The 56,708-nt window shown below is 71.7% G+C and carries 52 protein-coding genes and 1 riboswitch (1 of these 53 running past the window's edge); of the genes, 35 read left to right on the top strand and 17 right to left on the bottom strand.

Annotated features, from left to right (window positions below; all coding sequences use genetic code 11):
- The 5 genes in view from IO20_RS0101325 to IO20_RS0101345 are tightly spaced (at most 26 nt apart) and all read left to right on the top strand, a layout consistent with a single transcriptional unit that may run on beyond the window.
- Positions 1-1,125: the 3' portion of a hypothetical protein gene (locus IO20_RS0101325; protein ID WP_030547513.1), read on the top strand. It extends 999 nt beyond the left edge of the window; the window shows 1,125 of its 2,124 coding nt (coding positions 1,000-2,124); its start codon lies off the left edge, out of view; it ends in the stop codon at positions 1,123-1,125.
- A 26-nt stretch (positions 1,126-1,151) separates the two neighbouring features.
- Positions 1,152-2,711 carry a GT4 family glycosyltransferase PelF gene (gene pelF, locus IO20_RS0101330; RefSeq protein ID WP_030547511.1) on the top strand — a complete coding sequence of 520 codons (1,560 nt, stop codon included), beginning with the start codon at positions 1,152-1,154 and terminating at the stop codon, positions 2,709-2,711.
- A complete protein-coding gene (locus IO20_RS0101335; protein ID WP_030547509.1) occupies positions 2,708-4,159 on the top strand; it encodes a hypothetical protein in 1,452 nt (483 codons plus the stop codon). Before pelF ends, IO20_RS0101335 begins: the two co-directional genes overlap by 4 nt.
- A gap of 13 nt (positions 4,160-4,172) precedes the next feature.
- Positions 4,173-4,790: a spherulation-specific family 4 protein gene (locus tag IO20_RS0101340; protein WP_030547507.1), complete on the top strand. Its 618-nt coding sequence runs from the start codon at positions 4,173-4,175 to the stop codon at positions 4,788-4,790.
- Complete coding sequence (locus tag IO20_RS0101345; RefSeq protein WP_030547506.1) at positions 4,787-5,575, top strand: endo alpha-1,4 polygalactosaminidase; 789 nt, start codon at positions 4,787-4,789, stop codon at positions 5,573-5,575. The genes IO20_RS0101340 and IO20_RS0101345 overlap by 4 nt, the downstream gene beginning before the upstream one ends.
- A 12-nt stretch (positions 5,576-5,587) precedes the next feature.
- On the opposite strand, the gene IO20_RS0101350 is transcribed toward IO20_RS0101345, so the two are convergent.
- Positions 5,588-6,352, bottom strand: coding sequence for an adenosylcobinamide-GDP ribazoletransferase (locus IO20_RS0101350; RefSeq protein WP_030547505.1), 765 nt, complete (start codon positions 6,350-6,352; stop codon positions 5,588-5,590).
- Positions 6,353-6,428: 76 nt separating this feature from the next.
- Between IO20_RS0101350 and IO20_RS0101355 the strand changes: the two genes are divergently transcribed.
- Positions 6,429-7,193: a hypothetical protein gene (locus IO20_RS0101355; RefSeq protein WP_030547504.1), complete on the top strand. Its 765-nt coding sequence runs from the start codon at positions 6,429-6,431 to the stop codon at positions 7,191-7,193.
- Here the strand turns inward: IO20_RS0101355 and IO20_RS40915 are convergent.
- The 4 genes from IO20_RS40915 to IO20_RS0101375 form a co-directional block, all read right to left on the bottom strand.
- Positions 7,133-7,849, bottom strand: coding sequence for a hypothetical protein (locus tag IO20_RS40915; RefSeq protein ID WP_030547503.1), 717 nt, complete (start codon positions 7,847-7,849; stop codon positions 7,133-7,135). The genes IO20_RS0101355 and IO20_RS40915 overlap by 61 nt on opposite strands.
- Positions 7,846-9,609 carry a phosphatidylglycerol lysyltransferase domain-containing protein gene (locus IO20_RS0101365; protein ID WP_030547501.1) on the bottom strand — a complete coding sequence of 588 codons (1,764 nt, stop codon included), beginning with the start codon at positions 9,607-9,609 and terminating at the stop codon, positions 7,846-7,848. Before IO20_RS0101365 ends, IO20_RS40915 begins: the two co-directional genes overlap by 4 nt.
- 103 nt (positions 9,610-9,712) lie before the next feature.
- Positions 9,713-10,804 (bottom strand): nicotinate-nucleotide--dimethylbenzimidazole phosphoribosyltransferase, encoded by a 1,092-nt coding sequence (cobT, locus tag IO20_RS0101370; RefSeq protein ID WP_030547499.1) that lies wholly within the window; start codon positions 10,802-10,804, stop codon positions 9,713-9,715.
- Between the two features lie 217 nt (positions 10,805-11,021).
- The gene (locus IO20_RS0101375) at positions 11,022-12,224 is read right to left on the bottom strand and encodes a bifunctional adenosylcobinamide kinase/adenosylcobinamide-phosphate guanylyltransferase (RefSeq protein WP_030547497.1); all 1,203 of its coding nucleotides are present in this window, start codon (positions 12,222-12,224) and stop codon (positions 11,022-11,024) included.
- A 91-nt stretch (positions 12,225-12,315) separates the two neighbouring features.
- On the opposite strand from IO20_RS0101375, the gene IO20_RS0101380 reads away from it, so the two are divergent.
- Entirely contained in the window at positions 12,316-12,522 is a 207-nt protein-coding gene (locus IO20_RS0101380; protein ID WP_030547495.1) for a hypothetical protein, read from the top strand.
- A gap of 72 nt (positions 12,523-12,594) precedes the next feature.
- Here the strand turns inward: IO20_RS0101380 and IO20_RS0101385 are convergent, their stop codons facing one another.
- The 3 genes from IO20_RS0101385 to IO20_RS0101395 form a co-directional block, all read right to left on the bottom strand.
- Complete coding sequence (locus IO20_RS0101385; protein WP_030547492.1) at positions 12,595-13,701, bottom strand: S1C family serine protease; 1,107 nt, start codon at positions 13,699-13,701, stop codon at positions 12,595-12,597.
- A gap of 97 nt (positions 13,702-13,798) precedes the next feature.
- A complete protein-coding gene (locus tag IO20_RS0101390; protein ID WP_245684844.1) occupies positions 13,799-14,575 on the bottom strand; it encodes a class I SAM-dependent methyltransferase in 777 nt (258 codons plus the stop codon).
- A gap of 65 nt (positions 14,576-14,640) precedes the next feature.
- Entirely contained in the window at positions 14,641-15,246 is a 606-nt protein-coding gene (locus IO20_RS0101395) for a DUF3043 domain-containing protein (RefSeq protein ID WP_030547489.1), read from the bottom strand.
- A 290-nt stretch (positions 15,247-15,536) separates the two neighbouring features.
- Here IO20_RS0101395 and IO20_RS0101400 point away from each other — a divergent pair, with 290 nt between their 5' ends.
- From IO20_RS0101400 to IO20_RS0101420, 5 genes are all read left to right on the top strand, one after another.
- Complete coding sequence (locus IO20_RS0101400) at positions 15,537-16,334, top strand: PspA/IM30 family protein (protein ID WP_078945875.1); 798 nt, start codon at positions 15,537-15,539, stop codon at positions 16,332-16,334.
- Positions 16,335-16,361: 27 nt separating this feature from the next.
- Positions 16,362-16,640, top strand: a complete 279-nt coding sequence (gene pspAA, locus IO20_RS0101405) for a PspA-associated protein PspAA (RefSeq protein ID WP_030547485.1) — start codon at positions 16,362-16,364, stop codon at positions 16,638-16,640.
- 200 nt (positions 16,641-16,840) lie between these two features.
- Positions 16,841-18,079 carry a sensor histidine kinase gene (locus tag IO20_RS0101410; RefSeq protein ID WP_030547483.1) on the top strand — a complete coding sequence of 413 codons (1,239 nt, stop codon included), beginning with the start codon at positions 16,841-16,843 and terminating at the stop codon, positions 18,077-18,079.
- Positions 18,076-18,765 (top strand): response regulator, encoded by a 690-nt coding sequence (locus IO20_RS0101415; protein ID WP_030547481.1) that lies wholly within the window; start codon positions 18,076-18,078, stop codon positions 18,763-18,765. The genes IO20_RS0101410 and IO20_RS0101415 overlap by 4 nt, the downstream gene beginning before the upstream one ends.
- Before the next feature lie 187 nt (positions 18,766-18,952).
- Positions 18,953-22,129 (top strand): efflux RND transporter permease subunit, encoded by a 3,177-nt coding sequence (locus tag IO20_RS0101420; RefSeq protein WP_030547479.1) that lies wholly within the window; start codon positions 18,953-18,955, stop codon positions 22,127-22,129.
- An 88-nt stretch (positions 22,130-22,217) separates the two neighbouring features.
- Here IO20_RS0101420 and nadA read toward each other — a convergent pair whose 3' ends face one another.
- Positions 22,218-23,417, bottom strand: a complete 1,200-nt coding sequence (gene nadA / locus IO20_RS0101425; RefSeq protein ID WP_030547476.1) for a quinolinate synthase NadA — start codon at positions 23,415-23,417, stop codon at positions 22,218-22,220.
- A 255-nt stretch (positions 23,418-23,672) separates the two neighbouring features.
- Between nadA and IO20_RS0101430 the strand changes: the two genes are divergently transcribed.
- A complete protein-coding gene (locus IO20_RS0101430) occupies positions 23,673-24,029 on the top strand; it encodes a HesB/IscA family protein (protein WP_015033024.1) in 357 nt (118 codons plus the stop codon).
- 78 nt (positions 24,030-24,107) lie between these two features.
- Here IO20_RS0101430 and IO20_RS0101435 read toward each other — a convergent pair whose 3' ends face one another.
- Together IO20_RS0101435 and IO20_RS0101440 are read right to left on the bottom strand one after the other, a co-directional pair.
- Positions 24,108-25,607, bottom strand: a complete 1,500-nt coding sequence (locus IO20_RS0101435) for a hypothetical protein (protein ID WP_030547473.1) — start codon at positions 25,605-25,607, stop codon at positions 24,108-24,110.
- 67 nt (positions 25,608-25,674) lie between these two features.
- Positions 25,675-25,881 (bottom strand): hypothetical protein, encoded by a 207-nt coding sequence (locus IO20_RS0101440; RefSeq protein ID WP_030547471.1) that lies wholly within the window; start codon positions 25,879-25,881, stop codon positions 25,675-25,677.
- A 129-nt stretch (positions 25,882-26,010) separates the two neighbouring features.
- Here IO20_RS0101440 and IO20_RS0101445 point away from each other — a divergent pair, with 129 nt between their 5' ends.
- A complete protein-coding gene (locus tag IO20_RS0101445) occupies positions 26,011-26,985 on the top strand; it encodes a carbohydrate kinase family protein (protein WP_030547469.1) in 975 nt (324 codons plus the stop codon).
- Positions 26,986-27,036: 51 nt separating this feature from the next.
- Here the strand turns inward: IO20_RS0101445 and IO20_RS0101450 are convergent, their stop codons facing one another.
- Complete coding sequence (locus IO20_RS0101450) at positions 27,037-28,422, bottom strand: cysteine desulfurase/sulfurtransferase TusA family protein (RefSeq protein ID WP_030547468.1); 1,386 nt, start codon at positions 28,420-28,422, stop codon at positions 27,037-27,039.
- Between the two features lie 379 nt (positions 28,423-28,801).
- On the opposite strand from IO20_RS0101450, the gene ctaC reads away from it, so the two are divergent.
- The 4 genes from ctaC (at position 28,802) to IO20_RS0101470 (ending at position 33,274) form a co-directional block, all read left to right on the top strand.
- On the top strand, positions 28,802-29,767 hold the full coding sequence (ctaC, locus tag IO20_RS0101455; protein WP_030219721.1) for an aa3-type cytochrome oxidase subunit II: 966 nt from the start codon (positions 28,802-28,804) through the stop codon (positions 29,765-29,767).
- Positions 29,764-31,500: an aa3-type cytochrome oxidase subunit I gene (gene ctaD / locus IO20_RS0101460; RefSeq protein ID WP_030547465.1), complete on the top strand. Its 1,737-nt coding sequence runs from the start codon at positions 29,764-29,766 to the stop codon at positions 31,498-31,500. The genes ctaC and ctaD overlap by 4 nt, the downstream gene beginning before the upstream one ends.
- Entirely contained in the window at positions 31,497-31,895 is a 399-nt protein-coding gene (locus tag IO20_RS0101465; protein WP_030219715.1) for a cytochrome c oxidase subunit 4, read from the top strand. The genes ctaD and IO20_RS0101465 overlap by 4 nt, the downstream gene beginning before the upstream one ends.
- Before the next feature lie 122 nt (positions 31,896-32,017).
- Positions 32,018-33,274 carry a L,D-transpeptidase gene (locus IO20_RS0101470; RefSeq protein ID WP_030547463.1) on the top strand — a complete coding sequence of 419 codons (1,257 nt, stop codon included), beginning with the start codon at positions 32,018-32,020 and terminating at the stop codon, positions 33,272-33,274.
- A 137-nt stretch (positions 33,275-33,411) separates the two neighbouring features.
- On the opposite strand, the gene IO20_RS0101475 is transcribed toward IO20_RS0101470, so the two are convergent.
- Positions 33,412-33,813 carry a DNA-binding transcriptional response regulator gene (locus IO20_RS0101475; RefSeq protein WP_030547461.1) on the bottom strand — a complete coding sequence of 134 codons (402 nt, stop codon included), beginning with the start codon at positions 33,811-33,813 and terminating at the stop codon, positions 33,412-33,414.
- Between the two features lie 202 nt (positions 33,814-34,015).
- Between IO20_RS0101475 and ctaE the strand changes: the two genes are divergently transcribed.
- The 6 genes from ctaE to IO20_RS0101505 all read left to right on the top strand — a co-directional run bounded on the left by ctaE (position 34,016) and on the right by IO20_RS0101505 (position 41,207).
- Positions 34,016-34,636: an aa3-type cytochrome oxidase subunit III gene (gene ctaE / locus IO20_RS0101480; RefSeq protein ID WP_030547458.1), complete on the top strand. Its 621-nt coding sequence runs from the start codon at positions 34,016-34,018 to the stop codon at positions 34,634-34,636.
- Between the two features lie 74 nt (positions 34,637-34,710).
- Entirely contained in the window at positions 34,711-35,520 is an 810-nt protein-coding gene (gene qcrC, locus IO20_RS0101485; protein WP_030547456.1) for a cytochrome bc1 complex diheme cytochrome c subunit, read from the top strand.
- A complete protein-coding gene (qcrA, locus tag IO20_RS0101490; RefSeq protein ID WP_030219701.1) occupies positions 35,517-36,569 on the top strand; it encodes a cytochrome bc1 complex Rieske iron-sulfur subunit in 1,053 nt (350 codons plus the stop codon). Before qcrC ends, qcrA begins: the two co-directional genes overlap by 4 nt.
- Positions 36,566-38,188 carry a cytochrome bc1 complex cytochrome b subunit gene (gene qcrB, locus IO20_RS0101495; RefSeq protein WP_030547454.1) on the top strand — a complete coding sequence of 541 codons (1,623 nt, stop codon included), beginning with the start codon at positions 36,566-36,568 and terminating at the stop codon, positions 38,186-38,188. Before qcrA ends, qcrB begins: the two co-directional genes overlap by 4 nt.
- Before the next feature lie 132 nt (positions 38,189-38,320).
- Complete coding sequence (gene trpD / locus IO20_RS0101500) at positions 38,321-39,385, top strand: anthranilate phosphoribosyltransferase (RefSeq protein WP_030547452.1); 1,065 nt, start codon at positions 38,321-38,323, stop codon at positions 39,383-39,385.
- Positions 39,386-39,485: 100 nt separating this feature from the next.
- Positions 39,486-39,602: riboswitch (SAM riboswitch) on the top strand.
- Positions 39,603-39,806: 204 nt separating this feature from the next.
- Positions 39,807-41,207, top strand: a complete 1,401-nt coding sequence (locus tag IO20_RS0101505; RefSeq protein ID WP_030547449.1) for an aminotransferase class V-fold PLP-dependent enzyme — start codon at positions 39,807-39,809, stop codon at positions 41,205-41,207.
- A gap of 69 nt (positions 41,208-41,276) precedes the next feature.
- Here IO20_RS0101505 and IO20_RS0101510 read toward each other — a convergent pair whose 3' ends face one another.
- A complete protein-coding gene (locus IO20_RS0101510) occupies positions 41,277-41,558 on the bottom strand; it encodes an Lrp/AsnC family transcriptional regulator (protein ID WP_030205672.1) in 282 nt (93 codons plus the stop codon).
- Positions 41,555-42,307 carry a rhomboid family intramembrane serine protease gene (locus tag IO20_RS0101515; protein WP_030547447.1) on the bottom strand — a complete coding sequence of 251 codons (753 nt, stop codon included), beginning with the start codon at positions 42,305-42,307 and terminating at the stop codon, positions 41,555-41,557. The genes IO20_RS0101510 and IO20_RS0101515 overlap by 4 nt, the downstream gene beginning before the upstream one ends.
- A 156-nt stretch (positions 42,308-42,463) precedes the next feature.
- Between IO20_RS0101515 and IO20_RS0101520 the strand changes: the two genes are divergently transcribed.
- From IO20_RS0101520 to IO20_RS0101540, 5 genes are all read left to right on the top strand, one after another.
- Entirely contained in the window at positions 42,464-42,706 is a 243-nt protein-coding gene (locus IO20_RS0101520; protein ID WP_017238847.1) for a hypothetical protein, read from the top strand.
- Between the two features lie 33 nt (positions 42,707-42,739).
- Entirely contained in the window at positions 42,740-44,104 is a 1,365-nt protein-coding gene (locus IO20_RS0101525) for an NYN domain-containing protein (protein ID WP_030547445.1), read from the top strand.
- A 256-nt stretch (positions 44,105-44,360) separates the two neighbouring features.
- The gene (locus IO20_RS0101530) at positions 44,361-45,410 is read left to right on the top strand and encodes a C40 family peptidase (protein WP_030547443.1); all 1,050 of its coding nucleotides are present in this window, start codon (positions 44,361-44,363) and stop codon (positions 45,408-45,410) included.
- 192 nt (positions 45,411-45,602) lie between these two features.
- Entirely contained in the window at positions 45,603-46,625 is a 1,023-nt protein-coding gene (locus IO20_RS0101535; RefSeq protein ID WP_030547441.1) for a C40 family peptidase, read from the top strand.
- 49 nt (positions 46,626-46,674) lie between these two features.
- Positions 46,675-47,889 (top strand): hypothetical protein, encoded by a 1,215-nt coding sequence (locus IO20_RS0101540; protein ID WP_030547439.1) that lies wholly within the window; start codon positions 46,675-46,677, stop codon positions 47,887-47,889.
- A gap of 45 nt (positions 47,890-47,934) precedes the next feature.
- Here the strand turns inward: IO20_RS0101540 and IO20_RS0101545 are convergent, their stop codons facing one another.
- Positions 47,935-49,215: a glycosyltransferase family 87 protein gene (locus IO20_RS0101545; RefSeq protein ID WP_030547437.1), complete on the bottom strand. Its 1,281-nt coding sequence runs from the start codon at positions 49,213-49,215 to the stop codon at positions 47,935-47,937.
- Positions 49,216-49,303: 88 nt separating this feature from the next.
- Here IO20_RS0101545 and IO20_RS0101550 point away from each other — a divergent pair, with 88 nt between their 5' ends.
- A complete protein-coding gene (locus IO20_RS0101550) occupies positions 49,304-50,446 on the top strand; it encodes a glycosyltransferase family 4 protein (RefSeq protein WP_030547435.1) in 1,143 nt (380 codons plus the stop codon).
- 85 nt (positions 50,447-50,531) lie between these two features.
- Here the strand turns inward: IO20_RS0101550 and IO20_RS0101555 are convergent, their stop codons facing one another.
- A complete protein-coding gene (locus IO20_RS0101555) occupies positions 50,532-52,328 on the bottom strand; it encodes an AMP-dependent synthetase/ligase (protein ID WP_030547433.1) in 1,797 nt (598 codons plus the stop codon).
- A gap of 255 nt (positions 52,329-52,583) precedes the next feature.
- Here IO20_RS0101555 and IO20_RS0101560 point away from each other — a divergent pair, with 255 nt between their 5' ends.
- The 5 genes from IO20_RS0101560 (at position 52,584) to IO20_RS0101580 (ending at position 56,651) form a co-directional block, all read left to right on the top strand.
- Entirely contained in the window at positions 52,584-53,351 is a 768-nt protein-coding gene (locus IO20_RS0101560) for a metallophosphoesterase family protein (protein WP_078945872.1), read from the top strand.
- A gap of 145 nt (positions 53,352-53,496) precedes the next feature.
- On the top strand, positions 53,497-53,940 hold the full coding sequence (locus IO20_RS0101565; RefSeq protein WP_030547430.1) for an SRPBCC family protein: 444 nt from the start codon (positions 53,497-53,499) through the stop codon (positions 53,938-53,940).
- Positions 53,941-53,986: 46 nt separating this feature from the next.
- On the top strand, positions 53,987-55,138 hold the full coding sequence (locus IO20_RS0101570) for an ArsA family ATPase (protein ID WP_030547428.1): 1,152 nt from the start codon (positions 53,987-53,989) through the stop codon (positions 55,136-55,138).
- A 43-nt stretch (positions 55,139-55,181) separates the two neighbouring features.
- Positions 55,182-55,643, top strand: coding sequence for a DUF5304 domain-containing protein (locus IO20_RS0101575; protein WP_030547425.1), 462 nt, complete (start codon positions 55,182-55,184; stop codon positions 55,641-55,643).
- Between the two features lie 66 nt (positions 55,644-55,709).
- Positions 55,710-56,651 carry an ROK family glucokinase gene (locus tag IO20_RS0101580; RefSeq protein ID WP_030219647.1) on the top strand — a complete coding sequence of 314 codons (942 nt, stop codon included), beginning with the start codon at positions 55,710-55,712 and terminating at the stop codon, positions 56,649-56,651.
- The last annotated feature ends 57 nt before the right edge of the window (positions 56,652-56,708 follow it).

The following is a 56,708-nucleotide window of genomic DNA, read 5'->3' on the forward strand; positions in this document are numbered from 1 at the left end:
GCCCAGTACGCCGCCGCCTGGCAGAAGGCCTCCGGCTTCACCCTCGACATGGTCTACAACGGCGGCCAGGGCGAGCAGTGGAGGGCCGAGCACGGCGGCAGCGACCCGCTCACCGACCGGCTCGTCGCGGACCGCGCCCAGTACCGGTGGATCAACCACACCTACACCCACCCCTTCCTCGGCTGCGTCCAGGACAACGCCGTCGTCCCCTGGCAGTGCGCCAAGGACACCGCGGGGAACACCCTCTGGGTCAGCCGCTCCACACTCTCCGGCCAGATCCGCAACAACCACAACTGGGCCGTCGGCAAGGGCATCTCCGTGGACCGCGCCGAACTCGTCACCGGCGAGCACTCCGGCCTCAAGACCCTTCCCCAGCAACCCGTCGACAACCCGAACCTCGCCGGAGCCCTCGCCGACAACGGCGTCAAGTGGATCGCGAGCGACAACTCCCGCGAGCCGCAGCAACGTTCCCTCGGCACCACCACCGGCGCCGCGAGGACCGTGCCCCGCCACCCCATGAACGTGTACTACAACGTCGGCACCGCCGCCGAGATGACCGACGAGTACAACTGGGTCTACACCTCCCGCGCCGACGGCGGCAGTGGCGTCTGCGAGATCAACCCGGCCTCCACCTGCCTGCCCGCCCCGCTCCCCACCACCACCGGATACGCGGACCACATCGTCCCGCAGGAGGCCCGCACCGCCCTCTCCCACGTGATGGGCAACGACCCCCGCCCGCACTACGTCCACCAGTCCAACCTCGCCGAGGAACGCCTCCTCTACCCCGTCCTCGACAAGGTGCTCGCCGACTACCGGGCCCTCTTCGCCGCCAGCGCCCCCGTGGTGAACCCCCGGCAGAGGGACGTCGGCACCGAACTGAACCGCCGCGCCGCCTGGGACCAGGCCGTCGCCGCCGGCAAGGTCACCGCCTACCGCATCGGCTCCACGGTCACCGTCAAGGCACCCGCCGGCGTCACCGCGCCGATCACCGCCCCCGAGGGCACCCGCAAGCAACTCCTCCTCGGCTCCACCGTCTTCGGCGCGCCCTACGCGGGCACCCGCTCCGCCTGGACCACGCCCGAACCGCTCCAGACCAGCGTCACACTCACGCTCCCGACCGCCTGACCAGCACGTTCTGGGGGGAACCGCACATGCCGAGCAGTGGCCGTCATGTCACCATGCTCACCGAAGGCACCTACCCGCACGTCCACGGCGGCGTCAGCACCTGGTGCGACCAGCTCGTCCGCGGCATGCCCGAGGTCGACTTCGAGATCCTCGCCCTCACCGGCAGCGGCCGCGAACCCGTCACCTGGGAGCTGCCGGACAACGTCACCCGGCACACCGCGTACCCCCTCTGGGGACCCCCGCAGGGGCCGGCCGCGCCCGGCCTGTTCGGCGGAGCGCGCCGGCCCCTGCGGGGGCGCGACCGACGCCGCTTCCTCGACACGTACGAACGGCTCCTGCTCTCCCTCCTCGACCCCGAGGCCGGGTACGACTTCGGCACCAGCCTCTACGAGCTGGCCGAACTCGCCCGGCAGGGACGGCTGACGACCGCCCTGCGCTCCGAGACGGCCCTGCGGTCCCTGATGTGGATCTGGACCATGCCGCACCTGCCGACGACCGCCGCCCGGCCCACCGTCCACGACGCGCTCACCGCCACCGACCTCCTGGAACACGCCCTGCGCCCGCTCGCCGCCCGGATATCCGCCGACGGCGTCGCGCACGCCGTCTCCAGCGGCCTCGCCACGCTGCCCGCGCTCGCCGCCCAGCACTTCGAAGGAGTGCCCTTCCTGCTCACCGAACACGGCATCTACCTCCGCGAGCGCTACCTCGGCTACCGCACCGAGGCGCAACGCTGGCCCGTCAAGGCCCTCATGCTCGGCTTCTACCGCGAGCTCAACACCCTCGGCTACCGCAAGGCCGACCTCATCACCCCCTGCAACCAGTACAACCGGCGCTGGGAGGAGCGCGGCGGCGCCCCCGCCGACCGCATCCGCACCGTCTACAACGGCGTCGACCCGGCCCTCTTCCCGGAGGCGGGACCCGAACCGGAGACGCCCACCCTCAGCTGGTGCGGGCGGATCGACCCCATCAAGGACCTGGAGACCCTGATCAGGGCGTACGCGATCTGTCGTGCCGAACTGCCCGCGCTGCGGCTGCGGCTCTTCGGCCCTGTCCCGGCCGGGAACGAGGACTACCTGACCCGCCTGGAGAAGCTCGCCGCCGAACTCGGCGTCACCGACGGCGTCCGCTTCGAGGGCCGGGTCTCCGAGGTGCCGCGCGCCTACGGGGCGGGCAGCGTCGTCATGCTCTCCTCCATCAGCGAGGGCTTCCCCTTCTCCCTCATCGAGGCCATGTCCTGCGGCCGGGCCACCGTCTCCACGGACGTCGGAGGGGTACGGGAGGCCGTCGGCGACACCGGGATCGTCGTCCCGCCCCGCGAACCGGCCGTCATGGCCGCCGCCGTCACCGAACTCCTCAGGAACGATGCCCGTCGCGCCGAACTCGGCCGCCTCGCCCGGCAGCGGGTCATCGACCGGTTCACCCTGAACCGCTCCGTGGACGGCTTCCGCCAGATCTACCGCGAACTCGCGGGCGCCCGCCGACCCCGCCCGGCACCGGCCGTCACCCGCGAGCCCCTCCGCCTGAGCATCCCGGCCCCGCGCCGCAGCGCTCCCACGGCCCTCGTCCCGGGAGGCACCCCGGCATGAGCGGCTCCCTCTGGCTGAAACCCCCGGGAACGGAAACCCCCCTCCCCGTGATCCCCCGCCCCCGCCGGGAGGGCACCGTCACGCCGGCCGTCCCCGGCACCCCGCCCCCCACGGACGACGGCCTCGCCGCCGACCCGCTCGACGCACTCGTCGAGCGGCTCGACCCGTTCGTCGCCGTCGCCGTGCACCCGGACGAGATAGCCGCCCTCCTCGAATCCGACGGCATGACCGACGACCACATCCGGCTCACCTACGGCCGCGCCGACTCCTTCGCCCTCGCCGAGGACCTCTACGCGCGCGTGGAGCGGCGCCACCCCGCACCGGAGGCACCCCGGGGCGGCGCCTGGCACACCGGGCTCGCCGGCTGCCTCCTGCGCGGCCTCGTCTTCGCGCTGCCCGGCCTCGCGTACGTCCTCGCCGCGCCGTTCCTCGCCGCCGAGCAGGGCCGGTTCGGACTCCCCGGCGGAACCGTTCCGCTCCTCGGCGGCGCCATCACCGGCTGGGTCTGGAACCAGACCCTGTCCCACCGCGCGTACACCTGGCTCGGCCTCGGCGACCGGCCCGCCGCCGCCCGCGCCCTGCTCACCGGCGCCCCGGCGGGCGCCCTCGCCGGCACCGCCGTCGCCTTCGCGACCGCCGCGCCCGGCGAGACCCCGGCGGCCCTCTTCGCCGCCGGGCAGTCGCTCTACCTCGCCGCCGCGACCGTGCTCCTGGTCCTCGGTCGCGAACGCGCCCTGCTCTGCGCCCTCCTGCCGCTCGCCGGAGCCGTACCCGCCTTCCGCTGGGACCTGCCCGACCTCCTGCGCGCCGCACTCCTCCTCACCTCGCTCACCGCAGGCGTCGCCTTCGCCGCCCTCGTCCTGCGGCCCGGCGTACGGCGCGGTACGGCGGGCCGCGGCGGGCCCCCGCGCGCCGCCTCCCTCCCGTACGGCCTGTTCGGCCTCGGCAGCGGCCTCCTCGTCCTCCACGCGGGCGTCGGCGACACCCTGGTCAGCGGGGCGGGGGCGGTCATCGCGCTCACCCTCTCCATGGGGCCCGCCGAGTGGCTGCTGCACCGCTTCCGGGGCGAGAGCCTGACCCGGCTGCGGACGCTCGCCACCGCCCGCGAGTTCCGCCGCGCGGTCACCGGAACGCTCGTGCTCTGCCTGGGCGGCTACCTCACCGTCCTCTTCGCCCTCACTCTCGCCGCGACCCTGGCCTGGCCGGGCGCGCCCTGGCCGACACCGGCACGCCTCATCACCCTGCTCCTCCTCGGGACGGTGCTCTGGCTGGGCCTGCTGCTCCAGGCCTTCGGCGCGGTGCTGAGCGCGGCGGCCGTGTGCCTGCTCGCGGCCGCGGCGCAGACCGTGGAACCCGCGGCGGGCTCGGTGGCGGCCGGGGGAGCGGCGGCGGTGCTCACCCTCCTCGCCTGTGTTCTGCTGGTACGACCGACCGCCCACCGCCCCTAGAGGAACCGGGACCTTGAATCGTCTCCTCCTGGTGCCGTTCTACGAGCACCCGGCCGACCGCCCCGAGGCCTGGTCGGCCCTCGTCGACGCGGCGCCGTCGTTGTACGGCGTCGTCGTCAACCCGGCGAGCGGCGCGGGCGACGCTCCCGACCCGGCGTTCGCGGCGGCGGCCGGGCGACTGAGGGCGGCCGGTGTACGGCTCCTCGGGTACGCGGACACCGCCTACGGGCGCCGCCCGCACGCCGAGGTCGTCACCGACCTCGTCCGGCACCGCGACTGGTACGGCACCGACGGCGCCTTCCTCGACCAGGTGGCGACCGCGCCCGACGCCCTCGCCCACTACCGGCGGCTCGCGGTCGCGGCCAGGTCCGCCGGCGCCGCGACCCTCGTCCTCAACCACGGCGCGCACCCCGACCCCGGCTACGAGGAACTCGCCGACCTCCTCGTCACCTTCGAGGGCCCCTGGGACACGTACCGGACGCTCGACCTGCCGGTCGCCGCCCACTACTGCCACCTCGTCTACGCGGCCCCGCCCGGGATCCGCCCCGCGACCCCCGTCCACTGCGCCGTCCCCGGCACCGGGGCGCACCCCTGGGGCACCCTTCCGCATCTCCTGGAGCCCGCCCGATGAGACGCCTCCTGCCCCTGCTCGCGGGCCTGCTGCTGCTCGCCACGGCCTGCACGGCGGGCCCAGGACCGGACCCGAAGCCGGCGGAGGAGCGGTGGCGGCCGGCGCCGGGCCTCGCCTGGCAGTGGCAGCTCAGCGGCCGGCTCGACCCGACCGTCGACGTCCCCGTGTACGACATCGACGGCTTCGACCACCCGGCGTCGACGGTCACGGACCTGCACCGCAGGGGCCGGAAGGTCATCTGCTACCTCTCCACCGGCGCCTGGGAGGACTTCCGCCCGGACGCCGACCGCTTCCCGAAGTCCGTCCTCGGCAAGGGCAACGGCTGGGAGGGCGAGCGCTGGCTCGACATCCGCCGCACCGACGTCCTCGAACCCCTCATGGCCGAACGCCTCGACATGTGCCGCGCCAAGGGCTTCGACGCCGTCGAACCCGACAACATGGACGGCTATCGCAACCGCACCGGCTTCCCCCTGACCGCCGCCGACCAGCTCCGCTACAACCGTCTGATCGCCCGCCTGGCGCACGAGCGGGGCCTGGCGGTGGGCCTCAAGAACGACCTGGACCAGATCCCGGAGCTGCTCGCGGACTTCGACTTCGCGGTCAACGAACAGTGCGCCGAGTACGACGAGTGCGACCGGCTCGTCCCGTTCGTCGCGGCGGGCAAGGCGGTCTTCCACGTCGAGTACGAGCTGGATACCGCCGAGTTCTGTCCGCAGGCCAGGAAACTGGGCCTCAGCTCCATGCTGAAGCGGTACGAGCTCGGGGTCTGGCGCCGGCCCTGCTGACGCGCCGGAGGGTCACCCCAGGGTCAGGGCGACGAGCGCGACCGTCGCCGCCGTCTCCTCCACCGCGCCGAACACGTCCCCCGTCACCCCGCCGAACCGCCGTACGCACCGCCGGAGCAGCAGCGCCGCGACGGCAAGGGCCGCGCCGGCCGCCAGGACGTTGCGCACCGCGTCGTACGGGGAGAACAGCAGGCCCGTCGCCGCGCACGCCACCAGGACGAGCGCGGTCGTGAGGGTCGCGGACCGGACCGGGACCGTGGCCGCGACGATCGCGCCGAGGCCTTCCGGGCGGGCGGCGGGGACGCCGTGGCGGGAGGCGTGGGTGAGGGCGAGGCGGGCGACGGTGGCGGCGAGGACGGCACCGGCCGTGCCGTGCGCCCAGCTCTCCCCGTACAGCTCGAAGAGTGCGGCGACCTGGGCGAGCAGGACGAGGAGCAGCACGATGACGCCGAAGGGGCCCACGTCCGACTGCTTCATGATGCGCAGCGCGTCCTCGGCGGGCTTGGCGCTGCCGAGGCCGTCGGCGGTGTCCGCGAGGCCGTCCAGGTGGAGGCCTCGGGTGAGGGCGGCGGGTGCGGCGGTGGTGACGACGGCGGCGAGCAGCGGCCCCGAGCCGAGTGCCAGGAACGCGCCGCCGAGCCCGGCGGCGCAGAGCCCGACGGTCAGACCGGCCAGCGGGGCGCAGAGCATGCCGGCGCGCGCCGCGTCCCGGTCCCAGCGGGTGATGCGGGCGGGGAACACGGTGAGGGTGCCGAAGGCGAAACGCAGGCCGTCCATCCGGGCAGGGTAATGGCCGCTCCGGGACGGTAGATTGCGCATACCGCGCATTCCACGCACTTCGGAACGGGGTGGCATGGGTCACTGGTTCTCCCGCAACATCGTCGAACCGGGGAAGCTCCCGTTGCTTCTCGCGCTGACCTCGTTCGTCGTGACGTTCCTGGTCACACGGACCGTCACCCGGATGATCCGAGCGGGGAAGGGACCCTTCCGGAACGTCTCCTCCGGCAGTGTCCATATCCATCACGTCGTGCCGGGGGTCGTCCTCGCCGTCCTCGGCGGCTTCGGTGCGGTGGGCAGCGGCCGGCACGGGCTCGGCGCGGCCGTGTTCGCCGTGGTCTTCGGGGTCGGCGCGGGGCTCGTCCTGGACGAGTTCGCGCTGATCCTGCACCTCGACGACGTGTACTGGAGCGACGAGGGCCGCAAGAGCGTCGAGGTGGTCGTCCTGACGGCGGCCCTGGTGGGGCTCGCGCTGAGCGGTTTCTCACCGCTCGGCGTCGATGACATGACCGCCGACGAGCGCCAGGACCGGACCACCTTCCTCCTGACCCTGGCGGTGAACTTCCTCTTCATCCTGATCGCCCTGGTGAAGGGGAAGTTCCGGATGGCCGTCCTCGGGGTCCTCGTCCCGTTCGTGGCGCTCGTCGGCGCCGTCCGGCTCGCCCGCCCCGGCTCCTGGTGGTCACGGCGGTTCTACGGGCGCCGCCACCGGGCACGGGCCCGTTCCCGGATCCGTACGTACCGCCACGACAAGCGCTGGACCAAGATCCGGCGCCGCTCTCAGGACTTGATCGGCGGCTTCCAGGAGCGGGTTCCGGGCCGGGGTTCCACTCCCTCCTGACCTCGCTTGCGCTCGCGCCAGCTCTCGACCGCGATCAGGACGAGGACACCGGCGATGGCGGCGAGATGCTCCTTGCCCGCCAGGTTCGGCTTGACGACCACCTCGACGACCATGGCCACGACGACCGCCGCCCCGGTCCAGCAGGCCCGGTAGCGCCAACAGACGTAGACGGCGAGGCCCACCACGGCCGCCGAGGGACCGGTGTCGACCACCTGCGCGTCGGCGGCGGGCAGGCCGAGCGGGGTGCCCGGCCCGAGGGCGATGCCGACGCGGGCGTACAGCGTCCCGCAGAGGGTGGCCAGATAGGCCACGGCGAGCGTCCGTCCCCGCCCGAGACAGATCTCGGCGATCCCGAACACCAGCAGGACCTGGGCCAGGGCGCCCCACACGGGCAGGTCGAGCGCGGGGACGAAGAGCGAGAGCGGGGTCCGCAGCAGCGCCAGCCACAGCGGCTCCTCGGCCCGTACGGAGCCGATGTCCTGGACCGGCTGATAGCCCCAATCCTGGTTCTGGACGACCTGGAAGAGGGCGGTCAGGCAGACGGCGGCCAGGGTCATCGGGACCGCGCGCCACCTCCGCGTCACGAGCGCCGTCCTGACGGTGGCGAACAGCGGCCCCCACTCCCGGTGGGCGAACCCGCCCAGGGCCCCGCTCAACGGCCGCTCTCCAGATGCCTGCGGTGCACCCACTTCGGCAACCCCGGGGCCTCCAGGAACCCTTCGGCCCGCCCGGCGGCGAGGCCGATGCGCAGCAGGTCCGCACTCTTCTCGAAGAGCATGAATCGGGGCTCCCAGATCGGTCGGTACTTGGCGTTGGCGCGGTACAGCGACTCGATCTGCCACCAGCGGGAGAAGAAGCTGAGCAGCGAACGCCACATGCGCAGCACGGGCCCCGCCCCGAGCTTCGAGCCACGTTCGAAGACGGAGCGGAACATCGCGAAGTTCAGTGAGACCTGAGTGATCCCGATCTCCTCGGCCCGCTGGAGGAGTTCGATGACCATGAACTCCATCAGGCCGTTCTCGGAGTCACGGTCACGGCGCATCAGGTCGAGCGAGAGCCCCTTGGGCCCCCAGGGGACGAAGGACAGCACGGCACGCAGTTCGCCCTGCCCGTCGGTGCACTCCAGCATCACGCAGCGCCCGTCCCGCGGATCGCCGAGCCGCCCGAGCGCCATCGAGAAGCCGCGCTCGGTGGCCCCGTCCCGCCAGTCGTCGGCCTTGCCGAGCAGCTCGGCCATCTCCTCGGCCGGAATGTCCTCGTGGCGCCGGATGCGGACCTCGTACCCCGCCCGCTTGACCCGGTTGAACGCCTGCCGGACCGTCCGCATCGCCCGCCCGTCGAGAGTGAACTCGGCGGTCTCCACGATCGCCTCGTCACCCAGCTCAAGGGCGTCGAGGCCGTGGCGGGCGTAGATGGTGCCGGCCTCCTCGCTCGCCCCCATCACGGCCGGGATCCAGCCGTGCTCGCGCGCCTCCGCCAGCCAGGGTTCGATGGCGCCCGGCCAGGCCTCGGGGTCGCCGATCGGGTCGCCCGAGGCGAGCGACACCCCGCCGACGACCCGGTAGGCGATGGCGGCCTTCTCGCTCGGCGACCACACGACGCTCTTCTCGCGGCGCAGCGCGAAGTAGCCGAGCGAGTCGCGGTCCCCGTGCTTGTCGAGCAGGATCCGCAGCCGCTCCTCGTCCTCCTCGGTCAGGGGGTCGACCGCCCGGCGGGACCGGAACGCGGCGAAGAGCACCGCGAACAGCAGCAGCGTGGACAGGACGTTGATGGTGACGTCGACCCAGCCGGGGGTGGCGATGCCGGCGAACCGGGAGTCGTCGGCGGCCAGCGTGACCAGCCGCATCACGCCGTACCGCCACCGCTCCAGGAAGGTGGAGGGCCCGGTGGAGGTGTTGGTGACGGTGACCAGGACGGCCGCGAGCAGCGAGGTGACGAGCAGTCCGCCGACCGCCACGGCCGCCGCGAGCAGCGGGTTGGAGCGGTCGCCCTTGGCGTAGAACTCCTTGCGGCCGAGCAGCAGCGCGAGGACGAAGGCGGCCGTCAGGACCAGCGAGATCCAGTTCTGGGCGTGCCGGTGGACCTCGGGGAAGAACATCACCAAGGCGAAGAGCAGCAGGAAGAGCCCGCCGAGCACCAGGTTGAGGATCCACGCGGCCCGCTTGCGGCGCCGCATGGTGATCGCCAGGAACAGGGTGAAGACCCCGGAGGCGAAGCCGGCCGTGAGCATGTACGGGGTGAAGTAGTTGTCCTCGTTGTGCCGGCGCAGGTCCTGTCCGAGGGAGACCCAGACGGCACTCAGGAAGTTGATGAACGTGACGACGCGCAGGTACCAGACGGCGAACGCGGCGCTGCGCCGCGAACGGGTCGTGGTGCCCCGGGGTGCTGCTTCGGCAGACAAGCGGACTTCTCCCATGAAAAGCGATCATATGGGGCAGTGCTTGCCGTGCGGAGACGCCGGAGACGGCCACGCGCGCGTCGCGCGTGACCGCCTCCGGAGTCGACGAGTCCGTCTTCGCTCAGTTCTCCCCGTCAGGCCCCTCGGACCCGTCCGACGCCTCCGGAGTGGTCGGATCCGGACGCTCGGGCAGCTCCGCGGCGAGCGCCGCCGCGGCCTGGACGAGGGGAAGCGCGAGCAGTGCCCCGGTTCCCTCACCCACATGGACGCCGTGGTCGAGCAGAGGGTTGAGCGCCATCCGGTCCAGGGCCTTCGCCTGCGCCGGCTCACCGCTGACCTGACCGGCCAGCCACCAGTCCGGCGCCCGGAACGCCGCCCGCTGCGCCACCAGCGCGCACGCCGCCCCCACCACACCGTCCAGGATCACCGGCATCCGCCGCACCGAGGCCTGCAGCAGGAAACCGGTCATCGCCGCCAGGTCCGCCCCGCCGACCGCCCCGAGCAGCGCCAACTGATCGCCCAGGACCGGCCGCGCCCGCCGCAGCGCGTCCCGGATCGCCGCGCACTTGCGCATCCACGCTAGATCGTCGATCCCGGCGCCGCCCCGGCCCGTCACCACGGACGCGTCCGTCCCGCACAGGGCCGCGATCAGGGTGGACGCGGGCGTCGTCCCGCCGACGCTCAGGTCCCCGAGCACCACCAGATCGGTGCCCGAGTCCGCCTCCTCGTCGGCGATCGCGATACCGAGCCGGACCGCCGCCTCGGTCTCCTCGGCCGTCAGCGCGTCCTCCACGTCGATCCGGCCGCTGCCGCGCCGCACCCGGTGGCGTACCACCTCGGCCGGCAGCAGCTCCGGGTCGCAGTCGAGACCGGCGTCCACGACGCGCACCGGCACGCACGTCGACCGGGCGAGCACGGCGACGGGGCTCGCCCCTTCGAGGACCGCCCGCACCAGCTCGTGCGCGGTACCCGCCGGGCGGCCCGACACGTCCAGCGAGGCCACCCCGTGGTCGCCCGCGAAGAGCACCACCTTCGGCTGCTCGATCGCCCGCACCTTGACCGAGGCCTGCGCGGCCGACAGCCACTCACCGAGCTCGTCGAGCCGGCCGAGGGCCCCCGGCGGCACGACCAGCCGCTCACGGCGCTCCTCGGCGTCACGCCGGATCCCGCCGTCGGCGCGCTCGATCAGATCGGAGAAGTCGTCCAGATTCACGGGTTCCGCCTTGAGACAAATCAGCGAGGGCTTGGGGCTGTCTTTTGGATCATGCCGGGCTCGCGGGGTCTGGTGCCGCACCTCGCCGCGTTGTCGTCACTCGCCATGGCTCCGCCATGACTCCCTCCTCCGCCTCGCGATGCACGGCACCAGACCCCGCTCCCTGATCCGGCCTGATCCGAACGACAGGCCCTGGGCCTGTCGTTCGGCTCGCACCCTACCCGCGCAGCACCAGAGCCTGACCGGCGACCACGAGGACGACCTCCTCGCACTCGTCGGCGAACGCCGCGTTCAGCCGGCCCAGCTCGTCCCGGAACCGCCGTCCCGCCGCCGTCGCCGGCACCACCCCCGAACCGACCTCGTTCGTCACCGCCACGACCGTACGGCGGGTCGCCCGCACCGCCGCCACCAGCTCCGCCGTCCGCTTCCGCAGCGCCGTCTGCCCGCCGGCCGCCCACCGCTCGTCGTCCCAGGCGCCGACCCGGTCCATGGCGTCCGTCAGCCACAGCGACAGACAGTCGACGAGCAGCGCGGGCCCGTCCTCCGCGAGCAGGGGTACGAGGTCACAGGTCTCGGCGGTGCGCCAGGAACCCGGCCGCCGCTCCCGGTGCAGGCCCACCCGCTCCGCCCACTCCGGATCGCCCTCCCGGCTCCCGCCCGTCGCCACGTACAGCACCTCGGGGAACGACTCCAGGCGCCGCTCGGCCTCCACCGACTTCCCCGACCTGGCCCCTCCCGTCACCAGGGTCCGCCGGGGCACGTCCGGCACCTCGTGGTACTCGCCCACGTACAGCGTCGTCCCGTCCGGCACCGCCCGCGCCCCCGCCGACGCGAGCCGCCGGTCCAGCTCGGCGCCGGTCGGCGCGTCGTGGTCCAGGTGCACCGCGATCACCTCGGTCGCCGGCCCGACCGCGCCCGCCGCCCGCAGCCGCGCCAGCGCGTCCGGGCGGCCCGTCACATCGGCCAGCACCATGTCGTACGGCGCCCGGTGGTCCTCCGGGAGCCCCGCCGGGGCCCCGCCCGGCGGCAGATAGAGCAGCCGCTCGCCCTCCGCCGAGGTCACCTCGTACCCGGTACCGGGGGAGTCCATCGCGACGGCCCGCACCCGGTGCCCGCTGATCAGCGTCAACTCCCGTCCGTCCGGCACCCGCCCGGCGGTCGGAAGTCCCGCGGGCAGTTCGACGGCGGGCCCGTCGTGCGGGTGGGTCAGCAGGACCTGCCGGACCCCGACCAGCGAATGACCCGAACGGGCCGCCGCGAGCGGGGCGCCCGGAGTCAGGTCGAGCAGCAGGGCCCCGTCCACGAGCAGTGCCGTCGCGGCGCGGGCCCGGGGCCCGCGGGAGAGCGCGCACACGGCGCAGGGACAGTCGGGGCGGGGGAGCCCGAGCGGGGCGCCGGTGCCGAGCAGAGTCAGTTCCACCCTCAGATCCTCCCGCGCCACCGCGAGCCGTGCGCGCCCGGCTACGCTGCGGGCAGGAAACCGATCATCCGGTGAGCGCCAGGAGGCGGACATGGCATGGACGTGGCGGTTCGAGAAGTCCGACGGCACGGAGGTCGAGCCGGTGGTGACTCCGGAGGAGTTCACCACCCAGGGCGACGCGGAGAGCTGGATCGGCGAACACTGGCGTGACCTCCTGGGCGGCGGCGCGGCCCAGGTGACCCTGTCGGAGGACGGCACGAAGGTCTACGGCCCGATGCCGCTGGACGCGGAGGGCTAGAGCGCCCGGCGGCCAGGGGGTGCGGGGCCACGGGCCCCGCACCCCGAACCGGGGTCCCGCCGGAGGTCACCGTCACATCTCGCCGAGCGTGACCTCCGCCTTCTTGGTGGACCCGCCCCGCTCGTACGTCACCGTCACCTCGTCGCCCGGCCGGCGTGAGGCCAGCGCCTCCGACAGGGAGGTGATCGTCGTGATGTCCGTGTCGCCGAGCCGCGTGATCACATCCCCCGGCTTCAGCCCGGCCTTGCCCGCCGCCCCGTTCGCCGGCGCCTCGACCACCGCCACGCCCGCGGGCTCGTAGTCGTCGTTCAGCACCGTACGGCCGGTGATGTTCAGGGCGGCCCGGCCCGAGTCCGTCACCTTGCCGTCCTTGATGATCTGGTCCGCGACCGTCCGCACCATCGACGCGGGGATCGCGAACCCGATGCCCGCCGCGGCACCGCCGCCCATCTCCGGGTCGCTCGCCGCGAGCGTGGGGATGCCGATGACCTCGCTGTCCAGGTTCACCAGCGCGCCCCCGCTGTTGCCGGGGTTGATCGCGGCCGACGTCTGGACCATGTTCCCGATGGTCGCGCCGGTGCCGCCCCCGTCCCGGCCCTCACTGACCGTGCGGCCGGTCGCCGAGACGATGCCCTGGGTGACGCTGCCGGAGAGCCCGAGGGGCGAGCCCATCGCGAGGACGATCTGTCCCATGTCGACGGCCGCCGAATCGCCGAACTTCGCCGGCTTGAGGCCCTGGGGAGGGGACTCCAGCCGGATGACGGCGAGGTCCTGCTCGGGGTACGTGGAGACGAGCCGGGCGTCGACCGGCTGCCCGCCGGTCGCGGCCGTGACCTTGAAGGTCTTCTCCTGGCCGACCACGTGCGCGTTGGTGACGATGTGGCCCTTGGCGTCGTAGACGACTCCGGAGCCGAGACTGTTCTCCGCGTCGATCTGCACGACCGACGGCAGGACGTTCTTGATGACGGCCCGGTAGTCGTCCTGGAGGTCGTTCGCGGCGAGTGGCGCCGCCGCCTGGGTGGAGCGTTCCGGCGGGGCCGTGTCCCCGGTGGCCGAGGAGCAGCCGCTGACGAGCGTGACGGCGCAGGCCGCGGCGGTCAGCGGCAGGAGGAGGCGCGGGACACGGGTACAGGCATGAGTACGGGTACGGGCCTGGGCCCGGGCACGGAAGACGTCCATGCCCGGAGTATCCGTTTCCTCCCCGCCCTGGGCCCGACGAGCGCACCCGATCAGGGGTGCCGGACCCGCCACTCCAGGTCCGGGCCCCGCAGGACGATCAGCCCCGTACCCCGCACAGGTGCAGCAGCGCCGCGATCCGCCGGTACGGCTCCGTGCGCCCCGCCCGGTCCTCGGCGGCGAGCAGCCGCTCCAGTTCCTCGGCGGCCGGCAGGCCCGCCTCGGCGGGGACGCCGTCCGTGAAGACCCGTACCCCGTACCAGGCGTGCAGCGGCGCCGCGATCCCGGCGAGCGTCGCCGTCAGCGCGTCCAGCCGGTCGGCCCGCACCTTGACGCCGTGGTCGTCCGTGTAGACGTCCGAGTCGAAGCCGGTGAGCGCACCGGACCAGTCCCCGGCGAGCCCCGGCCGCATGGCGAGGGCGTCGGCGTTGCGCACGACCAGGGAGAGCAGTCCGCCGGGCGCCAGCATCCGGGCCAGGCCGGCGAGCAGCGCGTCCGGCTCGTCCGCGTACATGAGGACGCCGTGGCAGAGGACCACGTCGAAGCTGCCGGGCAGGAAGTGCACCCCGGTCTCGCGACCGTCGCCCTCGATCAGCCGGACGCGCTCGCGGATCCCGGCGGGCTCCGTGGCCAGCGAGTCGCGGGCCGCCTTCAGCAGGTCGGGATCGGCTTCCAGGCCGGTCACGGTGTGACCGGCGCGTGCTAGGCGCAGGGCCTGCGTGCCCGGCCCCATGCCCGCGTCGAGGATCCGCAGCCGCTGCCCCACGGGGTAGCGGCCCGATATCTGCTCGTCGAGCTGCCGGGCGACGATCTCCTGCCGGATGGTGTCGCGCAGCCCGCCGGAAACGGCGGGCCAGTGCGCGACGGCGGGCAGCACCGGGCCACCCGCCTCCGATGTCGCCGCGCCGAACGCCCGCTCGACGGGCTCCGAACTGTCGGCGCTCAGGGCCGCTCTCCGCGCTTGACCTGCGGCTTCGGCAGTCGCAGTCGGCGCATCTGAAGCGTGCGCATCAGGCCGTAGGCGATGGCGCCGCGCTTCGGCTCGTTCGGGAAGCGCTCGCCCAGCTGCTTCCGCAGGCGGAGCCAGATGCCGATGGAGTCGATGACGATCAGGATGATCACACCGAGCCAGAGCAGCAGGGAGATGTTCTGCAGCGCCCGGTTGGTGTTGCCGAACAGCGACAGCACGAGGATCACCACGGCCATCGGCAGGAAGAACTCGGCGATCGCGAACCGGGAGTCGACGAAGTCGCGCACGAAGCGGCGGACCGGACCCTTGTCGCGGGCCGGCAGATAACGCTCGTCGCCACTGGCCAGCGCTTCGCGCTGACGGGCCAGGTCCGAGCGGCGTGCCTCGCGCTGGCGCTTGGCGGCCTCCTTGCGGTCGGTCGGCACCGTCGCGGCGCGCCGACGCTGGGTCTGCGCCTCACTCCGCTTCGGGGTCGGGCGGCCCTTGGGGGCCTCAGGGTCGCGGGGCTGCTTGCTGGAGAGGTCATCCGTCACCTTGTCGGTGGGGGCCTTCTCGTCCTTCGAACGGCTACGGAACACAAAACCCAAGGGTACGGGGTGACGAGCATGAACCCCATGTCGGGCGGGAACGATCCGCTAACGGACTGCGTCTTCGGCGGTACGTACGGGAGGACGTGCGCGTTTCCCTCAGTTCTGTCCACACCCTTAGATCCGTCTACACCCTGCGCGGGAGGGATCACCGGGCGCAGTCGTCCTTGGGGAGGAGCGCATCCCGCTCCGAACAGTGCGGTAATGGAGACAGGGCCCGTAGTGTGGATCCTGTCGAAGAGCTGGAGCCGAAGTCCGTCAGAAGGGGGCGCGCGAAGCCCATGAGCGGTGTCATGAAGCGTATGGGGATGATCTTCCGCGCGAAGGCGAACAAGGCCCTTGACCGGGCCGAGGATCCGCGCGAAACGCTCGATTACTCCTACCAGAAGCAGCTGGAGCTGCTGCAGAAGGTACGACGGGGCGTCGCCGACGTCGCCACCTCCCGCAAGCGGCTCGAACTCCAGCTGAACCAGCTGCAGGGGCAGTCCGCCAAGCTGGAGGACCAGGGCCGCAAGGCGCTCGCCCTCGGCCGTGAGGACCTGGCGCGCGAGGCGCTGTCCCGGCGTGCCGCGCTGCAGCAGCAGGTCAGCGACCTGGAGGTGCAGCACCAGACGCTGCAGGGCGAGGAGGAGAAGCTCACGCTCGCCGCCCAGCGCCTGCAGGCGAAGGTCGACGCCTTCCGCACCAAGAAGGAGACCATCAAGGCGACCTACACGGCTGCCCAGGCCCAGACGCGGATCGCCGAGTCGTTCTCCGGCATCTCGGAGGAGATGAGCGACGTCGGCCTCGCGATCCAGCGGGCCGAGGACAAGACCGCGCAGCTCCAGGCCCGCGCGGGCGCGATCGACGAGCTGCTCGCCTCGGGCGCCCTGGACGACCAGTCCGGTCTCGCGAAGGACGACATCCAGGCGGAGCTGGACCGGCTCTCCGGCGGTACGGACGTCGAGCTGGAGCTCCAGCGCATGAAGGCGGAGCTGGCCGGTGGCCCCTCGGCGCAGCAGCAGGCCCTCGAGGGCGGCGGTGCGGCGACGCCGCAGGACCGCGCCAAGGAGCAGTCCCACCCGCGCTTCGAGAAGTAGCGCCACAGGCGACGGACAGGACGCGTCATGATCGTACGGATCATGGGGGAGGGCCAGTGGGTACTGGCCGACAGCCACTTCGTCGAGCTGAACAAGCTCGACGACGAGCTGCTCGACGAGATGGAATCGGGGGACGGGGAAGGGTTCCGGCGCACGCTGGGTGCCCTCCTGGACGCGGTCCGGCGGATCGGTGAGCCGCTCCCGGACGACGCCCTGGAGCCGTCGGAGCTGATCCTTCCGGCTCCGGACGCGAGCCTCGACGAGGTCAGGGAGATGCTCTCCGACGACGGCCTGATCCCCGGCTGACGCACCACTGACGCACCACCACTGTCCCGCCACCCCGCCAGGGGCGGCGGGACAGGCGCTGTCCGGTACGGGCAGCGGGGCCGCCCGTACCGCCGAGCCCGGCCCCGGCGCCCGTTCCCCGCCCGTACCTGGCACACCGGCCATCGCCCCCGTACGGCCCGGGCCCCGGCCCAGGGTTCCGCCCCGTACCGTTGTCCCCCGTGACCTCCACCGGCCCCGCCACCGGCACGCTCTACACCCGCCTCCGCGACTGTTTCCGCGACCATCCGCTCGCCTTCGACGCGACCATCGCGTTCGGCGCGCTCGTCGCCATGATCGCCGGGTCCTTCACCGACCCGCACGGCAGCCCGGACGGGCCGACCTTCGGCGACCACACGCCCGACGTGTGGAGCGTGCTGATCATGGTCGCCGGGGCGGCCGCGCTCGTGCTGCGCCGCCGCCACCCCTTCCGCGTGCTCTGCTTCACCGTGACGATCACGCTCTTCGAGCTGATCAACGACACCAGACCCGCCCCCATCGCCATGAGCGCCGTCGTCGCCCTCTACACGGTCGCCTCCCGCACCGACCGCCCCACCACCTGGCGCGTCGGACTCGTCACGATGGCCGTGCTCACCGCCGCCGCCATGACCTTCGGCCCGACCCACTGGTACGCGCAGGAGAACCTCGGCGTCTTCGCGTGGACCGGCATGGCCGCGGCCGCCGGGGACGCCGTCCGCAGCCGCCGGGCCTTCGTCGACGCGATACGGGAGCGCGCCGAACGCGCCGAACGCACCCGCGAGGAGGAGGCGGGCCGCCGGGTCGCCGAGGAGCGGCTGCGGATCGCCCGCGACCTCCACGACGTCGTCGCCCACCACATCGCCCTGGTGAACGTCCAGGCCGGCGTCGCCGCCCATGTCATGGACAAGCGCCCCGACCAGGCCAAGGAGGCGCTCGCGCACGTGCGCGAGGCCAGTCGCTCCGCGCTCGACGAGCTCCGCGCCACCGTGGGTCTGCTGCGTCAGTCCGGCGACCCGGAGGCCCCCACCGAACCGGCCCCCGGCCTCGCCGTGCTCGACGGGCTCCTCGACAGCTTCCGCAAGGCCGGGCTCCCGGTCACCCTGGCCCGCTCCGACGGGGACAAGCCGCTGCCCGGGACCGTCGATCTCGCCGCGTACCGGATCGTTCAGGAGGCCCTGACCAATGTGCGCAAGCACGCGGGACCGGACGCCGAGGCCGAGGTGAGCGTCGTCCGGGTGGGCCGTACGGTCGAGATCACCGTCCTCGACAACGGCGCCCCGCAGTCGCAGGCCCCCGTCGACTCCGGCGGCCACGGCCTGCTCGGCATGCGCGAACGGGTCGGCGCGCTCGGCGGCACGCTGACCGCCGCCCCCCGGTACGGCGGCGGATTCCGCGTACAGGCGATACTGCCGGTGACGTCCCGTACGGGGGAGGACACATGACCATCCGGGTACTGCTCGCCGACGACCAGGCCCTGCTGCGCAGCGCCTTCAAGGTCCTGGTGAACTCCGAACCGGACATGGAGGTCGTCGGCGAAGCGGCCGACGGCGCCGAGGCCCTGGACCTCGCCCGCTCCGAGCGCCCCGACGTCGTCCTCATGGACATCCGGATGCCGGGCACGGACGGCCTCACGGCCACCCGCATGATCACGGCCGACCCCGGACTCTCCGACGTACGGATCGTCATGCTGACCACCTTCGAGGTCGACGAGTACGTCGTGCAGGCACTGCGCGCCGGGGCGTCCGGCTTCCTCGGCAAGGGGGCGGAGCCCGAGGAGCTGCTCGGCGCGATCCGGATCGCGCACGCGGGCGAGGCGCTGCTCTCGCCGGCCGCGACGAAGGGCCTGATCGCCTCCTTCCTGGCGCAGGGCGGCGGCACGCAGGCGGAGGGCGAGGGCGGCGGCGCCCGCTCCGAGCGGCTCGCCACGCTCACCGCCCGGGAGCGCGAGGTCCTCGTCCTCGTCGGGGGCGGTCTGTCGAACGACGAGATCGCCGAGCGGCTCGACGTCAGCCCCCTCACCGTGAAGACGCACGTCAACCGGGCCATGGCCAAGCTCGGCGCCCGCGACCGGGCCCAGCTGGTGGTCACCGCCTACGAATCGGGACTGGTACGTCCGAGGGTGGAGTGACCGGGGCCCCCGGCGTACTCCAGACGCGGTATGCGCGGGATAAGGATGTGGACCCGGGGGCCGAGGACTTCCGGGCGGCGATGGCAGATCGTATAGGTGGGGGGCGCCCCCGGCGGATCCAGCGGATCGGGGCCGGGGTCTTGGCTGCTCCCGCCTGCCGACGAGTACGCCACAGAAGAGAGACCCCATGTCCTGGCTGTCCAGATTCAGCCTCGCGCAACGGGCCCTGATCGGTCTGATGTCCATCGTCGCGCTCGTGTTCGGGGCGATCGCGATACCGCAGCTGAAGCAGCAGTTGTTCCCCTCGATCGAGCTGCCCATGGTCTCGGTCCTCGCCCCGTACCAGGGTGCCTCTCCCGATGTGGTCGAGAAGCAGGTCGTCGAGCCCCTGGAGAACAACCTGAAGGCGGTCGACGGCCTCACGTCGGTCACCTCCACCGCCTCCGAGGGCATGGCCCTCGTCATGGCCACCTTCGACTACGGCGACCAGTCGACGAAGCAGCTCGTGGCCGACGTCCAGCAGGCGGTCAACCGCGCCCGCGCGCAGCTGCCCGACACGGTCGACCCGCAGGTCGTGGCCGGTTCCACGGACGACATGCCGACCGTGGTCCTCGCCGCCTCCTCCGACAAGGACCCGCAGGCCCTCGCCGACCTGCTCGAACGGACCGTGGTGCCCACCCTGGAGGGCATCGACGGCGTCGCCCAGGTCTCCGTCAGCGGTGTCCAGGACCTCCAGGTCTCCGTCACCCCCGACGAGCGGAAGCTCGCCGCGGCCGGGCTCAGCGGCATGAAGCTGGCCGAGGCCCTGCGCTCCGGCGGCGGCACCATGCCGGCCGGCTCCTTCGCGGAGGACGGCAAGAACCGCACGGTCCAGGTCGGCGGCGGCTTCACCTCGCTGCGGCAGATCGAGGACCTGCGCATCCCGGCGGCCGTCCCCGGCAAGGGCAAGGCCGTCCGCCTCGGCGACGTGGCCACCGTCCGTCAGGAGGAGTCGCCGCGCACCTCCCTGACCCGCACCAACGGCAAGCCCAGCCTCGCCGTGATGGCCACCATGGACAAGGACGGCAGCGCCGTCGCCATCTCCGACGCCGTCCAGGAGAAGCTGTCCGGGCTGCGCGAGGACCTCGGCGCGGGCGCCGAGCTGACCGTCGTCTCCGACCAGGGCCCGGCCGTCGCGAAGGCCGTCTCCGGACTGACCACCGAGGGCGCGCTCGGCCTCGTCATGGCCGTCCTGGTGATCCTGGTCTTCCTCACGTCGATCCGCTCGACCCTGGTCACCGCGGTCTCCATCCCGCTCTCGGTCGTCCTCGCCCTCATCGTGCTGTGGACGCGCGACCTGTCGCTGAACATGCTGACGCTCGGCGCGCTCACCATCGCCATCGGCCGGGTCGTCGACGACTCGATCGTGGTCCTGGAGAACATCAAGCGCCACCTCGGCTACGGCGAGGAGCGCCGCGAGGCGATCCTCACCGCGGTCCGTGAGGTGGCCGGCGCCGTCACCTCCTCGACCCTCACCACCGTCGCCGTCTTCCTGCCGATCGGCCTGGTCGGCGGCATCGTCGGCGCGATGTTCGGCTCCTTCTCGCTGACGGTGACGGCCGCCCTGCTGGCCTCGCTGCTCGTCTCCCTCACCGTGGTCCCCGTCCTCTCGTACTGGTTCCTCCGCGCCCCCCAGGGCACCACGGAGGACCTCGCGGAGGCCCGCAGGCTGGCCGAGGAGAAGGAGGAGAAGAGCCGCCTCCAGCGCCTGTACGTGCCGGTCCTGCGGTTCGCGACCCGGCGCCGGCTCGCCAGCCTCGGCATCGCGTTCGCCGTCCTGGTCGTCACCCTCGGCATGACCCCGCTCCTGAAGACGAACTTCTTCGAGCCGGGCGACCAGAACGTCCTCAGCATCAAGCAGGAGCTGGCGCCCGGCACCAGCCTGAGCGCCTCCGACGAAGCCGCGAAGAAGATCGAGAAGCTCCTCGGGGAGACCGAGGGCGTCAAGGACTACCAGGTCACCGTCGGCTCCTCCGGATTCATGGCGGCCTTCGGCGGCGGCACCGGCTCCAACCAGGCCTCGTACCAGGTCAGCCTGGAGGAGTCCGCCTCGTTCGAGAAGACGCGCGACGCCATCGAGAAGGGCCTCGGCGCCCTCGACGGGGTCGGCGAGACGACCCTGACGGCCGGTGACGGCTTCGGCAGCCAGGACCTGAGCGTGGTCGTCAAGGCCGCCGACCCCGAGGTCCTCAAGAAGGCGTCGGAGCAGGTCCGGGCGGCCGTCGCCGGGCTCAAGGACGTCACCGACGTGCAGAGCGACCTCTCGCAGTCCGTGCCGCGCGTCTCGGTCACGGCGAAGCCCGCGGCCGCCGACGCCGGGTTCGACTCCGGCTCGCTCGGCATGATCGTCGCCCAGGCCGTCCGGGGCACCCCGGCCGCCAAGGCGACCCTCGACGACAGCGAGCGGGACGTCCTCATCACCTCGGCCCGACCGGCCACCACCCTGGCCGAGCTCAAGGCGCTGCCCCTCGGCCCGGTGAAGCTCGGTGACATCGCCACCGTCGAGCTGGTCCCCGGCCCCGTCTCCATGACCAGGGTCGACGGCGCCCGCACCGCGACGGTCACGGCCAAGCCGGTCGGCGACGACACCGGCGCGGTGAGCCTCGCCCTCACGCAGAAGATCGACGCGCTCGACCTGCCGGCGGGCGCCACCGCCACCATCGGTGGTGCCTCGGAGGACCTGGAGGAGGCCCAGCTCAGTCTGGCCCTGGCGATGCTCGCGGCCATCGCGATCGTCTTCATGCTGCTGGTCGCGACCTTCAGGTCGCTGATCCAGCCGCTGATCCTGCTGGTCTCGATCCCGTTCGCGGCGACCGGCGCGCTCGGTCTGCTCATCGTCACCGACACCGCCATGGGCGTCCCGGCGATGATCGGCATGCTGATGCTCATCGGCATCGTCGTCACCAACGCGATCGTCCTGATCGACCTGATCAACCAGTACCGGGCCAAGGGCCTGGGCGTCGTCGAAGCGGTGATCGAGGGTGGCCGGCACCGGCTCCGCCCGATCCTGATGACCGCCCTCGCGACCATCTTCGCCCTGCTGCCGATGGCCCTCGGCATCACCGGCGAGGGCGGCTTCATCGCCCAGCCGCTGGCCGTGGTGGTGATCGGTGGTCTGATCACCTCGACGCTGCTGACCCTGCTCCTCGTCCCGACGCTCTACGCGATGGTGGAGCTCCGCAAGGAGCGCCGTGCGAAGAAGAAGGCGGCGAAGCGGAAGGCGAAGGACGAGGCGAAGGCCAAGGCCAAGGACGAGGTGACGCACAACCCGGAGCAGCCGGACGTCACCCCGGTCGACGCGGGCCTGCTCGACATCCTGGACTGAGTCCCGGCAGGTACGGCGAAGGGCGCCCCGCGATCGTGCGGGGCGCCCTTCGGCGTAGGCGAGGGAGAACCGTTACGGCGGAGAACCGTTACGGCAGAGCGAGCATCCGCTCGAGAGCGAGCTTCGCGAAGCTCTCCGTCTCCGTGTCGACCTGGATCTGGTTGACGAGCTTGCCGTCGGCCAGGGACTCCAGGGTCCACACCAGGTGCGGCAGGTCGATGCGGTTCATGGTCGAGCAGAAGCAGACCGTCTTGTCGAGGAAGACGATCTCCTTGCCCTGGTCGGCGTAACGGTTCGCCAGGCGGCGGACCAGGTTCAGCTCGGTGCCGATCGCCCACTTCGAGCCGGCCGGGGCCGCCTCCAGGGTGTTGATGATGTACTCGGTCGAGCCCACGTAGTCCGCGGCGGCGACGACCTCGTGGCGGCACTCGGGGTGGACGAGCACGTTCACGCCCGGGATGCGCTCGCGCACGTCGTTCACCGAGTCCAGCGAGAAGCGGCCGTGCACCGAGCAGTGACCCCGCCACAGGATCATCTTGGCGTTCCGCAGCTCCTCGACGGTCAGGCCGCCGTTGGGCTTGTGCGGGTTGTACAGGACGCAGTCGTCGAGCGACATTCCCATGTCGCGCACGGCGGTGTTCCGGCCCAGGTGCTGGTCGGGCAGGAAGAGCACCTTTGTTGTGCCGGGCTCCCCCTGCTCGAAGGCCCAGTTCAGGGCCCGCTCCGCGTTGGAGGAGGTGCAGATGGTGCCCCCGTGCTTGCCGGTGAAGGCCTTGATGTCGGCCGAGGAGTTCATGTACGAGACCGGCACGACCTGGTCGGCGATGCCGGCCTCGGTCAGCACGTCCCAGCACTCGGCGACCTGCTCGGCGGTGGCCATGTCGGCCATCGAGCAGCCGGCCGCGAGGTCGGGCAGGACGACCTTCTGGTCGTCGCCGGTCAGGATGTCGGCCGACTCCGCCATGAAGTGCACACCGCAGAACACGATGTACTCGGCCTCGGGCTTGGCCGCGGCGTCACGCGCGAGCTTGAAGGAGTCACCGGTGACGTCGGCGAACTGGATGACCTCGTCGCGCTGGTAGTGGTGGCCGAGCACGAAGACCTTGTCCCCGAGCCTCTCCTTGGCCGCGCGGGCGCGCTCCACGAGATCCGGGTCGGAGGGCGACGGCAGATCGCCGGGGCACTCCACGCCGCGCTCGCTCTTCGGGTCGGCCTCGCGGCCGAGCAGGAGAAGGGCGAGCGGCGTCGGCTGCACATCGAGCTCATGACGGGCATGGGCGGTGGTCACGTCACGCACCCTTTCTTCGGGGTGTTCGGGGTCTTCGGGCAACGCCTTTTCGTCGAAATGACGCTATCTATCATAACCGCTTCACGTCACCATGACGATGTCCATAGTGTCGATGTGACGAATTCGCCGTCCGCGCTCGTGGACAGGGTGTGCGAGCATGAAGGAGGGAAACCCCACTCGGCCCGGAATGAATCCGGGGCACCGTCGGTTGCAACCGTCGGCAAGCAGTCTCCGTACACACCGGGAGAGAAGCAGATGTCCGTATCGGACGAGAAGACCACTGTCAGCGACGGCATCCTCCTGTCCGACGCCGCCGCGGCCAAGGTCAAGGCCCTCCTCGACCAGGAAGGCCGCGAAGACCTGGCCCTGCGCGTCGCCGTTCAGCCCGGCGGCTGCTCCGGCCTGCGTTACCAGCTGTTCTTCGACGAGCGTTCGCTCGACGGCGATGTCGTGAAGGACTTCGACGGCGTCAAGGTCGTCACCGACCGCATGAGCGCCCCGTACCTCGGGGGTGCCTCGATCGACTTCGTCGACACCATCGAGAAGCAGGGCTTCACCATCGACAACCCCAACGCCACGGGCTCCTGCGCCTGCGGCGACTCGTTCAGCTAAGCCGCAGACGCTGTACGCATGAGGGCGGCGGCCCGGGAGTGATCCCGGGCCGCCGCCCTCATGCGTTCCCCGCGGGACTCAGCGCCGAGGCACCGCTTCCCCGCTGGCCGCGTCCACCACGGGCCGGTCGCCCAGCGGACCCTGGAGCGTCACGGTCCGCGTGATCTCCTTGGCGACCAGGATGCACAGCCGGTCCGGGTCGATCGGCTTCTCGGTGACCCGCACCGACACCTGCGACGGGGTCTCCTCCGCCGTCACGGTGTACGTGCTGCACACCCCGCCCCAGAAGGTGACGGTCAGCTTCCGGCCGTCGCCCTCCGTCCGGAACGACTCGATCTGCCGCACCGGCGCGGTGCCGTCCGGCTGGGAAGGCGTCGGCGAGGGCTTCGCCGGCGGCGTCAGGTACTCCGGAGCCACCGCCGCCTGCACCACCGTGTACGGCGCCCCGGCCGCCGGATCCGCCGTGAACAGCCACGACGGTACGAGCAGCCGCTCGCCGTCCACGTCCTGCGCGGCGAGACCGAACACCGCACCCGTCACCGGTACCTGCTCGGGGGGCGCCATGTCCACGGTCGTCTGGCAGGGCGGAGTCGGGGCGGCGTTCCCCGGCACCGGCTCCTGACCGGTCCCGACGTCCGGCCGCCCCGCGTCGGGCGCCTCGCCGGCCGGCGGGTCGGTGGCGCAGCCCCCGATGCCGATCGGGCCGGTGCCCTTCGAGTCCTCGTTCAGCCGGGCGAGCGCCTTCGCCGCCCCGATCACCGGATACGCGGCACCCTCGACCGGCTCCTTCAGCGTCCCGCTCCCGGCCACCGTCCGGCCGTCCCGCGCGATGTGCAGCCCGGTGGACCAGCCGTAGGTCGGCAGCCCGCCCACCACCGGGTCGGCGTTGACCACCCGTACCGAACCGTTCATCACCTGGGTCGCGGAGACCTTCGCGTCGTCCTGCCCGAGGGCCTTCAGAACGGGCGCGGCCGCCGCCTTCGCCGCCGCCTCGCTCAGGGGCGTACCGCCGGGCGAGGGCTTCGTCTCCCCCGGGGGCGGACAGGCCTTGCCCTTGAGGCAGGTGTCACCCGCGGGGCCGCCCTCGTACCAGGAGTACGTCCAGTTCCCCGGCGCCTTCCGCGTCACGTCGAGGCGCGGTCCCGAACCGTCCTTCTCGGGCCGGATCGTCCAGACGTCGCCCACCAGGGCGGGGCTCCCGGACACACCGAGCGCCTCGGCCAGCCTGGTCACCTCCGCCGAGGTGACCAGGCCCCCGGGCCGGTGGACCGCGGCCGAGGAGGGCCCCTGGGGGAGTGGGCCCTTGGCTGTGTAGACGGTCCCGTTCGGGCCGCCGCCGGGATCCGGCTCGCCGGGCGCGATCCCCGGACCGCCCCGTGTGTCGGCGCTGCCGCTCCCCAGCCGCAACGGAGGGGGCGGCCCGGCCGCGTCGCCGGCCCGGGCCTCGGTCCCGGTCCCGCCGCCACCGGACGCCGTGGTGGCGAGGTAGACGCCACCGCCCCCGGCGAGCAGCACACCCGCCGCCACCGAGGTGGCCAGGACGTTCCGTCGCCTCCGTACGTTCTCCGTACCGCTCACCGCACAGCTCCCTCGTCTCGACCGGACGCCGATGGGACGGAGCGGACGGGCGGACGGTTCCCGTCCGTCAGCCGCCGTACTCCGCGGTGGCGTCGATCAGCCGTGCAGAGGCGGCCGGCACGACCACCCCGTGGATCAGCGCGGGGGACACCGGAGCGGGGGCGGGGGAGACCTCGGTGACCCAATGGGGGGCCATCCGAGCGCCGTCGCCGCACAGCTCGGCGAGGCTCGACTCGGACTCGTGTCGCTCACGCGGAGCGGGGTACGTGGTCATGGCCGCACCGTATGCATGGCACCACTCCGGAGAAAAGCCCTACTCTGGGGTAGTTTCCACTGCTCGGCAGACCCCGCGCCACCGGGTAGCGTGAACTGTCATTACCGCCTTCCCGCAGGAGCACCCGCCGTGCGCATCGCAGTCACCGGCTCCATCGCCACCGACCACCTCATGACCTTCCCCGGCCGGTTCGCCGACCAACTGGTGGCCGACCAGCTCCACACGGTGTCCCTCTCCTTCCTCGTCGACAACCTCGACGTCCGGCGCGGAGGCGTCGGCCCCAACATCTGCTTCGGCATGGGACAGCTCGGCGGCAGCCCCATCCTCGTGGGCGCGGCCGGCTACGACTTCGACGAGTACCGCGGCTGGCTCGACCGGCACGGCGTCGACACCGCCTCGGTGCGCATCTCCGAGGTCCTGCACACCGCCCGCTTCGTCTGCACCACCGACAGGGACCACAACCAGATCGGCTCCTTCTACACGGGCGCGATGAGCGAGGCCCGGCTGATCGAGCTCAAGGCCGTAGCCGACCGGGTGGGCGGGCTCGACCTGGTCCTGATCGGCGCCGACGACCCCGAGGCGATGCTCCGCCACACGGAGGAGTGCAAGACGCGGGCGATCCCCTTCGCCGCCGACTTCTCGCAGCAGATCGCGCGCATGGACGGCGACGAGATCCGCACCCTCCTCGACGGGGCGACCTATCTCTTCTCCAACGAGTACGAGAAGGGCCTCATCGAGTCCAAGACGGGCTGGACCGACGCCGAGATCCTCGGCCGCGTCGGCCACCGGGTCACCACGCTCGGCTCGCGCGGAGTGCGCATCGAGCGCGTCGGCGACACCCCGATCGAGGTCGGCTGCCCCGAGGAGACCGCCAAGGTCGACCCGACGGGCGTCGGCGACGCGTTCCGCGCCGGCTTCCTCACCGGTCTGTCGTGGGGCGTCGGCCTGGAGCGGGCCGCGCAGGTCGGCTGCATGCTCGCCACCCTCGTCATCGAGACGCTGGGCACCCAGGAGTACACGCTGCGCCGCGCCCACTTCATGGAGCGCTTCACGAAGGCGTACGGCGAGGACGCGGCCGCCGAGGTCCAGTCCCACCTGAAGTGACCCCCCGGGCCCCGTGGCGACCGCTCGCCACGGGGCTCTCCGGTGCCCGCCTCACGACACCCGGCGCACCACGTACGCCGAACCGCCCCGCGGCGACGGCTCCTCGCCCACGTACTCCTGCCCCCGCATCTCGCACCACGCCGGAATGTCGAGCCGCGCCGCCTCGTCGTCCGACAGGACCGTCACCGTGCCGCCCACCGGCACCTCTCCGAACACCTTCGCCAGTTCGATCACCGGGATCGGGCAGCGCTTGCCCAGGGCGTCCACGACGAGCGGACCGGCCGTGGTCGCGGAGGCCGCAGGCGCTGCCGGGGCGCCGAGGCGTTCCCGTACCTCCGCGACCACCCGCGGCAGGACGTCGAGGAAGCGGTCCACGTCCTCCGCCGCGGTCCCGGCCGGCAGGGACACCCGTACGTTCCCCTCGCTCAGCACCCCCATGGCGCGCAGCACATGGCTGGGCGTCAGCGTCGAACTCGTACACGACGAACCGGACGAAACGGAGAAACCCTCCCGGTCCAGCTCGTGCAGCAGCGTCTCCCCGTCGACATAGAGACAGGAGAACGTGACCAGGTGGGGGAGCCGCCGCACCGGATCGCCCACCACCTCCACGTCCGGCACCAGCTCCGGCACCCGCGAACGGATCCGGTCCACCAGGGCCCGCAGCCGCGCCCCCTCGGTCTCCGCCTCCGCCCGGACCGCCCGGAGCGAGGCCGCCGCCGCCACGATCGCCGGGAGGTTCTCGAAGCCGGGCGCCCGGCCCGACTCCCGCTCGTCGGAGGGGCCTTGGGGAGCGAACCTGACCCCCTTGCGTACGGCGAGCAGCCCCACCCCCGCCGGGCCGCCCCACTTGTGGGCGCTCGCCGTGAGCAGCGACCAGTCGCCGTCCACCGGCCCCCAGCCCAGGGACTGGGCCGCGTCCACGAGGAGCGGCACTCCGGCCGCCCGACAGGCCTCGGCCGCCTCGGCCACCGGCTGCTCGGTGCCCACCTCGTGGTTGGCCGACTGGAGACACGCCAGGGCCGTCCCGGCGTCGAGGGCCGCCGCGAAGCGGGCCGCGTCCACCGCCCCGGACCGGCCCACCGGCACCTCGGTCACGGCGCCGCCCGCCGCCGCGTGCGACTCGCCGGCGTGCAGCACGGAGGAGTGTTCGACCGCGGAGACGACGAGCCGGTTCCCGACACGCCGACGCGCCGCGAGAACTCCGGAGATTCCGGCGTGAACCGCACGGGTCCCCGAAGGAGTGAACACCAGCTCGTCCGGACGGCAGCCCACGGCCTCGGCCGCCGCCTCCCGCGCCGCGTCGAGGAGCAGCCGGGCCCGCCGTCCCTCCCGGTAGAGGCGGGCCGGATCGGCCCAGCCCTCGTCCAGGGAGGCGAGCAGCGCCTGGCGGGCGACGGGGTGCAGCGGAGCGGCGGACGCGGCGTCGAAGTAGGGCATCCGCCCACGGTAGAGGCTGCGGTCCGGTGATCCACGCCCGCCCGCGCCGGGTCCTGCCGACACCCGGGCCGGGTCCCGCCCGCGCGCCCCGCGCGGTCCCGCCGCGGCCCCGTGAGCCCTCGTCAGAAGCAGGGTGCCGCGCACCGGCAGGCCGCCGAACGGACGCGTCCGACCCCCCTGCGGAACCCCGGAGTCCACCCCTTCGGGGACTCGGACGGCGCGTTGGGCACCCTCCCCGCGCGACCCCAAATAGCGTCCAGTAGGGTTTGGTCCGCATAAACATCCAAACCCCTGCCCGCGGCACGGGGCGGCGACCGACCAGCGAGACGGACGGCCGTGGCCGACCAAGCGCGGGCCGAGACTCTCGGGAAGGCGCTACGTGAGTCCCAACGGCTCCGACCGCTCGTCGCGGCGCCCGATGCGGCGGAAGCTGCCGCAGGTGCTGACTGCGGGCCTGATCCTGGCGACAGCCACGGGCTGCTCGTACAACTGGGAAGACTTCCCCCGCCTCGGTATGCCCACCCCTGTGACGGAAGAGGCGCCTCGGATCCTCTCCCTCTGGCAGGGTTCGTGGGCCGCCGCGCTCATCACCGGCATCCTGGTGTGGGGCCTGATCATCTGGTCAGTCATCTTCCACCGGCGCAGCCGGACCAAGATCGAGGTACCTCCGCAGACCCGGTACAACATGCCCATCGAGGCGCTGTACACGGTCACCCCCCTCATCATCGTCTCGGTGCTCTTCTACTTCACCGCGCGCGACGAGTCGAAGCTCCTCGAGCTCACCCCGAAGCCGGCGCACACGGTCAACGTGGTCGGCTACCAGTGGAGCTGGGGCTTCAACTACGTCGAGAACGTGCCCGGTGTGACGGGTGACGCCAAGACGGACAAGAACCTCGCCTCGATCCCGGACAAGTTCCTCGCGGACTTCCCGGAGAACGCCGGCGGCGTCTACGACGCCGGTATCCCGGGCGACCGGAACCCGCAGAACGGCAACCCGGGTCCGACCCTGTGGCTGCCGAAGGGCGAGAAGGTCCGGTTCGTCCTGACCTCCCGTGACGTCATCCACTCCTTCTGGGTGGTCCCCTTCCTGATGAAGCAGGACGTCATCCCGGGTCACACCAACTCCTTCGAGGTGACTCCGACCCGCGAGGGCACCTTCATGGGCAAGTGTGCCGAGCTGTGCGGTGTCGACCACTCCCGGATGCTCTTCAACGTCAAGGTGGTCTCCCCGGAGCGCTACCAGCAGCACCTGAAGGAGCTGGCCGAGAAGGGGCAGACCGGCTACATCCCGTCTGGCATCGAGCAGACGGACCCGGCCAGGAATGCGGAGAAGAACCAACTGTGAGCATCCACAACGAAACCCAGGGTGCCGCCGCAGCTGAGGACTCGTACGAGAACGAGCTGCCCGTACGGCGCAAGCAGCCCGGCAATGTCGTGATCAAGTGGCTGACCACCACCGACCACAAGACGATCGGCACGCTCTACCTGGTCACGTCGTTCGTCTTCTTCTGCATCGGCGGACTCATGGCGCTCTTCATGCGCGCCGAGCTGGCCCGTCCGGGTACGCAGATCATGTCGAACGAGCAGTTCAACCAGGCGTTCACGATGCACGGCACGATCATGCTGCTGATGTTCGCGACGCCGCTGTTCGCCGGTTTCGCGAACTGGATCATGCCGCTGCAGATCGGCGCGCCCGACGTGGCGTTCCCGCGGCTGAACATGTTCGCCTACTGGCTGTACCTCTTCGGCTCGATCATGGCGGTCGCCGGCTTCCTCACCCCGCAGGGTGCGGCCGACTTCGGCTGGTTCGCCTACTCCCCGCTGTCGGACGCCGTCCGCTCGCCGGGTGTCGGCGCCGACATGTGGATCATGGGTCTGGCCTTCTCCGGCTTCGGCACGATCCTCGGTTCGGTCAACTTCATCACCACGATCATCTGCATGCGCGCTCCGGGCATGACGATGTTCCGCATGCCGATCTTCACCTGGAACGTGCTGCTGACCGGTGTCCTGGTCCTGCTCGCCTTCCCGGTGCTGGCGGCGGCGCTGTTCGCCCTGGAGGCGGACCGCAAGTTCGGTGCGCACGTCTTCGACGCGGCCAACGGTGGAGCGCTGCTGTGGCAGCACCTCTTCTGGTTCTTCGGCCACCCAGAGGTGTACATCATCGCGCTGCCGTTCTTCGGCATCGTCTCCGAGGTCATCCCGGTCTTCAGCCGCAAGCCGATGTTCGGCTACATCGGTCTGGTGGCCGCGACCATCGCGATCGCGGGTCTGTCCGTGACGGTGTGGGCGCACCACATGTACGTCACCGGCGGCGTCCTCCTGCCGTTCTTCTCCTTCATGACGTTCCTCATCGCCGTACCGACAGGCGTGAAGTTCTTCAACTGGATCGGAACGATGTGGAAGGGCTCGCTGTCCTTCGAGACACCGATGCTCTGGACGATCGGCTTCCTGATCACCTTCACCTTCGGTGGTCTGACGGGTGTCATCCTGGCCTCGCCGCCGATGGACTTCCACGTCTCCGACTCGTACTTCGTCGTCGCGCACTTCCACTACGTCGTCTTCGGCACCGTGGTCTTCGCGATGTTCGCCGGCTTCCACTTCTGGTGGCCGAAGTTCACCGGCAAGATGCTGGACGAGCGGCTCGGCAAGATGACCTTCTGGACGCTGTTCATCGGCTTCCACGGCACCTTCCTGGTGCAGCACTGGCTCGGTGCCGAGGGCATGCCGCGTCGTTACGCGGACTACCTCGACGCCGACGGCTTCACCGCGCTGAACACGATCTCGACGATCTCCTCCTTCCTGCTCGGTCTGTCGATCCTGCCGTTCCTGTACAACGTCTGGAAGACCGCCAAGTACGGCAAGAAGATCGAGGTCGACGACCCGTGGGGCTACGGCCGTTCGCTCGAGTGGGCGACGTCCTGCCCGCCGCCGCGGCACAACTTCCTCACCCTGCCGCGGATCCGTTCCGAATCCCCGGCGTTCGACCTGCACCACCCCGAGATCGCGGCTGTCGACCAGCTGGAGAACAAGGGGCACGAGGCCGAGGCCCTCACGGGCGCGAAGGAGGCCGGCAAGTGAAGATCCAGGGCAAGATGTTCATCTGGCTGAGCGTCTTCATCCTTGCCATGGCCGTCCTCTACGGCGTCTGGTCCAAGGAGCCGGTCGGTACGACGGCGCTCTTCCTGGCCTTCGGCCTGTCCATCATGATCGGCTACTACCTGGCCTTCACGGCCAAGCGTGTCGACGCGATGGCGCAGGACGACAAGGAGGCCGACGTCGCGGACGAGGCCGGTGAAGTGGGCTTCTTCGCCCCGCACAGCTGGCAGCCGCTGTCGCTGAGCATCGGCGGCGCGCTCGCCTTCCTCTCCATCGCGATGGGGTGGTGGATCATGTACTTCTCCGCCCCGCTGATCCTCGTCGGCCTGTTCGGCTGGGTCTTCGAGTTCTACCGCGGCGAGAACCAGAACCAGTAGCAGTACCCCGCTCCGCACCGGAGCACACCGAGGGGCCCGGACACTTCGTCACCGAAGTGCCCGGGCCCCTCTTTTGCAGCACTCGGCGCGCTGCCGCCGGGGATTGTTCTTACGGTGAGTCCATGAACGACACGCCGCGCATTCGGACTGTTCTGAGCTGCACGCTTCTGGCCGTCACCGTCACCGCCGGCGCGACCGCCTGTGCCGGCGGCGACGGACATCCGCTGTCGGCGAGGGCCTACGACGCGGCGGACCAGGTCGCGTTCAACGCCCCCGCCGACGGCGCCAAGGCGGACCCCGAGAAGCCCCTGGAGATCACCGCCAAGGGCGAGGACGGCCGGATCACCGACGTCACCGCCACCGACGAGGCGGGACACCACCTGGCGGGCGAACTCACCGCGGACGGACAGCGCTGGCGCTCCACGGCCGCCCTCGCGGCCGGCGCCCGCTACACCGTCCGGGTGGCCACCGAGGACGAGGACGGCGCCCCAGGGGCCCGTACGTTCACTTTCGAGACGGCTCCGGCCAAACGGGCCCTGACCGTGACCTTCGGCCCGGAGGCGGGCACGTACGGCGTCGGACAGCCCATCACGGCCGACCTCAGCCTCCCCGTCAAGGACCGCACGGCACGCGCGGTCGTCGAACGGGCCCTCAAGGTCCGCTCCACACCCTCCGTCGAGGGCTCCTGGTACTGGGTGGACGACAAGAAGCTGCACTTCCGCCCGAAGGAGTACTGGCCCGCCGGCACGCGCGTCACGGTCACCGGCAACCTGGACGGCCTCAAGGTCGGCGACAAGCTCTACGGCGGCGCGTCCAAGCCGCTGAAGCTCGCCATCGGCGACCGCATCGAGGCGGTCGCGGACGCCGGGTCGCACCACATGACCGTCAAGCGCAACGGAGAAGTGATCAAAACCATGCCGGTGACCACCGGCAAGCCGGGCTTCTCCACCCGAAACGGCATCAAGGTGATCCTGGGCAAGGAGTACTACGTCCGGATGCGGGGCACCAGCGTCGGCATCGCCGAGGGCAGCTCCGAGTCCTACGACCTGCCCGTCTACTACGCGACCCGCGTCACCTGGAGCGGCGAGTACGTGCACGCCGCGCCCTGGTCCGTCGGCTCGCAGGGCGTGGCGAACGTCAGCCACGGCTGTGTCGGCATGTCGACGGGCAACGCCGCCTGGTTCTACGAGACCGTCCGCCCCGGCGACATCGTCAGAACCGTCAACAGCTACGGCGACATGATGGACCCCTTCGGCAACGGCTTCGGCGACTGGAACCTCCCCTGGGCCAAGTGGCGCCAGGGAAGCGCCCTGGTGGAAGCCGCGGAGAACCCCGTGGCCCCCACCGAGAAAGCCCGCCTCAGGCCCCTGCCTCTTTAGGTTCGGCTCGCCTCCGGGGCGCCAAAGCCGGGCTCACAGGGCCGACCGTGCTCGACCTGCTCGTTCCTCGCAGGTCTCCGCGCGCTCGGCCCTGTTCCCCCGGCGCGCCCCTTCGGCTCACTCGCCCCGCGCAGCGACTACGCGTCGAGCGAGAGGCGCGAGCGGAGCAGACCCGCCAGGGACGCCGCGAACTCGACCGGTTCCACCGGAAGGGTGACGGCGGCGTCCGCGCGGCTCCAGGTCGCCAGCCAGGCGTCCTGCGGGCGCCCGATGAGCAGCAGCACCGGTGGGCAGCGGAAGATCTCGTCCTTGATCTGCCGGCAGACGCCCATGCCGCCCGCGGGCACCGCCTCGCCGTCCAGGACGCAGACGTCCACGCCGCCCTCGTCCAGGCGCTTCAGCACCGCCGGCAGCGTCGCGCACTCCACGAACTCGACCGGGGGGACGTCGGACGCGGGCCTGCGCCCGGCCGCCAGCCGTACCTGCTCGCGGGTGTTCGCGTCGTCGCTGTAGACCAGGACCGTGGCACTCGACTGCATCGTTCCTCCGGCTGGGAAGGCGGGTGGGTCGTCGTCGACCGATGCGCGGATGCTACTCCGGTCCACACCCCGTCAACACCCGTTCAACACCTGTTCGAAGGGTGCCCGGAGGCCCTCGCACTGGGCCGTTCGGGCCTGACACACCCCTCTGACACTCCGAACGGCACCCCCCGGAGTGAGGGCGGGATAAGCGACCGACATAATGTCGGTCGTGGCGACAGTAACGACAGTAGAAACAGGGCACGCGCACCCGTCGGTCAATCGACCGAACCTCACCAGCGTCGGAACCATCATCTGGTTGAGCTCCGAGCTGATGTTCTTCGCGGCCCTCTTCGCGATGTACTTCACCCTGCGATCGGTGACGGGTGCCGACTTCTGGGCAGAAAAGGCCTCGGCCTTGAACTTCCCGTTCTCGGCTACCAACACCACGATCCTGGTGCTCTCCTCCCTCACCTGTCAGCTCGGCGTCTTCGCCGCCGAGCGGGGCGACGTGAAGAAGCTCAGGTCGTGGTTCATCATCACGTTCGTGATGGGTGCGATCTTCATCGGCGGCCAGGTCTTCGAGTACACCGAGCTGGTGAAGCACGAGGGCCTCTCGCTCTCGTCGGACCCGTACGGCTCCGTGTTCTACCTGACCACCGGCTTCCACGGACTGCACGTGACAGGCGGACTCATCGCCTTCCTGCTGGTCCTCGGCCGGACGTACGCCGCCAAGAGGTTCACTCACGAGCAGGCAACCGCCGCCATCGTCGTGTCCTACTACTGGCACTTCGTCGATGTCGTCTGGATCGGCCTCTTCGCCACGATCTACATGATCAAGTAATCGGCGCCGCCGACACGGCGGACCGAGACATCCAGCAAGCATCGACGCAGAAGATCCTGACACCGGGGTAATCCGTGAAAAAGCTCTCCGCACGACGACGCCATCCGCTGGCGGCGGTCGTCGTCCTACTTCTCGCGCTGGCGGCCACTGGGGGGCTGTACGCCGCGTTCGCGCCCGCGGGCACGGCGAAGGCCGATGAAACCGCCCAGTCCCTCGCCATCGAGGAGGGGAAGAAGCTCTACTCCGTCGGCTGCGCCAGCTGCCACGGAACCGGCGGTCAGGGAACCACCGACGGCCCGTCCCTCGTCGGCGTCGGCTCGGCCTCGGTCGACTTCCAGGTCGGCACGGGCCGTATGCCGGCCCAGCAGCCGGGCGCCCAGGTCCCGAAGAAGAAGGTCATCTACTCGCAGGCTGAGATCGATCAGCTCGCGGCGTACGTCGCCTCTCTCGGGTCCGGTCCGATCACGCCGACCGAGGGGCAGTACGACACGGCCGGCGCCAACATCGGCCGCGGTGGCGAACTGTTCCGCAACAACTGTGCCCAGTGCCACAACTTCACCGGCGAGGGTGGCGCGCTGACCTACGGCAAGTACGCCCCGAGCCTCGAAGGCGTGAGCCCGAAGCACATGTACGAGGCCATGCAGACCGGCCCTCAGAACATGCCCTCCTTCCCGGACACGACCATGCCGGAGAAGGAGAAGAAGGACATCATCGCGTACGTCCAGGCCGTCAACAGCGACAAGGCCGACAACCCGGGCGGTCTCAAGCTCGGTGGTCTCGGTCCCGTCAGCGAGGGCCTGTTCGCCTGGATCTTCGGTCTGGGCGCGCTGATCGCAGTTGCCATCTGGGTCGCGGCCCACACCGCTAAGGCCAAGAAGTCATGAGTAGCCAAGAGATTCCAGAAGAGACCCTGCCGGCAGGGCAGGACACCGCGCACGGCGCGGTGAAGGTCGCCGACGACCCGTTCGCCGACCCGGGCCTTCCGCCCCACAAGCCCCGCATCCAGGACATCGACGAGCGGGCCGCCCGTCGGTCCGAGCGCGCGGTCGCCTTCATGTTCGTGCTGTCGATGCTGGCCACCGTCGGCTTCATCGCCTCGTACGTGATCTTCCCGGTCGACAAGATCGTGTACATCTGGCCCTTCGGCCGGGTGTCCGCGCTCAACTTCGCGCTCGGCTGGACCCTCGGGCTCGCCCTCTTCTTCATCGGCGCGGGCGCGGTCCACTGGGCCCGCACCCTGATGTCCGACGTGGAGGTCGCCGACGAGCGCCACCCGATCGAGGCGTCGCCGGAGACCAAGGCGAAGGTCATGTCGGACTTCGCGGCCGGTGCCGCCGAGTCGGGCATGGGCCGCCGCAAGCTCATCCGCAACACGATGTTCGGCGCGCTGTCGCTCGTACCGCTCTCCGGCCTCGTGCTGCTGCGTGACATGGGCCCGCTGCCCGAGAAGAAGCTCCGGACCACCATGTGGGCCAAGGGTCTTCAGCTCATCAACATGAACACGCATGAGCCGCTGCGTCCCGAGGACGTCGCCGTCGGTTCGCTGACCTTCGCGATGCCCGAGGGCCTCTCGGAGCACGACCACCACTTCCAGGTCGAGATCGCCAAGGCCGCCCTGATGATCGTCCGTATCCAGCCGGAGGACATCAAGGACAAGCGCGAGCTCGAGTGGTCGCACGAGGGCATCGTCGCCTTCTCGAAGATCTGCACCCACGTGGGCTGCCCGATCTCCCTGTACGAGCAGCAGACGCACCACGTCCTCTGCCCGTGCCACCAGTCCACCTTCGACCTCTCCGACGGCGCCCGCGTCATCTTCGGCCCGGCCGGTCACGCCCTTCCGCAGCTGCGGATCGGCGTGAACGACAAGGGCTTCCTGGAGGCGCTCGGCGACTTCGACGAGCCCGTCGGTCCTGCCTTCTGGGAGCGCGGATGAGCACCGTGACCGATACGAAGAAAGCACCCGCCGGTGAGCGGGTCGCCGACTGGGCCGACGGCCGCCTGGGGATCTACTCCCTGGCCAAGGCCAACATGCGGAAGATCTTCCCGGACCACTGGTCCTTCATGCTGGGCGAGATCTGCCTCTACAGCTTCCTCATCATCATCCTGACGGGCGTCTATCTGACGATGTTCTTCCACCCGTCGATGAACGAGGTGGAGTACGTCGGACCGTACGTCCCGCTCCAGGGACAGCTGATGTCCGAGGCGTTCAACTCGACCATGCACATCTCGTTCGAGGTGCGCGGTGGTCTGCTGATCCGGCAGATCCACCACTGGGCGGCGCTGATCTTCCTCGCCGGCATGTTCGTGCACATGATGCGCGTGTTCTTCACGGGTGCGTTCCGCAAGCCGCGTGAGATCAACTGGCTGTTCGGCTTCCTGCTGTTCTTCCTGGGCATGTTCACCGGCTTCACCGGTTACTCGCTCCCGGACGACCTGCTCTCCGGCACCGGTGTCCGCTTCATGCAGGGCGCGATCCTGTCCGTGCCGGTCGTCGGCACGTACCTGTCGATGTTCCTGTTCGGCGGCGAGTTCCCCGGCGGCGACTTCGTGGCCCGGTTCTACTCGGCCCACGTGCTCCTGCTGCCCGGCATCATGCTCGGCCTCGTGGTGGCCCACCTCATCCTGGTGTTCTTCCACAAGCACACGCAGTTCGCCGGCCCCGGCCGCACGAACAACAACGTCGTGGGCATGCCGCTGCTGCCGGTCTACATGGCCAAGGCCGGAGGCTTCTTCTTCCTGGTCTTCGGTGTCATCGCGGTCATCTCGGCGATCGCCTCGATCAACCCGATCTGGGCGCTCGGCCCGTACCGTCCGGACCAGGTGTCCACCGGCGCCCAGCCCGACTGGTACATGGGCTTCGCCGAGGGTCTGATCCGTGTCATGCCGGGCTGGGAGATCAACCTGTGGGGCCACACGCTGGTCCTCGGTGTGATGATCCCGCTGGCGATCTTCCCGGCGGTCCTCGCGGCGATCGCGGTCTACCCGTTCATCGAGTCCTGGATCACCGGCGACAAGCGCGAGCACCACATCGCGCAGCGCCCGCGCAACGCTCCGACGCGCACCGCCTTCGGTGTCGCCTGGATCACCGCGTACATGATCATGCTCGTGGGTGGTGGAAACGACCTCTGGGCGACCCACTTCCACCTGTCGCTCAACTCGATCACCTGGTTCGTGCGGATCTTCTTCTTCGTCGGCCCGGTCATCGCGTTCATCGCCACCAAGCGGATCTGCCTCGGCCTCCAGCGCCGGGACAAGGACAAGGTGCTGCACGGCCGCGAGTCCGGCATCATCAAGCGCCTGCCGCACGGTGAGTTCGTCGAGGTCCACGAGCCGCTCAGCCAGGGCGAGCTGCACCGCCTCACGGCGCACGAGCAGTACGACGCCGCGGAGCTTCCGCCGGCCGTCGACGAGAACGGCGTGGAGCGGAAGATCGGGCGCATGGAGAAGCTCCGGGTCAAGCTCAACAAGGGCTACTACGGCGACGACAACCAGGTCGCCAAGCCCACGGTCGAGGAGTACAAGGAGATCCAGAGCGGCCACGGCCACCACTGATCGAGCTGCACTCCTGACTTCCTGAAGTCGCCACGGCGAGAGCCCCGTCCATTCGATGGACGGGGCTCTTTGCCGTCCCCCGGGGTCGATAGGGTGGGACCGTATCCGTCACGTGACGATCCAGGAGCTGCCATGAGCGCTGTGACCCCCGCTGGAGGACCTACGTCGGCGGGCCGCTCCTGGCCCGTCGTCCTGGAAGGTCTGCTGACCGGCCGCGACCAGAGCGCCGAGGACACCGCCTGGGCAATGGACCGGATCCTGCGCGGCGAGGCCACCGACGCCCAGATCGCCGGCTTCGCGGTCGCCCTGCGCGCCAAGGGCGAGACCGTCGAGGAGATCTCCGGGCTCGTCCGCACCATGTACGAGCACGCCAACACGATCGAGGTGCCCGGGCCCTCCGTCGACATCGTCGGCACCGGCGGCGACGGCGCCAAGACCGTCAACATCTCCACCATGTCCGCGATCGTCGTCGCCGGCACCGGCGCCAAGGTCGTCAAGCACGGCAACCGGGCCGCGTCCTCCGCCTCCGGCGCGTCCGACGTCCTGGAGAAGCTCGGCGTCAACCTGGAGCTGACCCCGCGGCGGGTCGCCGAGGTCGCGGAGGAAGCCGGGATCACCTTCTGCTTCGCGGTGAAGTTCCACCCGGCGCTGCGTCACGTCGCCGCCGCCCGCAAGGAACTCGGCATCCGGACCACGTTCAACTTCCTCGGCCCGCTGACCAACCCGGCCCGTGTCCGGGCCCAGGCCACGGGTGTCGCCGACGCCCGGATGGCCCCCATCATGGCCGGGGTGCTCGCCGAGCGGGGCTCCTCCGCCCTGGTCTTCCGCGGCGACGACGGGCTCGACGAGCTGACCACCACCGCCACCTCCCGGGTCTGGGTGGTCCGCGACGGCTCGGTCCGCGAGGAGGCCTTCGACCCCCGCGACGTCGGCATCGACCTCGTGCCGGTCGAGGCGCTGCGCGGCGCGGACGCCTCGTACAACGCGGACGTCGCCCGCCGGCTGCTCGCGGGGGAGACCGGTCCCGTACGGGACGCGGTGCTGCTCAACTCGGCCGCCGCGCTGACCGCGCTCGCCCCGGGCGAGGGCACCCTGGCGGAGCAGATCCGGGCGGGCATGGAGAAGGCCGCGGAGGCGATCGACTCCGGCGAGGCCCGCAGGGCCCTGGAACGCTGGATCGCCGTCAGCAACGCGTGACTTCCCGACGAAGGGCCCCGCCGTGGCGGGGCCCTTCGTCGCGTCCCGGAATCCGGACACGGGTTGCGCCCGGGCGATCACGTGGCATAGCTTCGGGTCAGGTCATGAGTGACAGCTACGAAGCCCCGGCTTGCTGTCCGGCAACCCTCCGTCCGTGGCGGGGTGCCCCGGGTGAAGACCAGGCCGTAGGCAGCGAGGTCTACGGCAAGCGCGGACCCCTGCACACTCTGAACGTGTGCGGCCCTGGGGTCCTGGTCCTCAAGGGAGCAGTCTCGTGAGCAAGCGAATGCGTTAGGGCTTCAGGCCCCTTTTCCCACCTCCGTACGACCACCGTGCGTCGAGGCAACACCCGTATGAGGCACCCCACTTCGTGCTGCCCTGCGGGCCTTTCGCTGCCCTTTCCTGCCAGGGAGATACCGCCATGTCCGCGTACCCGAACGCCGCTGCCGCCACCGTCACCGCTGCCGACTCCGAGTCCGCCGATCCCTGCTGCGCCGCCCCGCTGCCCGTCCTCGGCCGGGACGTCACCGTCCCGCTCGTCACCGGCGGCGAGGTGACCTACGCGGCGCTCGACTACGCGGCCAGCGCGCCGGCCCTCCAGCGGGTCTGGGACGACGTCGCCGCGTACGCCCCCTACTACGGCAGCGTCCACCGCGGTGCCGGCTACCTCTCCCAGCTCTCCACCGACCTCTTCGAGAACAGCCGCGCCACCGTCGCCGAGTTCCTCGACTGCCGCCCCGGCGACCAGGTCGTCTTCACCCGCTCCACCACCGACTCGCTCAACCTGCTCGCCGCCACGCTCCCCGCCGACTGCCAGGTCTTCGTCTTCGAGACCGAGCACCACGCCTCGCTGCTGCCCTGGCAGGACGCCCGGGTCACGTACCTCAACGCACCCCGCACCCCCGAGCAGGCCGTCGCCACCCTGGAGCGGGCCCTCGCCGACCGGGACCCGTACGGCCCGGCGCTCGTCTGCGTCACCGGTGCCTCCAACGTCACCGGCGAGCTGTGGCCGGTGACGGAGCTGGCCGCCGCGGCGCACGCGCACGGCGCCCGGATCGTGCTCGACGCCGCCCAGCTCGCGCCCCACCACCCGGTCTCCGTCCGCGAACTCGACGTGGACTGGATCGCCTTCTCCGGGCACAAGCTGTACGCGCCCTTCGGCTCGGGTGTCCTCGCGGGCCGCGCCGACTGGCTCCAGGACGCCGAGCCCTACCTCGCGGGCGGCGGCGCGTCCAAGAAGGTCGCCCGCCGCACCGACGGCGGGGTGGACGTCGAGTGGCACACCACCGCCGCCCGGCACGAGGCCGGCTCCCCGAACGTCATCGGCGTGTACTCCATCGCCTCCGCCTGCAAGGCGCTCACCGAGGCGGGCTTCGACACCCTCGTCGAGCGGGAGCGGCACCTGATCGCCAAGGTCCGCACCGGCCTCGCCGAGGTCCCCGAGGTCAAGGTGCTGTCGCTGTTCGGCGACGACGCCCCCCGGGTCGGCGTCATCTCCTTCGTCGTGGAGGGCTGGAACAGCTCCCACTTCGCCGCCGCGCTCTCCGCCGAGTACGGCATCGGCGTCCGCGACGGTCTCTTCTGCGCCCACCCGCTGGTCCGCACCCTGCTCGGCAGCGACCCGCAGACCCAGGGCGAGTGTGGGGCGCCCGAGGCGGCCCCGGGGGAGAGGTCCCTCAACGCCATCCGGGTCAGCTTCGGCGCCGGTACCCCGGACGAGCACGTCGAGCGGTTCGTCGGCGCCGTGAAGGAGCTGGTCCGGGACGGCGCGCAGTGGAAGTACCGCACCGAGGACGGCCGCTGCGTCCCCGACCGCGGCTGAGTGCTCACTCGTACGGGTGAAGGGGGCCTCCCCGTCGGGAGGCCCCCTTCACGTGACGCGTGTGCGGCCTCAGGACTCCAGTCCGATGGCGAAGGCCGCCTCCAGGTCGTGCTGGGAGTACGTGCGGAAGGCGACGTGGGTGTCCGTGGCCTCGACGCCCGGGATCTTGCTGATGCTGCCGGGGATCACGTCCGCCAGGTCGTCGTGGCGCGGCACCCGGACCATGGCGATCAGGTCGTACGTACCGGTCACCGAGAAGACCTCGCTGACGCTGTCGAGCGCGGCGATCGACTCGGCGATCTCGGGGATGCGGTCCACGCTGGTCTTGATGAGCACGATCGCGGTGATCACGGCTGGCTTTCTCCCTCGGTCGCCGCGGTTTGGGCCTTCACTCTATCCCCACCCCGGTAGCGCCCCCAGGCGTAGAGGAAGCCCACGGAGAAGCCCACCACATGGGCCAGATAGGCGACGCCGGGACCGGCGCCCGCCGCCCGCGCGGCCAGCCACTGCAGGACGAACCAGAAGATCAGCACGATCCAGGCGGGGAAGCGCAGCGGCAGGAAGAAGAGGAAGGGGAAGAGGCTGGTGACCCGGGCGCGCGGGAAGAGGAAGAGGAAGGCCCCGAGCACCGCGGAGATCGCCCCGGACGCCCCGACGAGGGTCTGCTCGCTGTGCGCGTGCGCCACCGCGTACCCGAGCAGGGCCAGGTATCCGGTGCCCAGGTAGAAGAGGGCGAACTCGACCGGGCCCATGCGCTCCTCGGCCATCGCGCCGAAGACGTACAGGAACAGCATGTTGCCGAGCAGGTGGAGCCAGCTCCCGTGGACGAAGAGCGCGGTCAGCGGGGTGAGCAGGGCGCGTGGATCGCCGGTCATCAGCTCGGCGGGGACGACGCCCCAGCGGCGGAAGTACGCGCCCTGCGCCGCGAGGAGCTCGTCCCCGGTGCCGTACACCGGGTTGAGTCCGGAGACCGGACTGAACACGAAGAGGAGACAGCACGCGGCGATCAGTCCGTACGTCACCGTGGGTCCGCCGCGGATGCCGCGCCCGGACCCCGTTCCAGCGCGGACAGCGCGGACAGCGCCTCGCCAATCGATCATGGACAGATCATGGCGTACCGGGGCCGAACTGGACAGAGTGCCTCGCCGTGCCCCCGGCCACCCGTGAGGCCGTAGGGTTACGGGCAGTACACCGCAGTTCGACGGCGCACCGCGGCTCCCGCACCTGGTACACGCAACAGGAAGAAGGACGGCACGATGACGACGGTTCCCCTGCCGACCGCCGAGACCCGCTGGCGCTGCACGCTCTGCGGCAACCTGACCCGCTTCGACGTGACCCGCTCCTCCAAGGTCGTGGAGTACGTCCATCTGGACCTCGCGGGAGACCCGACGGTCGAGGAGCGGCAGGTGGTCAGTGAGACCATCGAGTCGGTCCGCTGCCGCTGGTGCAACGCGGTGGACCAGATCGAACTGGTGGACAGGCCGGGCGCCGCTTCCTGAGGGACGGCGCGGACGACATAGGGGTGACGGATCGTGGAGCAGCCCGCGCACGGTGAAGAGCCGGCCGGCGCGGCAGGTGACGCTGCCGAGACGCTCGACCACCCACTGCCGGAAGGCGTACGGCGGCGGGTCGTCGCGTTGGTCGCGGACGCCTTCGGCGGGCTGACCGTCGCCGAGCTGCCGGCGCCCCTGAGGCAGTACGCCCGGTTCACCGCCAGCCGGCGGGCCAAGTTCGCCGGCAACGCGATGGCGGCTGCCCTGGACAGCGATCCGCTGTTCCGGCAGCGGATCGGCGAGCGGCTCAAGCAGGGCCAGCCCGAACTGGCCGGAGCCGTCGAGACCGGCACCCCGCCCGCCGCCGCCGACCCGGTCGACGTGGCGGCGGCCGCCTATGTGCTGCGCCCGCCCGGCTGGGTCAAGCTCGTGGCCGCCGCGGGCGAGGAGGCGCTGCGCGTCGACGCCGAGCGGGCCGACGAGGCCGGCCGGCGCGAACTGGAACGGCTGCGCGAGGAGCTCGCCGCCGCGCGGGACCGTTCCCGGGACGAGACCGAACAGCTGCGGCGCGACCTGGAGACGGCCCGGAAGGAAGCGGAATCGCTTCAGCGCAAGCTGCGCAGCGCCCAGAGCGACGTGAAGCGCGGCGAGGCCGCGCTGCGCCGCTTCCAGGGCGAGATGGAGACCGCGCGGGCGGAGGCGGCGGCCCAGGTGTCCTCGGCCGAGAGCGAGAGCCGGCGACTCAAGGCCCGGCTCGGTGAGGTCGAGGCCGCCCTTGAGGCGAGCCGCAGGACCGCCCGCGAGGGGCGTTCGGTGGAGGACATGCGGCTGCGGCTGCTGCTCGACACCGTCCTCGACGCGGCCCAGGGGCTGCGCCGTGAACTGGCGCTGCCGCCCGTGTCGATGCACCCGGCGGACACGGTGGACGCGGTGGAGCCGGGGCGGATGTCCCCGAAGGACATCGCGGCGCGGGCGCTCTCGGAGACCGATCCGGCCCTGCTCGACCAGCTCCTCGCGCTGCCGCAGGCCCATCTGGTCGTCGACGGCTACAACGTCACCAAGACCGGCTACCCGACGATGCCGCTGGAGAAGCAGCGGCTGCGGCTGCTCGGCTCCCTGTCGGCCCTCGCGGCCCGCTCGGGGGCCGAGGTCACCTGTGTCTTCGACGGGGCGGAGCTGGCGGCGCCGGTGCTGCTCGCGCCGCCGCGCGGCGTGCGGGTGCTGTTCTCGAAGCCCGGCGTCACGGCGGACGAGTTGATCCGGCAGCTGGTGCGTGCGGAGCCGCCGGGCCGGCCGGTCGTGGTGGTCTCCACCGACCGCGAGGTGGCCGACGGCGTGGCGAAGGCGGGTGCGCGGCCGGTGGCGTCCGCCTTGTTGCTGAAGCGGCTTTCGCGGCTCTCGTGACGCATCGCAACTCCTGGGTGGTATGCCCGAATTCTGGACGGCGGACCGTCAATTACTCATCACTGCCCGTGTGATGCACGGAAATAAAGTGGTGCCCGAGCGATATTTTTGCCAGTGGGATTTGAACTGATCACAACTTGGTCACTAGGGTCGGCCTTCGAACCTTCGCGCGGTTGATCACCCATCCGGGGTGACGGCGGAGGAACCGCCTGCCCCTGACCGGTTGGGCGGCTCGAGGAAGAAGGAGCTCGCCTTCGTGGCGTCCCACCGTCGACCCAAGCAGCCGAGCCGCATGCGCGTGACCGTGCTCACCGCGACCGCGGCCGCCGCCGTCGCCCTCACCGCCCAGGGCGGTGCCCAGGCGGCCCCCGCCAAGCCCAAGATCGACGAGGTCAAGTCGAAGGTAGACGCGCTGCACCACGAGGCCGAGGAGGCCACGGAGCAGTACAACCTCGCCGACGAGCGCCGTGGCAAGCTGCAGCAGGAGATCGGTCAGCTCCAGGACAAGGTCGCCCGCGGTCAGCAGGAGCTCAACACCCTGCGCGACCAGATCGGTTCCGTCGCCAGCGCCCAGTACCGCTCCGGCGGCATCGACCCGGCGCTCCAGCTCTTCCTCTCCGCCGACCCGGACACGTACCTCGAGAAGGCGTCCGCGATCGACCAGTTGAGCGCCCAGCAGGCCGACGTGCTCACCTCGATCCAGGCCAAGCAGCGCACCCTCGCGCAGCAGCGGACCGAGGCCACCACGAAGCTGGCCGACCTCGAGGACGTCCGCAAGACGCTCGGCGAGAAGAAGAAGAAGTTCCAGACCAAGCTGGCCGAGGCGCAGAAGCTCCTCAACACCCTCACCGCGGCCGAGAAGGCCAGGCTGGCGGAGGAGGAGCGGGCGAAGGAGCAGCGCGCCAGCCGTGACGCCGGCGAGCGGATGAACCTCGGCAACGAGGTCCCCGCCAACGGCTACGGCGCCGCCGCGCTCGCCGCCGCCGCCACGCAGATCGGCGACCCTTACGTCTCCGGTGCCGAGGGCCCCAACGCGTACGACTGCTCCGGTCTGACCCAGTGGGCGTACGCCCAGGCCAACGTCCAGCTCACCCGCACCACCTACACGCAGCAGAACGACGGCGTGAAGATCGGCCGCAGCCAGCTCAAGCCGGGCGACCTCGTCTTCTTCAACAGCCTGTCGCACGTGGGTCTGTACGCGGGCAACAACACGATCCTGCACGCCCCCAAGCCGGGCGCCAGCGTCCGCTACGAGTCCATGGACTACATGGGCACGTTCCAGTTCGGCGTCCGCATCGGCGGCTGACCCACGACCCGCTGCGGCACACCGCCCGAACGGGTGGTTCGCCGCGACGCGTACTGACCCGACGCCCCGCCGGTGACCTGTGTTCTCCGGCGGGGCGTCACTTTGTGTGCCCATCGGCTTCGTTGGACGCGGACTGATCAACGGCTACTGTCTGCCGCGCCAGTCTGCGTCGAGCCGAACGGAGCGCGATTCGTGGCGTCCCACCGCCGACCCGCCAGGGTCACCGTCCTCACCGCCGCCGCGGCCACCGCGGCGGCGTCCCTCGGGGCCGTCCCCGCGAGCGCCGACCCCGGGGCCGGACCCGCGGCCACCCGCGCCACGGTCGACCGGCTCTTCGAGGAGGCCGAACAGGCCACCGAGGGCTACAACCGGGCGGACGAGAAGGCGGACGCCCTGCGCCGGACCGTCTCCCAGGCCCGGGACGGCCTCGCCCGCGGCCAGGAGCGCATCAACCGCATGCGGGGCGTGATCGGCCTGGTCGCCGGGGCCCAGTACCGCTCCGGCGGCATCGACCCCGCCCTCGCCCTGTTGCTGTCCTCCGACCCGGACAGCTACCTCGAGCGCGCCACCGCCCTCGACCGGATGACCGCCCGCCAGAGCGCCACGCTCGCCGAACTGCAGCGGGAGCAGCGCCGGCTGGACCAGAAGCGCTCCGAAGCCCGCACCGCCCTGACCGAGCTGGAGCGCAGCCGGGCCGAGGTCGCCCGCCACAAGCGCACCGTCGAGCGCAAGCTCGCCGAGGCCCGCCGGGTGCTCGCGAGCCTCACCGCCGAGGAGCGCGCCGACTTCGACCGGGCCTCCCGCACCGGCGGACGCGACGGAGGACCCGCGGAGGAGCTGCCGCCCATGGCCGACCTCGCCCCGGGCTCCTCGCGGGCGTCCGCCGCGGTGATCGCGGCCCGCAGCATGATCGGCAAGCCGTACGTGTGGGGGGCGACAGGACCCTCCGCCTTCGACTGCTCGGGCCTGATGGTCTGGTCGTACCGGCAGGCCGGGATCAGCCTGCCGCGCACCTCCTCGGCGCAGCGGTACGCGGGCCGTCAGGTGCCGCTGTCGCAGGCGCAGCCCGGGGACATCGTCACGTACCGCGGCGACGCGAGCCACGTCGGGATCTACGCGGGCAACGGGCAGGTCATCCACGCCCCCTATCCGGGTGCGCGGGTCCGCTACGACCCGGTGAACATGATGTCGCACGTGACGGTGACCCGGGTCTGACCTCCGTTCCCCGGGCCGCGGGCCCTCGGCGCCCCGTACGATCGGGGGCGTGGCAGGTCAGGGGAGTGGAGCGGCGCGCGGCGCCGCCGCGTGTCTCCTCGCCGCCCTGCTCGCCCTCGCCGGATGCGGTGCTCCCGAGCCTGCCGGCCCGGCGCCCGGGGTGATCCAGGGCCTGCTCGACCGGCACGCGCGGGCGCTGCTCGACCGGGACGAGGCCGGCTATCTCGCGGCCCTGGACCCCGCGCTCGTGCCGGCCGCGCGCACCGAGTTCGGCCGGCTCTCGAAGATCCCGCTCGGCGGCCTGAGCTACCGGGTCACCGATGTCGACACGACCGGTGAGGGCAGGGCCACCGCCGAGGCCGAGCTGGGGTACCGGATCAAGGGCTACGACTCCGGGCCCGCCACCACGGAGCGGGTCCTGGACCTCGCCGAGCGGGACGGGCGCTGGTACGTCACCGGCGACCGTGCCGCCGACGGCGCCCCGCAGCAGCTGTGGCAGCAGGGCGACGTCCAGGTGGTGACCGGACGGCGCGGCCTCGTCCTCGGCGTGGGCCAGAGCACGGAGCGGCTGCGGGAGATCGCGGCGGCGGTCGACCGGGCGGTGCCCGCCGTGGGGGACGCCTGGCGCAGCGCGTGGGCGGGCCGGGTCGTGGTCCTCGTGCCCGCGTCGGTCGAGGCGATGGGGCGGCTCCTCGGCGGACCCGCCGCCTCCTACCGGGGCATCGCGGCCGTCACGACCGGCGAGGTGGGCGGTGGCCCGTCGGCGCCCGCGGACCGGGTGATCGTGAACCCGGACGCGTACGCCCTCCTCGGCTCCTTCGGCCGGCAGCTGGTCCTCACCCACGAGACCACCCATGTCGCGACCCGGGCCGGGACCACGAAGGCCACCCCGGTCTGGCTCTCCGAGGGCTTCGCCGACTGGGTCGCCTACCGGGGCACCGGCCGCACCGCCGCCCAGGCCGCGCCCGAGCTGCGCCGCGCGGTCCGCGCGGGCGAGCTGCCCGCCCGGCTCCCCGAGGATCCCGACTTCGCCTTCGGCGGGGACGCGGAGGCCCTGGGACGGGCGTACGAGGGCGGCTGGCTGGCCTGCGAGCTGATCGCGGAGCGCTGGGGCGAGGCGAAGCTGACGGAGTTCTACAAGGCCGTGGGCGCGCACCCGGGCCGTGAGGGCGCGGTGGAGAAGGCGCTCCAGGACGTGCTGGACACCACGCCGGAGGACTTCACCGCCGACTGGCGGGCCTATCTGGGGGAGCGGCTCGGGTAGACGCCGCTCTCCTGCGCCCGGGCTCCGGCGCGTACCGCCGGGACCTCAGCGCGTGCCGGACAGGACCTTCTCGCGCTCCGGGCCGGTCGCCTGCGCGGGCACCAGCGCGACCGCCGCGAGGCGTGGCTCCGTCACCGTGTGGCGCCACAGGATCCGGCAGGCGATGAGCGTGGCGGCGACGAGGAGGCCGTTCCGGCTGAACAGCACCGCCATGCCCAGCGGATCGCTCCGCGTGACGTGCGAGAACCACACGGGGAACTCGAACTGCGTGATCGCCGTCGCCCACAGGACCAGATGCGCCGGCCGTTCCATCCGGCTCGACCGGTACGCCAGGCACACCGCGGCGAGACCGACCAGCCACAGCATGTACTGCGGGGAGAGCACCCGGCTCGTCGTCGTGAACAGCAGCACCGCCACGAAGGCCGCGTCCGCCACCGTCGACGAGGTGAAGCGGCGTGCCCGGAACCGCCAGAGCAGCAGCCAGGCGAAGGCGGCGAAGGTGAGCCCCATGGCGGCCGTCGACACCGTGGACACGTACGGGCCGAGGAACTCGATCGAGCCGTAGTTCATCCGCGCCTCGCCGTCCCAGCCGAAGTGCCGGGCCACGTGGAAGACCATCGAGCCCAGCGACTCGACCTCCGTGCCCCGGTCGCGCTGGAAGGAGAGGAAGGCCAGCGCCCCCGGCATCCACAGCACGCAGAACAGCAGCACGGCCGCGGCCGCGCCCACCGCCGCCGGCCAGGAGCGGAGGGTCGCCCGCCCCTTCGGAGTGCCCGCGAGCAGCAGCACCGGCCACACCTTCAGGACCGCGCCGAACCCGGCGAGGGCGCCGAGGACGCGGGGGCTGCGGCCCGCCGCGAGCAGCGCGGCCACCGCGACGGCGGTCACCATCACGTCGTACCGGGCGTAGGCGGTCGGGCCGAGCAGGGCGATGCCCGCGATCCACATCCAGGCGCCGCGCGACGAGCGGCCGGCCCGGCGGCCCGTGTGGAGCAGCAGCCCCAGGACGAGCGCGTCACAGAGGAAGGCGAGGACGAAGAAGGCGGCCGAGTAGCCGAGGAAGGGCAGCAGCCCGGGGGCGAGGACCGCGAACGCGGCGGCCGGCGGGTACTGCCAGGTCACGTCGTCCAGCGGATACGTGCCGGTCCGCAGGACCTCGTACCAGCCCTGGTAGATGTCCTCGATGTCGAACGTGATGTCCGGACCCGGGATCACCACGACCTTGAAGACGAGCAGCAGCAGGATGATCCGGGTCAGTGCCCAGAGTCCGAGCGGCAGCCGCAGTTCCGCGAGTGACCGTGACCACTTTCCCACTGCGCCCGTCATCACTGGCTCGTCCTTGTCCTGTCGGCCCGCTGATGCGGGGGAGTGGTGGTGCTGGGCGGTGGATGCGCGCGCGGTACTGTCGGCCACGATGCACAAGACCCTGATCGTAACCAACGACTTCCCGCCGCGTCCCGGCGGAATCCAGGCCTTCCTGCACAACATGGCACTCCGCCTGGATCCCGAACGGATCGTGGTCTACGCCTCCACCTGGAAGCGCAGCCGCGAGGGGATCGAGGCGACGGCCGCGTTCGACGCCGAACAGCCTTTCACGGTCGTGCGGGATCGCACCACCATGCTGCTGCCGACTCCTCGGGTCACCTCACGGGCCACCGCGCTCCTCCGTGAGCACGGCTGCGAGTCCGTGTGGTTCGGCGCCGCCGCACCCCTCGGCCTGATGGCCCCCGCGCTGCGCCGCGCGGGCGCCCGGCGACTCGTCGCCACCACTCACGGCCACGAGGCGGGCTGGGCCCAACTCCCCGCCTCTCGCCAGCTGTTGAGGCGGATCGGCGAGGGTACGGACACCATCACCTACCTCGGTGAGTACACCCGTTCCCGGATCGCCGCGGCCCTCACACCGGCCGCCGCGGGCCGGATGACGCAGCTCCCGCCCGGCGTCGACGAGAAGACCTTCCACCCCGACTCGGGCGGCGCGGAGGTCCGCGCCCGCCTCGGGCTCAGCGACCGCCCCGTCGTCGTCTGCGTCTCCCGGCTGGTCCCGCGCAAGGGCCAGGACACCCTGATCCGGGCGATGCCGCGGATCCTGCGCCGGGTCCCGGACGCGGTCCTCCTGATCGTCGGCGGCGGCCCGTACGAGAAGGATCTGCGCCGCCTCGCCGCCGAGACCGGAGTGGCCGGATCCGTACGCTTCACCGGCGCCGTCCCCTGGTCCGAGCTGCCCGCCCACTACGGCGCCGGAGACGTCTTCGCCATGCCCTGCCGCACCCGGCGCGGCGGCCTCGACGTCGAGGGCCTCGGCATCGTCTACCTGGAGGCCTCCGCCACCGGCCTCCCGGTCGTCGCGGGCGACTCCGGGGGCGCCCCCGACGCCGTCCTCGACGGCGAGACCGGCTGGGTCGTCCGCGGCGAGTCCTCCGAGGACACCGCGGACCGCGTCGCCACCCTCCTCCTCGACCCCGAGCTGCGCGCCCGCATGGGCGAGCGGGGCCGTGCCTGGGTGGAGGAGAAGTGGCGCTGGGACCTCCTCGCGGAGCGGCTCAAGCAGCTGCTCTAGGCCCGCGCGGGGCCGTTGTACGGACAGGACGGCCGGAGGCCCGGAGCGACATCGCTCCGGGCCTCCGGCCGTACGTGCTTTCGGATCAGGCGCTGTAGATCGCCTCGATCTCGTCCGCGAAGTCCTTCGCCACCACGTTCCGCTTCAGCTTCAGGGACGGGGTGATGTGGCCCGCCTCCTCGGTGAACTGGGCCGGAAGGATACGGAACTTGCGGACCGACTCCGCCTTGGAGACGGCCGCGTTGCCGTCGTCGATCGCCCGCTGGACCTCCGCGACGAGCTCCACGTCGTCGCGCAGCGAGGCCGCCGTCGAACCCGTCGGCTTGCCGTGCTCGGCGGCCCAGCGGCCGAGGAACTCCTCGTCGATCGTGACCAGCGCGCCCACGAACGGGCGCCCGTCGCCGACCACCATGCACTCCGCGACGAGCGCGTGCGCCCGGATCCTGTCCTCGATGACGGCCGGGGCGACGTTCTTGCCGCCCGCCGTCACCAGGATCTCCTTCTTCCGGCCGGTGATCGCCAGGTAGCCGTCCTCGTCGAGGGTGCCGATGTCGCCCGTGTGGAACCAGCCGTCCGCGAGCGCCTCGGCCGTCGCCGTCTCGTTGTTCCAGTACCGCGAGAAGATGTGCTCGCCGTGCAGCAGCACCTCGCCGTCGTCGGCGATCCGCACCACCGAGCCCGGCAGCGGCTGACCGACCGTGCCGATCTTCTGCCGGTCCCAGGGGTTGAACGCCGTCGCCGCGCACGACTCCGTCAGGCCGTAGCCCTCCAGGACCGTGAAGCCGATGCCGCGGAAGAAGTGGCCGAGCCGCTCGCCGAGCGGCGCGCCGCCCGAGATCGCGTACTCGCCGCGCCCGCCGAGCACCGCCCGCAGCTTGCTGAAGACCAGCTTGTCGAAGACCTTGTGCTTCAGCTTCAGACCGAAGGACGGGCCGCTCGGGGTGCTCAGCGCGCGGCTGTACGCGATGGCCGTGTGCGCGGCCTTGTCGAAGATCTTGCCCTTGCCGTCGGCCTGCGCCTTCGCCCGGGCCGAGTTGTAGACCTTCTCGAAGACCCGCGGCACGCCGAGGATCAGCGTCGGCCGGAACGAGGCCAGCTCGTCCGTCAGGTTCTTGATGTCCGGGACGCAGCCGAGACGGATCGGCGCCATCACGGACGCGACCTCGACGAGCCGCCCGAAGACGTGCGCGGCGGGCAGGAACAGCAGCACCGAGCACTCGCCGGTGCGGAAGAGGGGCTTCAGCCGCTCCACCACGTTGCCGCACTCGGCGAAGAAGGCCCGGTGGGTCAGGACACAGCCCTTGGGGCGGCCCGTCGTGCCCGAGGTGTAGACGATCGTCGCCGGGTCGTCCGCGTTCGCCGCCGACATGCGCTCGTCCAGCAGCTCGTCGGAGACGTCCGCGCCGGAGGCGGTCAGCCGCGCGACCGCGTCGTCCTCGATCTGCCACACGCCCTTGAGCTGCGGCAGGTTCGCCCTGACGGACTCCACCGACTCCTGGTGGGCCGCGCTCTCGACCAGCACGAGGGTGGCGCCCGAGTCGCCGAGGATCCACTGGATCTGCTCCGGCGAGCTCGTCTCGTACACCGGTACGGTCACGCCGCCCGCGCTCCAGATCGCGAAGTCCAGGAGCACCCACTCGTACCGCGTGCGCGACAGCAGCGCGACGCGGTCGCCCGGCTCGACACCGGCGGCGATCAGGCCCTTGGCGGCCCCACGGACCTCCGCGAGGAACTCCGTGGCCGTCACGTCGGTCCAGGCGCCGTCGACCTTGCGGCCCATCACGGCGACATCTGGGTGCTGGGAGGCGTTGCGGCGGATGAGATCCGTCAGATTGCCGTCCGCGGGGACCTCGTACAGGGCCGGAAGGCTGAACTCGCGCAAGACTGCTGCTCCTCATCGGGCGCCGGCGCCACGGCTCTGTGTGATGCACCGGTGAAGTCCAAGAACTGGCGGGCGCTCAGTGGGGGTGAGCACGACTGGACTGCCCGGACGTTACCCATCAGTACGTGGTTCCCGATAGGGGGTCCCGGTCAGATGTTCGGTGCGTCACACATGTATGGCGGTGCTCTGCGCAGAGTAATCCACAGGTTTCCCGACTCGGAAGTAACCGCAGGTCGCACCCCCTAAAGTAGGCCCATGCGAGTCCATGTGGTCAGTGACGTGCACGGGAACGCCGACGACCTCGCCAAGGCGGGGAACGGCGCCGACGCCCTCATATGCCTGGGTGACCTGGTCCTCTTCCTCGACTACGCCGACCACAGCCGCGGGATCTTCCCCGACCTCTTCGGCGTCGAGAACGCCGACCGGCTCGTGGAACTGCGCACCGCCCGCCGCTTCGACGAGGCCCGTGAGCTGGGCCGCCGCCTCTGGGCCGAGCTCGACGTCGACCGCGAGACCGCGATCGAGGCCGCGGTCCGCCGCCAGTACGCCGAACTCTTCGCCGCCTTCCCCACCCCCACGTACGCCACCTACGGCAACGTCGACATCCCCCGCTTCTGGCCTGACTTCGCCGGGCCGGGGACGACCGTCCTCGACGGCGAGCGGATCGAGCTCGGCGGCCTCGTCTTCGGCTTCGTCGGCGGCGGCCTGCGCACCCCGATGCGCACCCCGTACGAGATCTCCGACGAGGAGTACGCGGCGAAGGTCGAGGCCCTCGGCGACGTCGACGTCCTGTGCTCCCACATCCCGCCGGACGTGCCGGAGCTCACGTACGACACCGTCGCCCGCCGCTTCGAGCGCGGCAGCCGGGCCCTGCTCGACGCCGTCCGCCGCACCCGGCCCCGCTACGCCCTCTTCGGCCACGTCCACCAGCCGCTCGCCCGGCGGATGCGGATCGGCGCGACCGAGTGCGTCAACGTCGGCCACTTCGCCTCGACGGGCACCCCCTACGCCCTGGAGTGGTGAGCCGGCGCCACCGGAGTGGCGCGCCGGCCGCCCGGGCCCGTGGTGACGGGCCCGGCGCCGGGGCGCGATAGCCTTCCGTCGGCACGCCCGTGCCCCGCGACTTCCCTCGATTTCCGCCGGACCGCACAGTGGAGGAGCCAGCACGATGGCCGAACACACCAGCTCGAGCATCACCATCGAGGCGGCGCCGGCCGACGTCATGGGCGTGATCGCCGACTTCGCCCGCTACCCCGAGTGGACGGGCGAGGTGAAGGAGGCCGAGGTCCTGGAGACGGACGCCTCAGGCCGCGCGGAGAAGGTCCGGCTGCTCCTCGACGCCGGTGCGATCAAGGACGACCACACCCTCGCCTACACCTGGACCGGCGCCGACGAGGTCAGCTGGACCCTGGTCAAGTCCCAGATGCTCCGCTCGCTCGACGGCTCCTACCGGCTCGCCCCGCTCGGCGGCGGCGACCGCACCGAGGTCACCTACCAGCTCACCGTCGACGTCAAGATCCCCATGCTCGGCATGATCAAGCGCAAGGCGGAGAAGGTCATCATCGACCGCGCCCTCGCCGGCCTGAAGAAGCGCGTCGAGTCGGACCGGTAGCCCCTCCGGGCCGGTGGGCGGCCAGGGGCCGGTAACGTTCCGCGGCATGCGGATCATCCTTGTCACCGGCCTCGGCGGCGCCGGACGCACCACCGTCGCCGCCGCCACCGCCCTCGCCGAGGCGCGGGCCGGTCGCCGGGTCCTGCTCGTCTCCGAGGACGCCGACCCGCTCCTGGGCGGTGAAGGCCTCCGCGTGCTGCGCCCCGCGCCGGCCGCCGACTTCCGCCGCGAGTTCCTCGCCCTCCAGGCCCGCTCCGGCACGGCCCTCGACCTGCTCGGCACCGCGCCCTTCGAGGACGCCGAGCTCACCGAACTCCCCGGCAGCCGCCAGTTCGCCCTGCTGCGCGCCCTGCGCGACGCCGCCGACGGCGACCACGAGCTCGCCGTCGTCGACCTGCCGCCGCTCCCCGAGGCCCTCGCCGTCCTCGCCCTGCCCGAGCAGCTCCGCCGCTACCTGCGCCGCCTCCTGCCCCCCGAGCGGCAGGCCGCCCGCGCCCTGCGCCCCATGCTCGCCCAGCTCGCCGGCGTCCCCATGCCCGCGCAGTGGCTGTACGAGACCACCGCCCGCTGGGAGGCCGAGCTCGCCGCCGTGCAGGCCGTCGTCGACGCCCCCGCCACCAGCGTCCGCCTCGTCCTCGAACCGGGCCCCGCCGCCGGCCGCGCCCTGCGCACCGCCCGGCTCGGCCTCGCCCTCCAGGGCCTGGCCCTCGACGCCGTCGTCGCCAACCGGCTGCTGCCTTCCGACTCCGAGGACCCCTGGCTCGCCGGGCTCACCGCCCAGCAGCACCGGCACCTGGCGGAGCTCCGTACCGTCACCGGCGCCGTCACCGGCTGTGTCCTCGACGAGCTGCCCCACCTCGGCCGGGATCCGCGCGGGCCCGAGGACCTCACGCTCCTCGCGCCCGCACGCCCCGCATCCGCCCAGGACCCCGCCCCCGCCCCGGAGTGGCCCGTCGAGGACCGGCGCGAGGAGGACGGCGTCCTCGTCTGGCACATCCCGCTGCCCGGGGCCGTCAAGGAGGAGCTGTCCCTCGTCCGTCGGGGTGACGAACTGCTCCTCACCGTCGGCGCCTTCCGCCGCAACGTGCCCCTGCCGGGCGCCCTGCGGCGCTGCGCCGTCACCGGCGCGGGACTCGTCGAAGGAGACCTCCGGGTGCGCTTCACCCCGGACCCCGGCCTCTGGCCCCGTACCCCCTGAGGGGGCGTGTACCGTCGAAGTACCAGCCAGTGAGGAGTACGCCATGAGCGATTCGGACGCCTGGGCCAAGGCGTGCGCCGAGGACCTGGAGGCGGAGAAGGCCCGCCGCAGGGCAGAGCGCGGAGAAGGACCCGGCTCGCCCGCGGAGGAGTTCCGCAAGCTCTTCGACGCCGTCGCCGACAAGGTCGCCGGCGGCCTCGGGAACCCGCTGCTCGCCGGCCAGGCCGCGCAGACCGTGCAGCAGCTCGTCAGCCAGGCCAAGGCCGCCGTCGAGCCCGTCATCGAGCGCAACCCGCAGGTCTTCGACCACCTCGCCGCCGCCGGCAGCGAACTCCTCGCCGCCTACCGCTCTGCCGTCGAGGGCCACGAGCGCCGCTGGACCCGCGAAGGCACGGTGCCGGCGGACGACCCGCGCGACCCCCGCCGCGAAGCGGACGGGCCGGGCGAGGGCGACCGCAAGGACGACGAAGGGCCGGGAACCGGGCAGCACATCGACCTCGACTGACCGGGACGCCCGTCCCCCTCGGGTACGGTGGGCCCTAGCGGGGCTCGACCGAAAACTGAGGGACACATGGGACTCACCATCGGCGTCGACATCGGCGGCACGAAGATCGCGGCCGGCGTGGTCGACGAGGAGGGCAACATCCTCGACACGCACAAGGTGCCCACCCCGCCGACCCCCGAAGGCATCGTCGACGCGATCAGCGCCGCCGTGTCCGAAGCCGGCAAGGGCCACTCGATCGAGGCCGTCGGCATCGGCGCCGCCGGCTACGTCGACGACAAGCGTGCCACCGTCCTCTTCGCGCCGAACATCGACTGGCGGCACGAGCCGCTCAAGGACAAGGTCGAGCAGCGCGTCGGCCTGCCCGTCGTCGTCGAGAACGACGCCAACGCGGCCGCCTGGGGCGAGTACAGGTTCGGCGCCGGCCAGGGCCACGAGGACGTCATCTGCATCACCCTCGGCACCGGTCTCGGCGGCGGCATCATCATCGGCAACAAGCTGCGCCGCGGTCGCTTCGGCGTGGCCGCCGAGTTCGGCCACATCCGGGTCGTCCCCGACGGACTCCTGTGCGGCTGCGGCAGCCAGGGCTGCTGGGAGCAGTACGCCTCCGGGCGTGCCCTCGTCCGGTACGCCAGGCAGCGCGCCAATGCCACCCCGGAGCGCGCGGAGGTCCTGCTGGCCCTCGGCGACGGCACCCCCGAGGGCATCGAGGGCAAGCACGTCAGCCAGGCCGCCCGCGCGGGCGACCCGGTGGCCATCGACTCCTTCCGGGAGCTGGCCCGCTGGGCGGGCGCCGGTCTCGCCGACCTGGCCTCGCTCTTCGACCCCTCGGCGTTCATCGTCGGCGGCGGCGTCTCGGACGAGGGCGACCTCGTCCTCGACCCGATCCGCAAGTCCTTCCGGCGCTGGCTGATCGGCGGACAGTGGCGTCCGCACGCCCAGGTCCTCGCCGCCCAGCTGGGCAACAAGGCCGGCCTGGTCGGCGCCGCTGACCTGGCCCGCCAGGGCTGAGTACACCCCTTCACGCCATCCGCCCGTCGCGTCCTCCCGGACGCGGCGGGCGGTTGT

Origin of the sequence: Streptomyces exfoliatus, from assembly GCF_000725545.1 — a bacterium.
Classification (GTDB): domain Bacteria; phylum Actinomycetota; class Actinomycetes; order Streptomycetales; family Streptomycetaceae; genus Streptomyces; species Streptomyces exfoliatus.

What these genes read in the sequence shown, in the direction of transcription:
- pelF (WP_030547511.1), top strand. Translation starts at nt 1,152, where the DNA reads ATGCCGAGCAGTGGCCGTCATGTCACCATGCTCACCGAAGGCACCTAC.
- IO20_RS0101335 (WP_030547509.1), top strand. Translation starts at nt 2,708, where the DNA reads ATGAGCGGCTCCCTCTGGCTGAAACCCCCGGGAACGGAAACCCCCCTC.
- IO20_RS0101345 (WP_030547506.1), top strand. Translation starts at nt 4,787, where the DNA reads ATGAGACGCCTCCTGCCCCTGCTCGCGGGCCTGCTGCTGCTCGCCACG.
- IO20_RS0101350 (WP_030547505.1), bottom strand. Translation starts at nt 6,352, where the DNA reads ATGGACGGCCTGCGTTTCGCCTTCGGCACCCTCACCGTGTTCCCCGCC.
- IO20_RS0101355 (WP_030547504.1), top strand. Translation starts at nt 6,429, where the DNA reads ATGGGTCACTGGTTCTCCCGCAACATCGTCGAACCGGGGAAGCTCCCG.
- IO20_RS0101365 (WP_030547501.1), bottom strand. Translation starts at nt 9,609, where the DNA reads ATGGGAGAAGTCCGCTTGTCTGCCGAAGCAGCACCCCGGGGCACCACG.
- IO20_RS0101380 (WP_030547495.1), top strand. Translation starts at nt 12,316, where the DNA reads ATGGCATGGACGTGGCGGTTCGAGAAGTCCGACGGCACGGAGGTCGAG.
- IO20_RS0101385 (WP_030547492.1), bottom strand. Translation starts at nt 13,701, where the DNA reads ATGGACGTCTTCCGTGCCCGGGCCCAGGCCCGTACCCGTACTCATGCC.
- IO20_RS0101400 (WP_078945875.1), top strand. Translation starts at nt 15,537, where the DNA reads ATGAGCGGTGTCATGAAGCGTATGGGGATGATCTTCCGCGCGAAGGCG.
- pspAA (WP_030547485.1), top strand. Translation starts at nt 16,362, where the DNA reads ATGATCGTACGGATCATGGGGGAGGGCCAGTGGGTACTGGCCGACAGC.
- IO20_RS0101415 (WP_030547481.1), top strand. Translation starts at nt 18,076, where the DNA reads ATGACCATCCGGGTACTGCTCGCCGACGACCAGGCCCTGCTGCGCAGC.
- IO20_RS0101420 (WP_030547479.1), top strand. Translation starts at nt 18,953, where the DNA reads ATGTCCTGGCTGTCCAGATTCAGCCTCGCGCAACGGGCCCTGATCGGT.
- IO20_RS0101430 (WP_015033024.1), top strand. Translation starts at nt 23,673, where the DNA reads ATGTCCGTATCGGACGAGAAGACCACTGTCAGCGACGGCATCCTCCTG.
- IO20_RS0101440 (WP_030547471.1), bottom strand. Translation starts at nt 25,881, where the DNA reads ATGACCACGTACCCCGCTCCGCGTGAGCGACACGAGTCCGAGTCGAGC.
- IO20_RS0101450 (WP_030547468.1), bottom strand. Translation starts at nt 28,422, where the DNA reads ATGCCCTACTTCGACGCCGCGTCCGCCGCTCCGCTGCACCCCGTCGCC.
- IO20_RS0101470 (WP_030547463.1), top strand. Translation starts at nt 32,018, where the DNA reads ATGAACGACACGCCGCGCATTCGGACTGTTCTGAGCTGCACGCTTCTG.
- IO20_RS0101475 (WP_030547461.1), bottom strand. Translation starts at nt 33,813, where the DNA reads ATGCAGTCGAGTGCCACGGTCCTGGTCTACAGCGACGACGCGAACACC.
- ctaE (WP_030547458.1), top strand. Translation starts at nt 34,016, where the DNA reads ATGTCGGTCGTGGCGACAGTAACGACAGTAGAAACAGGGCACGCGCAC.
- qcrA (WP_030219701.1), top strand. Translation starts at nt 35,517, where the DNA reads ATGAGTAGCCAAGAGATTCCAGAAGAGACCCTGCCGGCAGGGCAGGAC.
- qcrB (WP_030547454.1), top strand. Translation starts at nt 36,566, where the DNA reads ATGAGCACCGTGACCGATACGAAGAAAGCACCCGCCGGTGAGCGGGTC.
- trpD (WP_030547452.1), top strand. Translation starts at nt 38,321, where the DNA reads ATGAGCGCTGTGACCCCCGCTGGAGGACCTACGTCGGCGGGCCGCTCC.
- IO20_RS0101505 (WP_030547449.1), top strand. Translation starts at nt 39,807, where the DNA reads ATGTCCGCGTACCCGAACGCCGCTGCCGCCACCGTCACCGCTGCCGAC.
- IO20_RS0101515 (WP_030547447.1), bottom strand. Translation starts at nt 42,307, where the DNA reads ATGATCGATTGGCGAGGCGCTGTCCGCGCTGTCCGCGCTGGAACGGGG.
- IO20_RS0101520 (WP_017238847.1), top strand. Translation starts at nt 42,464, where the DNA reads ATGACGACGGTTCCCCTGCCGACCGCCGAGACCCGCTGGCGCTGCACG.
- IO20_RS0101545 (WP_030547437.1), bottom strand. Translation starts at nt 49,215, where the DNA reads ATGACGGGCGCAGTGGGAAAGTGGTCACGGTCACTCGCGGAACTGCGG.
- IO20_RS0101550 (WP_030547435.1), top strand. Translation starts at nt 49,304, where the DNA reads ATGCACAAGACCCTGATCGTAACCAACGACTTCCCGCCGCGTCCCGGC.
- IO20_RS0101560 (WP_078945872.1), top strand. Translation starts at nt 52,584, where the DNA reads ATGCGAGTCCATGTGGTCAGTGACGTGCACGGGAACGCCGACGACCTC.
- IO20_RS0101565 (WP_030547430.1), top strand. Translation starts at nt 53,497, where the DNA reads ATGGCCGAACACACCAGCTCGAGCATCACCATCGAGGCGGCGCCGGCC.
- IO20_RS0101570 (WP_030547428.1), top strand. Translation starts at nt 53,987, where the DNA reads ATGCGGATCATCCTTGTCACCGGCCTCGGCGGCGCCGGACGCACCACC.
- IO20_RS0101575 (WP_030547425.1), top strand. Translation starts at nt 55,182, where the DNA reads ATGAGCGATTCGGACGCCTGGGCCAAGGCGTGCGCCGAGGACCTGGAG.
- IO20_RS0101580 (WP_030219647.1), top strand. Translation starts at nt 55,710, where the DNA reads ATGGGACTCACCATCGGCGTCGACATCGGCGGCACGAAGATCGCGGCC.